The sequence below is a fragment of the Sedimentibacter sp. genome (assembly GCF_038562225.1).
Taxonomy (GTDB): Bacteria; Bacillota; Clostridia; order Tissierellales; family Sedimentibacteraceae; genus Sedimentibacter.
In genome coordinates this window covers 1-57,671 of the sequence record NZ_JBCFAS010000001.1, presented here as the reverse complement: position 1 = coordinate 57,671, position 57,671 = coordinate 1, and the positions used below count along the sequence as shown (strand labels likewise).

General features: G+C 40.1%; 49 protein-coding genes and 9 tRNA genes. 11 read left to right on the top strand and 47 right to left on the bottom strand.

Annotated features, from left to right (window positions below):
• Positions 1 to 230: 230 nt before the first annotated feature.
• The 14 genes from AAGU76_RS00290 to yunB form a co-directional block, all read right to left on the bottom strand.
• Positions 231 to 2,261: a methyl-accepting chemotaxis protein gene (locus AAGU76_RS00290; protein WP_342483440.1), complete on the bottom strand. Its 2,031-nt coding sequence runs from the start codon at positions 2,259 to 2,261 to the stop codon at positions 231 to 233.
• A 250-nt stretch (positions 2,262 to 2,511) separates the two neighbouring features.
• Positions 2,512 to 3,408 carry a radical SAM protein gene (locus AAGU76_RS00285; protein WP_342483439.1) on the bottom strand — a complete coding sequence of 299 codons (897 nt, stop codon included), beginning with the start codon at positions 3,406 to 3,408 and terminating at the stop codon, positions 2,512 to 2,514.
• A gap of 509 nt (positions 3,409 to 3,917) precedes the next feature.
• The gene (locus tag AAGU76_RS00280; protein WP_342483438.1) at positions 3,918 to 4,394 is read right to left on the bottom strand and encodes a flavodoxin domain-containing protein; all 477 of its coding nucleotides are present in this window, start codon (positions 4,392 to 4,394) and stop codon (positions 3,918 to 3,920) included.
• A gap of 11 nt (positions 4,395 to 4,405) precedes the next feature.
• Complete coding sequence (locus AAGU76_RS00275; RefSeq protein ID WP_342483437.1) at positions 4,406 to 4,789, bottom strand: FMN-binding protein; 384 nt, start codon at positions 4,787 to 4,789, stop codon at positions 4,406 to 4,408.
• 20 nt (positions 4,790 to 4,809) lie between these two features.
• Positions 4,810 to 5,406, bottom strand: coding sequence for a helix-turn-helix domain-containing protein (locus tag AAGU76_RS00270; protein WP_342483436.1), 597 nt, complete (start codon positions 5,404 to 5,406; stop codon positions 4,810 to 4,812).
• Positions 5,407 to 5,628: 222 nt separating this feature from the next.
• On the bottom strand, positions 5,629 to 8,166 hold the full coding sequence (locus AAGU76_RS00265) for an ABC transporter permease (protein ID WP_342483435.1): 2,538 nt from the start codon (positions 8,164 to 8,166) through the stop codon (positions 5,629 to 5,631).
• Positions 8,159 to 8,839, bottom strand: a complete 681-nt coding sequence (locus AAGU76_RS00260; RefSeq protein ID WP_342483434.1) for an ABC transporter ATP-binding protein — start codon at positions 8,837 to 8,839, stop codon at positions 8,159 to 8,161. The genes AAGU76_RS00265 and AAGU76_RS00260 overlap by 8 nt, the downstream gene beginning before the upstream one ends.
• A 99-nt stretch (positions 8,840 to 8,938) precedes the next feature.
• Complete coding sequence (locus tag AAGU76_RS00255; protein WP_342483433.1) at positions 8,939 to 9,802, bottom strand: HAMP domain-containing sensor histidine kinase; 864 nt, start codon at positions 9,800 to 9,802, stop codon at positions 8,939 to 8,941.
• Complete coding sequence (locus AAGU76_RS00250; protein WP_342483432.1) at positions 9,803 to 10,480, bottom strand: response regulator transcription factor; 678 nt, start codon at positions 10,478 to 10,480, stop codon at positions 9,803 to 9,805. It lies immediately after the preceding gene.
• A 135-nt stretch (positions 10,481 to 10,615) separates the two neighbouring features.
• Positions 10,616 to 11,062, bottom strand: a complete 447-nt coding sequence (locus tag AAGU76_RS00245; RefSeq protein ID WP_342483431.1) for a hypothetical protein — start codon at positions 11,060 to 11,062, stop codon at positions 10,616 to 10,618.
• Between the two features lie 534 nt (positions 11,063 to 11,596).
• Positions 11,597 to 12,343, bottom strand: coding sequence for a YebC/PmpR family DNA-binding transcriptional regulator (locus AAGU76_RS00240; protein ID WP_342483430.1), 747 nt, complete (start codon positions 12,341 to 12,343; stop codon positions 11,597 to 11,599).
• 87 nt (positions 12,344 to 12,430) lie between these two features.
• Positions 12,431 to 13,075 (bottom strand): YigZ family protein, encoded by a 645-nt coding sequence (locus tag AAGU76_RS00235; RefSeq protein WP_342483429.1) that lies wholly within the window; start codon positions 13,073 to 13,075, stop codon positions 12,431 to 12,433.
• Positions 13,068 to 14,345 (bottom strand): GTPase HflX, encoded by a 1,278-nt coding sequence (gene hflX, locus AAGU76_RS00230; RefSeq protein ID WP_342483428.1) that lies wholly within the window; start codon positions 14,343 to 14,345, stop codon positions 13,068 to 13,070. Before hflX ends, AAGU76_RS00235 begins: the two co-directional genes overlap by 8 nt.
• Positions 14,346 to 14,448: 103 nt before the next feature.
• Positions 14,449 to 15,078 (bottom strand): sporulation protein YunB, encoded by a 630-nt coding sequence (gene yunB, locus AAGU76_RS00225; protein ID WP_342483427.1) that lies wholly within the window; start codon positions 15,076 to 15,078, stop codon positions 14,449 to 14,451.
• Positions 15,079 to 15,187: 109 nt separating this feature from the next.
• Here yunB and AAGU76_RS00220 point away from each other — a divergent pair, with 109 nt between their 5' ends.
• Positions 15,188 to 18,475: a PBP1A family penicillin-binding protein gene (locus AAGU76_RS00220; RefSeq protein WP_342483426.1), complete on the top strand. Its 3,288-nt coding sequence runs from the start codon at positions 15,188 to 15,190 to the stop codon at positions 18,473 to 18,475.
• Positions 18,476 to 18,634: 159 nt separating this feature from the next.
• On the opposite strand, the gene spoVAE is transcribed toward AAGU76_RS00220, so the two are convergent.
• The 12 genes from spoVAE to AAGU76_RS00160 all read right to left on the bottom strand — a co-directional run bounded on the left by spoVAE (position 18,635) and on the right by AAGU76_RS00160 (position 30,003).
• On the bottom strand, positions 18,635 to 18,991 hold the full coding sequence (gene spoVAE, locus AAGU76_RS00215; RefSeq protein WP_342483425.1) for a stage V sporulation protein AE: 357 nt from the start codon (positions 18,989 to 18,991) through the stop codon (positions 18,635 to 18,637).
• An 11-nt stretch (positions 18,992 to 19,002) separates the two neighbouring features.
• Entirely contained in the window at positions 19,003 to 19,998 is a 996-nt protein-coding gene (gene spoVAD / locus AAGU76_RS00210) for a stage V sporulation protein AD (RefSeq protein WP_342483424.1), read from the bottom strand.
• 23 nt (positions 19,999 to 20,021) lie between these two features.
• Positions 20,022 to 20,462: a stage V sporulation protein AC gene (gene spoVAC / locus AAGU76_RS00205; RefSeq protein ID WP_342483423.1), complete on the bottom strand. Its 441-nt coding sequence runs from the start codon at positions 20,460 to 20,462 to the stop codon at positions 20,022 to 20,024.
• 374 nt (positions 20,463 to 20,836) lie between these two features.
• Positions 20,837 to 22,399 carry a Na+/H+ antiporter NhaC family protein gene (locus tag AAGU76_RS00200; RefSeq protein ID WP_342483422.1) on the bottom strand — a complete coding sequence of 521 codons (1,563 nt, stop codon included), beginning with the start codon at positions 22,397 to 22,399 and terminating at the stop codon, positions 20,837 to 20,839.
• Between the two features lie 37 nt (positions 22,400 to 22,436).
• On the bottom strand, positions 22,437 to 23,549 hold the full coding sequence (locus AAGU76_RS00195; protein ID WP_342483421.1) for a DUF917 domain-containing protein: 1,113 nt from the start codon (positions 23,547 to 23,549) through the stop codon (positions 22,437 to 22,439).
• Between the two features lie 18 nt (positions 23,550 to 23,567).
• The gene (locus AAGU76_RS00190) at positions 23,568 to 24,302 is read right to left on the bottom strand and encodes an aspartate/glutamate racemase family protein (protein WP_342483420.1); all 735 of its coding nucleotides are present in this window, start codon (positions 24,300 to 24,302) and stop codon (positions 23,568 to 23,570) included.
• Positions 24,303 to 24,482: 180 nt separating this feature from the next.
• The gene (locus AAGU76_RS00185; protein ID WP_342483419.1) at positions 24,483 to 26,048 is read right to left on the bottom strand and encodes a sigma 54-interacting transcriptional regulator; all 1,566 of its coding nucleotides are present in this window, start codon (positions 26,046 to 26,048) and stop codon (positions 24,483 to 24,485) included.
• Between the two features lie 320 nt (positions 26,049 to 26,368).
• Positions 26,369 to 26,797: an anti-sigma F factor gene (gene spoIIAB, locus AAGU76_RS00180; RefSeq protein ID WP_342483418.1), complete on the bottom strand. Its 429-nt coding sequence runs from the start codon at positions 26,795 to 26,797 to the stop codon at positions 26,369 to 26,371.
• Between the two features lie 9 nt (positions 26,798 to 26,806).
• Entirely contained in the window at positions 26,807 to 27,112 is a 306-nt protein-coding gene (locus AAGU76_RS00175) for an anti-sigma factor antagonist (protein ID WP_342483417.1), read from the bottom strand.
• 155 nt (positions 27,113 to 27,267) lie between these two features.
• Positions 27,268 to 28,674: a HAMP domain-containing sensor histidine kinase gene (locus AAGU76_RS00170; RefSeq protein WP_342483416.1), complete on the bottom strand. Its 1,407-nt coding sequence runs from the start codon at positions 28,672 to 28,674 to the stop codon at positions 27,268 to 27,270.
• Positions 28,675 to 28,684: 10 nt separating this feature from the next.
• Complete coding sequence (locus tag AAGU76_RS00165) at positions 28,685 to 29,371, bottom strand: response regulator transcription factor (protein WP_342483415.1); 687 nt, start codon at positions 29,369 to 29,371, stop codon at positions 28,685 to 28,687.
• Between the two features lie 143 nt (positions 29,372 to 29,514).
• A complete protein-coding gene (locus tag AAGU76_RS00160) occupies positions 29,515 to 30,003 on the bottom strand; it encodes a DUF4342 domain-containing protein (protein WP_342483414.1) in 489 nt (162 codons plus the stop codon).
• Between the two features lie 337 nt (positions 30,004 to 30,340).
• Between AAGU76_RS00160 and AAGU76_RS00155 the strand changes: the two genes are divergently transcribed.
• A complete protein-coding gene (locus AAGU76_RS00155) occupies positions 30,341 to 31,801 on the top strand; it encodes an MATE family efflux transporter (RefSeq protein ID WP_342483413.1) in 1,461 nt (486 codons plus the stop codon).
• An 81-nt stretch (positions 31,802 to 31,882) separates the two neighbouring features.
• On the top strand, positions 31,883 to 33,139 hold the full coding sequence (locus AAGU76_RS00150) for a chloride channel protein (RefSeq protein WP_342483412.1): 1,257 nt from the start codon (positions 31,883 to 31,885) through the stop codon (positions 33,137 to 33,139).
• Positions 33,140 to 33,207: 68 nt separating this feature from the next.
• Here the strand turns inward: AAGU76_RS00150 and udp are convergent, their stop codons facing one another.
• From udp to AAGU76_RS00130, 4 genes are all read right to left on the bottom strand, one after another.
• Complete coding sequence (gene udp / locus AAGU76_RS00145; protein WP_342483411.1) at positions 33,208 to 33,987, bottom strand: uridine phosphorylase; 780 nt, start codon at positions 33,985 to 33,987, stop codon at positions 33,208 to 33,210.
• An 8-nt stretch (positions 33,988 to 33,995) separates the two neighbouring features.
• Positions 33,996 to 35,045: an acyltransferase family protein gene (locus AAGU76_RS00140; RefSeq protein WP_342483410.1), complete on the bottom strand. Its 1,050-nt coding sequence runs from the start codon at positions 35,043 to 35,045 to the stop codon at positions 33,996 to 33,998.
• Between the two features lie 95 nt (positions 35,046 to 35,140).
• Positions 35,141 to 37,066 carry a threonine--tRNA ligase gene (thrS, locus tag AAGU76_RS00135; protein WP_342483409.1) on the bottom strand — a complete coding sequence of 642 codons (1,926 nt, stop codon included), beginning with the start codon at positions 37,064 to 37,066 and terminating at the stop codon, positions 35,141 to 35,143.
• A gap of 393 nt (positions 37,067 to 37,459) precedes the next feature.
• Positions 37,460 to 39,127, bottom strand: coding sequence for a DEAD/DEAH box helicase (locus AAGU76_RS00130; RefSeq protein WP_342483408.1), 1,668 nt, complete (start codon positions 39,125 to 39,127; stop codon positions 37,460 to 37,462).
• A gap of 186 nt (positions 39,128 to 39,313) precedes the next feature.
• On the opposite strand from AAGU76_RS00130, the gene AAGU76_RS00125 reads away from it, so the two are divergent.
• The gene (locus AAGU76_RS00125; RefSeq protein ID WP_342483407.1) at positions 39,314 to 40,042 is read left to right on the top strand and encodes an MBL fold metallo-hydrolase; all 729 of its coding nucleotides are present in this window, start codon (positions 39,314 to 39,316) and stop codon (positions 40,040 to 40,042) included.
• Between the two features lie 66 nt (positions 40,043 to 40,108).
• Here the strand turns inward: AAGU76_RS00125 and AAGU76_RS00120 are convergent, their stop codons facing one another.
• Entirely contained in the window at positions 40,109 to 40,777 is a 669-nt protein-coding gene (locus AAGU76_RS00120; RefSeq protein WP_342483406.1) for a DUF1905 domain-containing protein, read from the bottom strand.
• 247 nt (positions 40,778 to 41,024) lie between these two features.
• Between AAGU76_RS00120 and AAGU76_RS00115 the strand changes: the two genes are divergently transcribed.
• On the top strand, positions 41,025 to 41,528 hold the full coding sequence (locus AAGU76_RS00115; RefSeq protein WP_342483405.1) for a hypothetical protein: 504 nt from the start codon (positions 41,025 to 41,027) through the stop codon (positions 41,526 to 41,528).
• 213 nt (positions 41,529 to 41,741) lie between these two features.
• Here AAGU76_RS00115 and AAGU76_RS00110 read toward each other — a convergent pair whose 3' ends face one another.
• The 5 genes from AAGU76_RS00110 to gpr form a co-directional block, all read right to left on the bottom strand.
• Complete coding sequence (locus AAGU76_RS00110; protein WP_342483404.1) at positions 41,742 to 42,515, bottom strand: TPM domain-containing protein; 774 nt, start codon at positions 42,513 to 42,515, stop codon at positions 41,742 to 41,744.
• A 12-nt stretch (positions 42,516 to 42,527) separates the two neighbouring features.
• Complete coding sequence (locus tag AAGU76_RS00105; protein WP_342483403.1) at positions 42,528 to 43,094, bottom strand: LemA family protein; 567 nt, start codon at positions 43,092 to 43,094, stop codon at positions 42,528 to 42,530.
• A gap of 11 nt (positions 43,095 to 43,105) precedes the next feature.
• On the bottom strand, positions 43,106 to 44,911 hold the full coding sequence (lepA, locus tag AAGU76_RS00100) for a translation elongation factor 4 (protein ID WP_342483402.1): 1,806 nt from the start codon (positions 44,909 to 44,911) through the stop codon (positions 43,106 to 43,108).
• A 65-nt stretch (positions 44,912 to 44,976) separates the two neighbouring features.
• Positions 44,977 to 46,170 carry a stage II sporulation protein P gene (spoIIP, locus tag AAGU76_RS00095; protein ID WP_342483401.1) on the bottom strand — a complete coding sequence of 398 codons (1,194 nt, stop codon included), beginning with the start codon at positions 46,168 to 46,170 and terminating at the stop codon, positions 44,977 to 44,979.
• Positions 46,171 to 46,272: 102 nt separating this feature from the next.
• Positions 46,273 to 47,199, bottom strand: coding sequence for a GPR endopeptidase (gpr, locus tag AAGU76_RS00090; protein ID WP_342483400.1), 927 nt, complete (start codon positions 47,197 to 47,199; stop codon positions 46,273 to 46,275).
• 221 nt (positions 47,200 to 47,420) lie between these two features.
• On the opposite strand from gpr, the gene rpsT reads away from it, so the two are divergent.
• Entirely contained in the window at positions 47,421 to 47,687 is a 267-nt protein-coding gene (gene rpsT / locus AAGU76_RS00085) for a 30S ribosomal protein S20 (RefSeq protein WP_342483399.1), read from the top strand.
• 189 nt (positions 47,688 to 47,876) lie between these two features.
• On the opposite strand, the gene holA is transcribed toward rpsT, so the two are convergent.
• Together holA and AAGU76_RS00075 are read right to left on the bottom strand one after the other, a co-directional pair.
• Positions 47,877 to 48,908, bottom strand: coding sequence for a DNA polymerase III subunit delta (gene holA / locus AAGU76_RS00080; protein ID WP_342483398.1), 1,032 nt, complete (start codon positions 48,906 to 48,908; stop codon positions 47,877 to 47,879).
• On the bottom strand, positions 48,868 to 51,246 hold the full coding sequence (locus AAGU76_RS00075) for a DNA internalization-related competence protein ComEC/Rec2 (RefSeq protein WP_342483397.1): 2,379 nt from the start codon (positions 51,244 to 51,246) through the stop codon (positions 48,868 to 48,870). The genes holA and AAGU76_RS00075 overlap by 41 nt, the downstream gene beginning before the upstream one ends.
• Positions 51,247 to 51,319: 73 nt before the next feature.
• Here AAGU76_RS00075 and AAGU76_RS00070 point away from each other — a divergent pair, with 73 nt between their 5' ends.
• The 5 genes from AAGU76_RS00070 to AAGU76_RS00050 all read left to right on the top strand — a co-directional run bounded on the left by AAGU76_RS00070 (position 51,320) and on the right by AAGU76_RS00050 (position 56,208).
• Positions 51,320 to 52,288, top strand: a complete 969-nt coding sequence (locus AAGU76_RS00070; RefSeq protein WP_342483396.1) for a ribonuclease H-like domain-containing protein — start codon at positions 51,320 to 51,322, stop codon at positions 52,286 to 52,288.
• A gap of 672 nt (positions 52,289 to 52,960) precedes the next feature.
• On the top strand, positions 52,961 to 54,340 hold the full coding sequence (locus AAGU76_RS00065; RefSeq protein ID WP_342484656.1) for a pyruvate carboxylase subunit B: 1,380 nt from the start codon (positions 52,961 to 52,963) through the stop codon (positions 54,338 to 54,340).
• 9 nt (positions 54,341 to 54,349) lie between these two features.
• The gene (locus tag AAGU76_RS00060) at positions 54,350 to 54,655 is read left to right on the top strand and encodes an OadG family transporter subunit (RefSeq protein WP_342483395.1); all 306 of its coding nucleotides are present in this window, start codon (positions 54,350 to 54,352) and stop codon (positions 54,653 to 54,655) included.
• 28 nt (positions 54,656 to 54,683) lie between these two features.
• On the top strand, positions 54,684 to 55,061 hold the full coding sequence (locus AAGU76_RS00055) for a biotin/lipoyl-containing protein (protein ID WP_342483394.1): 378 nt from the start codon (positions 54,684 to 54,686) through the stop codon (positions 55,059 to 55,061).
• 10 nt (positions 55,062 to 55,071) lie between these two features.
• Positions 55,072 to 56,208, top strand: coding sequence for a sodium ion-translocating decarboxylase subunit beta (locus AAGU76_RS00050; RefSeq protein ID WP_342483393.1), 1,137 nt, complete (start codon positions 55,072 to 55,074; stop codon positions 56,206 to 56,208).
• Between the two features lie 488 nt (positions 56,209 to 56,696).
• Here AAGU76_RS00050 and AAGU76_RS00045 read toward each other — a convergent pair.
• The 9 genes from AAGU76_RS00045 to AAGU76_RS00005 form a co-directional block, all read right to left on the bottom strand.
• Positions 56,697 to 56,772, bottom strand: a tRNA-Phe gene (locus AAGU76_RS00045).
• A gap of 126 nt (positions 56,773 to 56,898) precedes the next feature.
• A tRNA-Ile gene (locus AAGU76_RS00040) sits at positions 56,899 to 56,972 on the bottom strand.
• A 26-nt stretch (positions 56,973 to 56,998) separates the two neighbouring features.
• Positions 56,999 to 57,075: transfer RNA gene (locus tag AAGU76_RS00035), tRNA-Ile, on the bottom strand.
• A gap of 8 nt (positions 57,076 to 57,083) precedes the next feature.
• A tRNA-Pro gene (locus AAGU76_RS00030) sits at positions 57,084 to 57,160 on the bottom strand.
• Between the two features lie 8 nt (positions 57,161 to 57,168).
• A tRNA-Ser gene (locus tag AAGU76_RS00025) sits at positions 57,169 to 57,257 on the bottom strand.
• 6 nt (positions 57,258 to 57,263) lie between these two features.
• Positions 57,264 to 57,336 (bottom strand) — tRNA-Lys (locus tag AAGU76_RS00020).
• A 14-nt stretch (positions 57,337 to 57,350) separates the two neighbouring features.
• Positions 57,351 to 57,423 (bottom strand) — tRNA-Lys (locus AAGU76_RS00015).
• A 17-nt stretch (positions 57,424 to 57,440) separates the two neighbouring features.
• Positions 57,441 to 57,517 (bottom strand) — tRNA-Arg (locus AAGU76_RS00010).
• 5 nt (positions 57,518 to 57,522) lie between these two features.
• Positions 57,523 to 57,598 (bottom strand) — tRNA-Thr (locus AAGU76_RS00005).
• Positions 57,599 to 57,671 lie beyond the last annotated feature (73 nt).

Below are 57,671 nucleotides of genomic sequence, written 5' to 3'. Positions count from 1 at the left end.
ATTATACTTCCGTATGATGTGTTTTACCATAAAAAATAATAATTTGTTTTCTTGCCGAAAATTTCATTTCTGCATGGAAATCAATCAATATTTATATTTAGTTCTTATGTCAATTACTCGTTATTCGATTGCATTAAAATACCTCCATTGAATCTTCACAACATATCAATTGCAATGGAGGTATTTCACTAATCAGTTTTCTATTATTGAGCGATTGTCTTAATTATGTTTTAGTTTACTTTTAAATTTCCTAGCAGCTTGAATTTGCCAACTTCCTCTTTTAGCGCAGCAGCCTGTGCTGAAAGCTCCTCGCTTGATGCCGAGCTTTCCTCTGCAGTTGCAGCATTGTTTTGTATTATGGCAGAAATTTGTTCTATTCCCTTATTTATTTCTGAGATAGAGGACGCCTGAGCCTGGGAAGAGCTATCTATTTCCGAAATAATGTCTTTGACATACTTTGTTTTAGTTGATACAATTTCAAGCGATTTTGCTGTGTTCTGAGCGATTCCGGAACCTTCCTGCACTGATGAAATGGACTTTTCAATTAGATATACAGTGTTTTTTGCTGCTTCTGCTGATTTTGCAGCCAGATTTCGCACTTCATCAGCTACTACTGCAAATCCTCTGCCTGCGTTGCCAGCACGGGAAGCTTCAATTGCAGCATTAAGAGCGAGTATATTTGTCTGGAAAGCTATATCTTCAATTGCTTTTGTAATTTTGCTTATTTCATTTGATGTTGCTTCAATTTCATTCATTGCCAGCAGCATCTTTTCCATGTAGCTGTTGCTCTCATCAACTTCATGCACCGTTTCATCAGCATACTTGGATGCGGTATATACATTTTCCGCATTCTTATTGGCGGATTCATATATTTCATTTATGGATGCAGATAACTGTTCTATTGAACTTGCCTGCTCAGTAGCACCTGAGGATAAAGCCTGTGCTCCGTCTGCTACCTGTGATGCCCCTTCGTTTACCTGTTCGGCAGATATATTGATAGTTGATAGTGAATTGCTCAGAGATAAAGAAATATCATTTAAAGCACTCTTTATGGGAGCAAATTCACCGACATAATCCTGATTCAGAGTAATTCGCATGTCTCCTTGTGCGAATGTGTTTAATGCTTCTGATATTTCAGTTATATAATCAATGTACTTGCTTAACCTTACGACGGTTTTATCAATAGCATCTGCTACCTGTCCTATTTCGTCACGTGAATGTATGTCCATGTGAACATTTAAATTGCCGTCAGCTATTTCATTGGCTATACCTCTAAGCTTTTTCAAAGGTTTTACAATCCCCATGGCGATAATAACAATCAAAGTAAAAATAACTATAATTGCCAGCCCAAAAGAAATCAAAATCGCATTCCGAACAGAATTAAAGGTTCTGTTGAATTCACTGTCAGGAAGCCCTGTAGCAACCACCCATCCTGTATCCCCGACATTTGATACATATCCGTGTGTTTTTTCTGACTGTGACTCATATTCAATCTGTCCGGATTCATTGTTTTCAATGGCATTTTTAATGTTTTCCGACATATCGGTTTCAGAAATGCTCTTATTTATATATTCTTGAACAGGGTGATAGATAACCTGGCCGTTACTTGTGGCAAGAATATAGAAACCAGTTTCTCCTAGCTTATACTCCTTCATCAACATCCCGATATTCTCAATTGAGAAGTCAATTCCCACTACACCCAGAAACTCATTTGTTCCTTCTTTATATACCGGGCAGATTGCACTGACAATTATATTGCCTGTTACCGTATCCTGATATGGGTCAGTGAGTATAACGCCCTGTTTTGCCATTAAAGGAGCATACCATGGTCGCTCCTTCATATTCCAACCTTCTGAGATCAAATAGTCATCAGATTGTGTCAGTTGATTGGTATCTGCATCTGCAATCCATGAAACCACTATATTTTTAGGATCTGTTTCCTGTACATTAACCATGGTTTTTTTTGCATCATCAAAGCTTTTTACAGAAGTAATTACTTTTCCAGGAACAGTCTCCTCAAATACCTTCTCAATCTGACTGTTTGTTGACATCTGTTCAGCAATTGATAAGTGTTTAGTGAAGAACTCGCTTACCTGATACGACGCAGATTCAGATTTAGATGTAAGTTCATTTTGTGTCAAGTCACTTACTGAAACACCTACTCTTTGCAATATGAATACTGCGGTTGCACAAAATGCTATTATAACAGGAACTCCAATGAAAAAAAGAATTTTGGCTAACAAATTTCTATTATGTATCATGATTACATATCTCCTTTTGCTGTATTTTAACTGACAATAACAATTTGATACCTTCCGTTATCTTTTGTAATTCCAATTGTCATTTAACAAGCTTAAGAAACATATCGTCATTTTATTTAAATACTTTAGGCATATTAATCAATTTTACAAACTTTTACTTTATGTAACTTACACTTAATAATACTTCCGTTAATAAACCGTCTATTGTTATAACAGATGTGCAAAAGCCTTAGATTCAACAAAGGATCAGCTATACCCCTTCGCAGTCAAAATCAGGTATGAAGCTTTCAAGTGCCGTTTCTCCTTCCTGAATAAAACCATTTTCTACACCGATACTAACAGCATAATCAACAAGCTCTTCATATTCATCGTCAGTTATCTTTCGGTTTATTTCAGGATACTTTGTTACTTCATCAAGAGGTGTGTACTGGTTCATTATGCTCAAATATATTTTATCTCCAAATGTCTCGTGAAGATATCTGATTATGTTTCTTGAATCATCAAGGCACCCCGGCAGAGTCATGTGCCTTACGATTACTCCTTTTACTGCCATACCGCTTTCATCAAAGGAAACTTCTCCTGTCTGTCTTACCATTTCCTCAATGGCTTTGGATGCATGTTCGAAATAATCGCTGCAGTTTGAATATTTCTTTGCAATGCTAACGTCCATGTACTTTAGGTCAGGAAGATATATGGAAATGTGGCCTTCAAGCATTTTTATGATTTCAACCTTTTCGTAGCCGCTTGAATTATAGACTATAGGGATTTTAAGTCCTTTCTTCCTGCTCATGACGAGTGCGTCAATTATCTGCGGCACAAAGTGGGATGGCGTTACAAGATTGATGTTGTGCGCTCCTTTTGACTGAAGCTCGAGAAATATTTCTGCAAGCCTTTCTTTAGTAATTTCCTTTCCCGTCTTTCCGGTTGCTATGGTGTGGTTTTGACAATAGACACAGCCAAGCGAACACCCGGAAAAGAAAACAGTCCCGGACCCGTTTGTACCGGATATGCACGGTTCTTCCCACATGTGAAGAGCTGCCCTGGCAACCACAAGCTTGTCGGTCATCCTGCAGTATCCCTTTTTTCCTGTTGTCCTGTCTACCTTGCAGTTCCTCGGACATATAGCACATTCTTCCATTAAATTCATTCCGCTTCACCTCTGAACCTATGATATCAACACTCCGGTCCTTTTACAAGTATAAATCATATACTTATATTAACTCCATCTCCTTTTCTGATTATGAAAACTTACGCCGATATGAACCCTTCGCTTCAATGGATGACCAAAATAGGATTATTTTGCAAATGGAACTATCAAAAGCAGCATGATTTCAAATTCATGCTGCTTTTCTGTAAAAATTATTTTCTTGTACTATAACCATAAACTTCATACTTCATTGATAACATGGAATTGTTCAAATATAATATAAGAAAGTTGCTCCGCAACTCCGCTAGGGGGACCTACGTCCCACTTCGCCGTAAAAACACTTGCGCATTTTTGACTCCGCACCCCCCCTAACGGCAAGGACGTCCCGTCCTTTGCAATCCTCGTTTTTTATATAATAAGAAAGAGAACTTTCTTATTATATAAAAAAAGCTGTCTATGATTTTAAAATCTTAGAAAGCCTTTTCCATATGTTGCGATTTTATCATTTATTAACTGTTTAGCTCCATTGCCAGTCTCTTAATGTTGTCGTGCTTTATGTCTGATTTGTCAGATGTTACTTTAGAAACCTTTTTAACTATCACTTTTTCCATAAAATTCATCTTGCTAAAATTAAATTCTCCTCCAAAGTTTTTTACTGATTTTGCCTTACTGATAAGTTCAGCAGGGAAGTTTTCTCTTATTTCTTTTTCCATCATATCACCTTCCTGCTTACCGCAGATAAATAATCCTATTTCCTTTTTCAATAATTCTTCCAGATTATTGGAGATGAAATCAGTTACTTCCTTTTGGATTCTTCCTATGTAGGCAGAGCCGCCTATTATGATTTTGTCATATTTTGAAAAATCTACATTGCTTTTTCCCTTTAAATTAATAAGTTCAACATTGTCTTTCAATTCCTTTGACAATTCCATTGCACATCTTTGTGCGCAGCCATATTTTGTTGAATAAACTATTAATGTATTCATATTTCCTCCATTTATTTATTCAAAGCATTTTCAATAGATTTAAGGTATGCCTTGCTGGTAACCGTTCCGCCTGATACAGCATCCACTGTGGTGTTTTGTGCTTCAATGACTTTCTGAAAAATCTTACTGCTTAATTCAGAATTTGCAATTTTTACATCTTTCTTAATTTCTATGTTTGTAATTTTATGATTTTCAACTTTAACATTCAGTTCATTGGTCCATCTGCCGAAATCATTTCTGCCAGTATATACCCCATCCTCAACTTCAGATAAATTCACAGGATTAATTTCTACGTTTAATCCTTCTTCCAGGCCCCGGCTCACATAAAACACTCCTGCTGCACCAATAACAACGATTAACAGAAATATTAGTCCTAAAATTTTTAATACCTTCATTTAATTCTCCCTTTTATTTTTTATATTTTAATTACAACTTCTTCAATAAAACCATTTATTAATCTTTGTCTTTGTTCATCATCTATGTCTTTTTCAATTATTAACTTAATAGTGATTCCCATGATGGAAGCTACAATTATTTGCGACTTTAATTCAATTTCGTCGTCATCAATGTCTTTGTAAATTTCTTTTAAGCATTTGCATAGAACCATTAATGCCGGCTTTTCTTTTGATGCTCCTCTGTAAAGAGACGATGTGAATTTGAGTGTCTGTGGTGATTGATTTATCTGTACTGCTAAAAATTCATCAGGCATTTTTAATGCTTCTTCTATGTAGTTTTTTGTCATTATTCTTAACTTTTCTACCGGTGTTAAATTTTCGGTGTCTGATATAGATACTGCATTGACTATTTTCATGTAGCCGCTTTTCATGACAAAATTCAATATTTCATCTTTATCCTTAAAGTAATGGTATATTATTGAAGGTGAATATTCAATTTTATTGGCAATCTTTCGTATTGACAGGTTATCAAAGCCTTCTTTAGCAATAATTTCTTTGGCAGCAGAGATTATTAATTCCTTCATTACTTCTATTTCTCTTTCTCTTCTTTTATACATGCTGTCTCCTCTTTTGAACGCCGTTTTTATTTTGAACACTGTTCTATTTTAAAATATCACTTTGGTAATTAATTGTCAATACAGTTTTTCAAAATATTCAATTTAATTTTTACTAATGAGTTTGGACGGTCTGTTGATATAAGTCATTTCACTAAAAATATTTCCAAGAATTAGGTATCGTGGTGAGGTGTGACACCTTAGAGAACAAGAATCCATTTAATACTACTCCGCCTCGCGCAATCTTTCCACAATGCTTTGCTTATCTGTTGCACCGTATACCACAAGGGGAACCAAAATGCCGAAAATAAACAGCATAGGAATTGATAAAAAAAGCGGCCAAACAATCAGGTGATAACTAAAAAACCACATTTGTGCACAAATTGTTCTAACAACTACAAGTGAACCAAGTATACCAAAAACAAGTGAACATATACCTGAAACCACCGCATAGCAAAGGCCTTCATAACATAGCATCTTTCTTAACTGCTTTCTGGTCATACCGATACTTTGCATCATGGCAAATTCTTTTCTTCGTGCTATGATGCTGGTTAGAACTGCATTTATAAAATTCAAAATACCTATCACACCAATAATTCCACCCAACGCACCACCTGCTAATAAAACGGTTTTTTGCATTCCTGTAAATGAGTCCAAAGTGGTTGTCTTTGATTCGTAATTCATCATAGGGGCTACATTTGTCGTATAGTTTTTTAAAAATAATTCTACATCCTTTTCTTTGTCATCTTCAACATTGAAGACATAGCTCATAACCGCAGGTTTATCCACTAAGAATTTATATATATCTGCAGACAGATAAAAAGCATAATCCCAATTAATCCGGTCACTATTGGTATAGTATTTGATTGCGACATGTCCAAGCACCTTATAGTTGTGACTTGTATACTCTTTTTCATCCGAATCAGATGTTCCCGTTGCACGAAAACTGTGCAACATTACCGTGTCCCCCACATTAAAATGAGCAGTATCCCACATAACCCTGCAGTTATCATCTAAATGGACACCTTCCAAAATATAGTCTCCACTCATCAGCTTTTCCATATCCAACTCCCCATCCAACAGCTGCAATCGCTCCATGGGAAGTTCTTCAAGTCCATACATAGCGCCAAAGATATCACCTTCATCATTTCTATTATACTCCTGAGTGTTATTTTGGTCCGTAACTGTTATAATATTTTCACGTCCTCCGTATAGCCTGCCTCCTTCTTCAAATCCATCCATACCTTCAACTGTAGAAATCATCTGTTGTGAGGTTTCATTTTCGATGCCATAAAAATCGTAGTTGAAATAATCTGCATGAGCAATTAAAAAGTCTGTATCAGTAAATTTGGATAGGAATTTATCCATATCAATGCTGTCAGAAAGTGTTACAACAGTATTGAGCAATATAAGACTCAGCGACAAACTGATTATAACAAGTACGAAACGCTTCTTATTTCTACCGATATTGGATAGTGCCATGCGTGACATCTTTGCACCATTCATACTATTTTTGTGTGAGGTTTTCGGTTGATCGCTTTCGGTGTATCGAACAGCTTCTATTGGAGAAACTCTACCTGCCATGCGACCTGGCTTCAGTGTACTAATAAACACTGTAATTAGCGCAAACATTGCAGAACCAATAAAAATAACAGGATTAGCAGAAACCGAAATCGCACTTCCTGCGTAACTGCTGTTGTTCATTAACAATGGAACAAGCGACTTTCCGGAAAAGAAACCAAGAACAAGACCAATTGGTATGCCTATTGCCGACAAAATCATTGCCTGCCTTCGAATGATGCTGCGGATCTGTTTTGCTGTTGTTCCTATGGTTTTCAACAACCCGTAAAAACGAATGTCTCGTACTATTGAAATCTGAAAAATATTATAAATAATAAGATAACCCGTGAATACAATAAGCAGCAATCCACAGCCAAGTCCTACCATTGTACCTGCATCCATTCCAAAATTGGTGGAAAGATAGGACCAGTTCACATTGCTTGCAATATAATTAGGATCTGTTTCAATCAAAGAAAATCCGCTTTCCGTCAACAGCGTATTCAGCTTTGCTTCCAGATTCAAGCTGTTGTCAAACATGATATATGCATTTATGGCACCAGTCATTGAATAATCCTGATAGTAGGTGCATTTCAGTTCGTCTGAATGAGCATCCACATAAGCACGGGAAGTGAAAATCTGGCCTACATTAAAAGCGGGGTCACTAGTCCACCAACCACACAGAACAAAATCGCGGGTAACAACCTCACCACGAATGTTCAACTCTAAACTAATAGGGGCACCTAGCTCAAAAGCGACTCCCAAAAACTGCAAAGTCTGCGAATCGACGATAACTTCATTTTCAGCCTGTGGTGTATGTCCTGCTTCAAGCTTAATAAATCCAAGTTTTAATCCCACATCATCATAGTACCAAAATTCTGCATGACGTTTAAGCAATTCCTTATTTTCTACGCTGTCACAAAGTGCTCTGTCATAAGCAATATTTTTGATGGCTGCATTGTCTTTGACTGCGTTAAATTGTTCATCTGTAATATACTTAAGCACCGCATGACCATCACCTCCTGCCTGCCTCATGGTTGCCTGCTGCAGGCTCTCCACAGTTCCGATGCCCATCGTAAATAAGCTTGTAAACAGAATGCTTGTAAGCGCAATTGCCAAAACAGCGATGACATTACGGGTTTTGTTTGCGTAAAAGCTTTTGTCTGAAAGGTTACGGATAGCTTTCTTGTTTTTAACCTTAAGCATACTTATTACCTCCCACAATTCTCCCATCCTCAATGTGAATGATGCGGTCTGCAAGCTGGGCAATTTCCTCGTTGTGGGTAATCATCACAATTGTTTGTTTGAATTTTTGGCTTGTCACTTTCATTAGTCCCAGCACGTCCTGACTGGTTTTGCTATCCAGGTTACCTGTAGGTTCGTCTGCTAGGATAATAGCAGGCTTTGATGCCAATGCCCTTGCAATTGCCACACGCTGCTGCTGTCCGCCTGATAGATTATTTGGCAGATTATTCAATTTGCCTTCAAGTCCAAGTGTCTTAATAATGCTATCTACATAGGTTTTATCAGGTGAATTTCCATCAAGCTGGACAGGCAGAATAATATTCTCATACACATTTAGCACAGGAACCAGATTGTAGTTTTGAAAAACAAAGCCAATTTTGCGTCGGCGAAAGATAGTAAGTTCTTCATCCTTTAATGTAAAAATCTCCTTGCCGTCTACTACTACATCACCACTTGTAGGGCGGTCAAGTCCGCCAAGCATGTGAAGCAGGGTTGACTTACCACTGCCTGAAGTTCCTACTATGGAAACAAATTCTCCATTTTCAACCTTTAGATTTATACCGTCTAATGCATGAACAGCAGCATCACCGTTGCCATACATTTTCTTTAAATTTCTTGTTTCAAGAATGATCATATAATTAATCCTCCAAAAAAAATAGTCTGTATCATACTTTATATAATACAAACTATATACAATAAATCTTTCTAGAATCTTTCCAATCCACAAACAAATCTAACAGTTTTGAAAGATTTCCTCTTGCATGGGTAAAAACACGGAAAAGGTGGATCCTTTTTTAGGTGTTGATTGTACCTTGATATACCCTCCCTCACTGGTGATAATCTCTCTAGCAAGGTAAAGTCCAATACCCACGCCCTCTTCCTCCATTACTGATGGCGAGCGATAAAATCGGGTAAAAATCTTTGGTATTTCCTGTTCACTGATGCCAATACCGGTATCTGTTATATCAATTCTACAAAAAAGCTGGTAAGCGGCTGCACTTATTGAAACACTACCTCCGCAAGGAGTGTATTTTATTGCATTGTCTACAATATTATAAAGAGCCTCTGTTGTCCACTTTGGGTCAAAAACAGCACGAACTTCCGTATCTTCAGCTGTTAATACAACGCCTTTTAATTCTACTTTTAGAATCACTTGATTTACAACATTATTCAAAAGCGCTTGAACACTGTTAGGTTTTGACGATACCGTAATAATCCCTGTTTCAAGCCGAGAGGTTTTTACCAAGGAAGAAATCAGAAAGTTCAGTTTTTCCGACTGCTCCATGAGAGATTCCACACAGCTTCTATCCTTTTGGGATAAGTCACTCTCTGCCAAAAGCTGTGTATAAAGAAGAATATTTGCAATGGGTGTTTTGGTTTGGTGAGATATATCCGAAATCAGTTCATTGATTTTTGCTTTTTCCTCCGATATCTGTGCTTTTGTGGCACTGTTCATAGCTAGATATTGTGCGAGCTTTGTTTCCAGCGCTGACATTTTGGTTTCGTCAAAACCATTTTCAATAGGTTTGCCCTCTATGGCATTATCTATCATTTGATTTAATCTGCCTATGATTTTGTCAATTTTAAACACACTCATCTACTTCACCGCCCATGTATAACCTATTCCATAAACGGTTTTGATATATTGCGGCTTGGTAGGTGAATCCTCTAACTTATCACGCAAGCGTTTGATAGTTACAGATAGGGCATTTTCGTCCACATATTCTGCACCATCCGTCCATATGCGGTCAACCAAAACACCACGTTCCAAAGTATTACCCTTATTCTCTACAAGCATCCGCAGAAGCTTTTGTTCTGTCTTACTCAGTTCAATTGGAACAGATACTTTGAAGAACTCCATTTTATCAAAATCAAAAACAAATTCACCTTGTTCAAAACGATTTGATTTTATAGGCATTTGCTTTCTTAGCTGAGTATTCACTCTTGCACGAAGCACAGCAAGGCTGAAGGGCTTTGTTATATAGTCATCTGCACCCATTTCAAGTCCTGCAACAATATCCGTCTCCATATCATTTGCAGTGAGCATTATAACAGAAATGGTACTTTTTTTCTTTACTTCACGCATTAAATCCAACCCATTCCCATCAGGCAAATTGATATCTAAAATCAGCAAGTCAAAAGCACTATCTGAAAATTTTAGCTTTGCGGAGGTGATATCATAGCACTGTGAAATTCTTATCTGTTCATTTTGTAATGCAAGAGCAATGCCATTAGTTAATGCTTTGTCATCTTCTACAATCAAAATATATTTCAAAAGTGCACCTCTTTCACTTGTTGTTTATATAAAAATAATGTAGCAATCTCTTTCAACAAAATAAATACTTTATTTTTGACTATGTTTTTAATCTTTATATGTATTTTTTCATATAATCCTTAATGTTCTGCATTTTTAGTGTTTTATTTCATAAAATCCATTATTAGGTACGATAGTCAGTTTTGTACCTGCTAATATTTTTTGACTTTCGCCGTCAATGACCTCTAACCTTATATCGAAGGAATCTTTTATGTCTATTACTTTATCTTTTTCGATAGCACTCCATATTACTGCCTCGCCCTGATTTTTCACTTCTTTTCCTGTACCAATAAATTCACCATAATTAGTTATCCAATGGTATTCTAATTTTGCATAATTTTTTTCGCTTTTAAAATCAGGACTCATGGTAATTCCTTGTGCTGAAGACATTACAGGAGTGTATGAATTTCTGTCAGTAGTTATTGTAACTGTGTCACTGGTTGTATTAACTGTGTCATTAGTTATTGTGTTCGTATCATTAGTTTTATTACAGCCTGCAAGCAAAATTGAAATAAATCCTAATAAAAGAAACAACCTTTTCATAATATCCTCCTAAAATTATATAACATGTGCCATTTGATGTACATCTCCATTGACTAACAGAGGCTTTTATCAATTGCAATTGAAATTTAAATATATTCTAACAAATTATCTTTCTAATTTTATTATAAATGATAGTATTACAAAATGATAGTTGTTTTTTAATTCCTTGCTTTTCTCAAAACACAGCTGCAACGTCGTCATTCTTTAGATGAATAGTGTGGTTAAAAGAATTATAAAAGCAATATAAATTTAATGATATAGAAACGTCACACAGCACAACCTTCAGCCACATTTAAAAAACGTTTCAAATTCTAAATACAAAAACACCTCCAAAATTATTAGTATTCTTTGATATACATAATAAAATTTAAGGTGTTTATCATCATTCAAGATTTTAGGTTTGTTGAGGATTATCATAGTTTAAGGGCTTTATACATACATTTTGTCTTTATCTGAATATCATCATCAAGCCTAATAAACCATATTTCCTAAAAACCGTAGTTGGCTGTAACCATTGAAACAACTTGTTCTCGACTATTCTTCTTCCTCTTCTTCCGGTTCATCCCAGTTGTGGTACACTTCCTGGACGTCGTCGCAATCGTCAAGAGCTTCTATTAATCTTTCAAGATATTTAACATTTTCTTCGTCTTCAACTTTTACTGTAGTTGCAGGAATGTACATGATGTCGCCCTTTATGTTTTCATATCCTGCTTCTTTCAAGCTGTGCAGTACTTTGATGAAGTCTTCAGGTGTCGTTGTAATTTCATAGCTGTCATCCTGTGTTTCAAAGTCTTCAGCTCCTGCATCCAAAGCCTGCATCATAAGAGTTTCTTCATCTATTTTGTCGCTCAGTTCAATTTCTATGATTCCTTTTCTGCTGAACAGGTAACCTACGCAGCCTGTTGTTCCAAGGTTTCCATTATTCTTTGAAAAATAATGTCTTACGTCTGCAGCTGTTCTGTTCTTATTGTCTGTGAGGCATTGAACCATGAATGCCGTTCCGCTTGGTCCGTATCCTTCGTATGTTATTGTTTCGAAGTTTTCGCCTGATGCTGCAGCCAAGCCTGTTTTAATTGCTCTGTCTATGTTGTCATTTGGCATGTTCTGTGATTTTGCTTTTTCTATTGCTGTTGCCAATGATGAGTTATAGTTCGGATCCGGACCACCCTCTCTGACAGCTACTGTAATGTATCTTGCCAATTTGGTAAAAATTTTGCCTCTTTGTGCATCTGCTTTACCTTTTTTATTTTTTATAGTTTTCCATTTCGAATGACCTGACATATTTCCTCCTTACTATCCTGCTCATTTAATTTAACATCGTATTTTACCATATAATTTTTAATAATACAAATATTTTGCAAAAAATTTTTATTCTACTATTTTACCATCCTTTACGGAGTGGTATGAAGATTGTCCCAGGTTAATTTCAGCCTTGCCGCCGGTTATTTCCTTTACAAGATCATTGAGCTTGTCCGTTTCTCCCTCCTTGACTATCAGGAAGAACCTTACCTTGTCATCATATGTCTTGTTCTTTACCATGAAGCTGTTTTTCATAAGTTCGTTGTCCATTCTGCCCAGCAGAGTGTAGTCAATTGAAAACTCCACGTCGTAGTAAAGGTTTCTCTCTACGATTATTCCGCTTTCAAGAGCTATCTTCGCTCCCTTTGTGTAGGCACGGACCAGCCCTCCTGCTCCAAGGAGCACTCCGCCGAAATACCTTGTAACCACCACGGCCACATTTTTCAGGTTTTCCTGGTTTATGACATTAAGCACAGGCATGCCTGCAGTACCCGATGGCTCCTTGTCATCGGAATACCGCTGAATGCCGGAATTCTCACCGATTGTGTAGGCGTACACATTGTGGGTTGCATCCTTGAATTCCTTTCTGATTTTTTCTATGAATTCAAGAGCTTCCTCTTCGCTTGCCACAGGCATGGCAGTTCCTATGAACCGGGATTTGTTTATTGTTGTTTCATTCCTTCCGTACCTGTGGATTGACCTGTAATCATTCATTGTCCTCACCTGTTATGTATTTACCGTACTGCTCTTTTTCATTGTCATAAAGCACAGCCTCCAATGAAACTCCTTCTCCGGTAAACTCCACATTGTCTGTCTTTCTGTTTTCATACAGCCAATAATATGATTTTAAATCAGAGTTTGGAATCAGGAGACTGTACTTGCTTTTGCTTCCGTTTATTTTCTCATCTACCGTTTCAAGCAGGTATCCTATGTTGTATTTGTTCTTTGCTGAAATGTAGATGATATCGTTGGTTGACATGGTTGTTATCTTTTCGTTAATAATTTTGTCAACCTTGTTGTAAACGGTCAGAACAGGTATTTCCTTTCCGGTTATCTTTTCCACCAGCTTTGTGGTAGTTTCCTTGTGAAGCTGCAGGTTGTCATCGTTGATGTCAATGAGATGAATTATGAGGTCAGCGTACTTGATTTCCTCCAACGTTCCCTTGAAGGCTTCAACGATTTGTGTGGGAAGTTTCTTGATGAATCCCACTGTGTCAGAGAAAACGGCCTTTCTGCCTCCGGGCAGAGTAACCCTTCGCACCTCCGTTTCCAGCGTGGCAAACAGCATGTCATGGGAGAACACTTTTTTATGTTCCGCATCTTCTTCATCTGAATACTCACTTTCAACCAGTGCGTTTAAAAGCGTGGACTTTCCTGCGTTTGTATAACCCACGATTGAAATTATCGGAATCTGATCCTTCATACGCTTCTTGCGTTTTGTTTCCCTTACCTTTCCAAGATCCTCAAGCAGGTTTTGTATATCGTTTATTTTTTCCTTTATGCGCCTTCTGTCAAGCTCAAGCTTCTGTTCCCCAGGGCCTCTTGTTCCTATGCCGCCTCCGAGCCTTGAAAGGTTGTTGTTAAGCCCTATGAGGCGCGGAAGACTGTATTTCAGCTGGGCCAGCTCCACCTGAAGCTGACCTTCCTTTGTAAGAGCCCTTTTGGCAAATATGTCAAGAATCAGGTTTGTCCTGTCAATTACCTTTGCCTCCACAATTTCTTCAATGTTTCTTATCTGCGAACCTGATAGCTCGTCGTTGAATATCACCGTGTCTATTTCAAGTTCCTTCACATAGTTGGCTATTTCCTCTATCTTTCCCTGACCCACGTAGTATCGGTTGTCTATGCTTTGTCTGTTTTGGATTACACTTGATATAACCTGGCCTTCTGCCGCTTCAACAAGCTGCTCAAGCTCCTCCATGTCGTTTTCTTCGTTATCGCTAGATAGTTGCACTGCAACTATTAAACATCTTTCCCTATCCATGCACCCTCCGAATAAATAAGTCATCTGTGCTTATTTTACCATAATTATTATGTTTGTGTACACAGATAAATATACCGCCTTGCAGTTTTTTTAATGTTTTCAGTTATTTCAGAGACGGAAGTGTCATGTAGGACTCAGGAACATCACCTACTATAACTATTTCAGCTATGAGCACATTGCTTCCCACGGTAGTGCTGCTGGTTGTTACAGGGCTTAATACGCTTATTTCAACTTCTACGGTTATGTAAATCTTGTACCTTGTCTGATTTATTCCGGATTCGGCAAACTCCGTTACAAAATCAACCAGCACGCTTCCCTGGTGCAGTATTGTGAAATGCAGCCTGGGCCCCTTGCCTGCAAGCAGCTGGCTGTCCAGAGCTGTGAACAGCGGTATGGAAAATGACTGATTTTTAAGGTCAACTATTTTTTTTTGGACATTCATGGCAATGTTGGAAGAAAGTGTGTTCATAACCATGGCGTCTGTTCGTATCATGTTAACTTTTCCTTCTCTGTCATAAGTTGGTATGAGAATTTGTTCCTTCAGGGAATTTTTGTTAAGCTCCTCCCTGACAGTGTCATTGATTATCTGTGTTGCAATTACTTTAGCCCGTACTTCGCAGATTGAGGCAAGCGTCGGTTTTATGCTCACTTCAACATAATAATAAGCAACAAGCGTAAAAAAGATCAATATCAGAAATATGAACTTGATGAATGAGGTCCTGCGATTTTTCAACTATTGATTTCACACCCTTTCTATTATATAATATGTAAGAACTTTAAATCTTTGACAATATTAGATTGATTTGTGGTATACTAGTAATGCAGTTCTAACGGAGGTTAATATGTCTAAAGAAAATAAGAAGGACTTAGAAATAATAGAAAGTAAAAATGAAGATACGGCAGCAGCCAAGAAAAAAAGAAGAGCCAAAAAGAAAAGAAAAGTAGTATTCAGAATTTCTCTTCTTGTAATACTTGCAGCAATGATAATTGTCGGCGGTGCTGTGGCTGGAATGGTTATTGGCATTGTAAAAAGTGCCCCTGAAATTGATCCTACAAACGTGCTTACAACCCTGACCGAAAGTTCGGTCATTGTCGATGAAGCAGGAAATATCATTGAACAGATACACGACCCCAATGAAAACAGGGAAATAGTAAAGTTAACTGACATTCCTGAATACTTGCAAAATGCGTTCATAGCTATTGAGGACCACAGATTCAAGGAACATTTCGGAATCGACATACAGCGTATTGCAGGTTCCCTGCTCCACAATGTGAGAGTTGGTGATCCTACGGCACAAGGTGCCAGCACGCTGACTCAGCAGCTTGTTAAAAACCTTTATCTGACCAATGAAAAATCATGGGAAAGAAAGATAAAAGAAATATACCTTGCAATTCAAGTGGAAAGAAAATTGTCAAAGGAACAGATTCTGGAAAACTATCTTAACACCATTCCACTGGGTCAAAGTTCCTACGGAGTTCAGACAGCTGCACATACCTATTTCTCGAAGGATGTCAGCGAACTTACCCTGGCTGAAAGCGCCCTTTTGGCAGGAGCAGCCAAAAGTACCGTGTACTATGCTCCGTTCAACAGGTACAACCTGGAGGACATAAGCGAAATCCCCGAAGAAGATATTGTGGGATATGTATACATAGGTTCTGTCCAATACGCATGCGTCTACAACCAGAATGCCATAGACAGGCAGCATGTGATTTTAAACAGGATGCTGGACCTGGGGCTCATCAGCCAGGAAGAATATGATGCAGCCATGGCTGAAGACATGCATACGGCACTGAACCCTGGACAGACTAAAATTGAAGGAATATCATCGTCACCAATGGATTATGTCAAGGAGAAGGTTATTGAAGCCTTGATGGAAAATCAAAACCTTGGCTACGAGGAAGCTGAAAGCTACCTATACAAAGGCGGATTGACAATAACAACTACTATTGATGTAGCAATGCAGCAATCACTTGAAGATTCATACAAAAACTTCCCAACATTGTTTTTAGGAGCAGCTCCTTCCGGCACAAAACCAACGGCTCAGGACTGGAGATACTTCAAATGGGAAAACGGTCAGGGAACCGGAAGCCTTGATTCAAACCTGAACATACTCAATGAAAACGGACAGCTGATTTATTACGCCAAAGAAAACATAATGGATGAAGAGGGAAACATCTACCTGAATTCCGGAGAATACAGCTACGATTCAAGCGGCAACCTGGTTATAAATTCAAAAAAATTCGATATTTACGCATCAACGGTGGATATCGTCGATGCCTACACGGTTGATGAAAACCTGAATTTCGTATCCCACAACATTGGGGCACTTAACATCGGAAACAATTATGAAGTGCTTGAGCAAAAAGGAACAAAGGGTTCTTTCAGAATACCTAAAAGTTACCTTGACAAGAACTCTGAAATGTTTGTTGCAGGCGGAGACAATGTTTTAAAAATTGCTTCCGGCTACTTCTATTTCCAGGAAGACGGAATTGTGCAGCCACAATCTGCAACTGTCATACTGGACTACAAAACAGGCAAGATAAAAGCCATGATAGGCGGAAGAAACATTGAAGGAAGCAAGACGTTCAACAGAGCCACCGATGCCACAAGGCAGCCGGGTTCCACAATCAAGCCTTTGTCGGTTTATCTGCCGGCACTGGACCTGGGATACTCAGCAGCATATATTCTTGATGACCTTCCTCGCTACAATGAAAACGGAGACAGATGGCCGAAGAACTGGTATGAATATAAGGACATCAAGTACTGGGGAAAAACTACTCTTCGTAAATCAATCGAGCAGTCAATAAACACAAATGCAGTTTCAATGCTTGAAACAATAGGCACAGATGCATCAATGGCATCACTTGCAAAGCTGGGGCTCATAAATTCAGACAATCCGGAGAAAGACTCCTTCGTGTCTCCTCAGGAAAACAATGCGTACAATGACGTTAACCTTGCCTCTCTGGCGTTAGGAGGACTTACAAAGGGATTCACGCCGCTGGGAATGACTGCAGCATACGGCGCCATAGCCAATGACGGTGTTTACATTGAACCTATTGCCTACACAAAGGTAACGAACAGCAAGGGTGAAACGATACTTGAAAACATACCTGAAACACATACTGTGGTAAGTCCCGAGGTTGCTTCGCTGATGAAAGACATCTTAAGGTCCACGGTAAATCCGGGACTTTCATACAAGGCTAAACTTCCTGCTGATATGGGCATCGAAGTTGCAGGAAAGACCGGAACCACACAGGCCAACGGCGACTTCTGGTTCGTTGGATTTTCACCGTACTATGTGGGTGGCATCTGGGTTGGAAACGACAATGTTCAGATGAAGCTGTCCGGTGACAGCGGGAACACAGCAAGACTTTGGAGCAGCATCATGACACCGATACATCAGGGTTTGGCTCCTGCAAAGTTCCAGCTTAATTCAAACCTGGTACCTGTACAGGTCTGCGCTCAGTCAGGAAAACTTCCTTCAGATCTCTGTGCGCTGGACCAAAGGGGAACACAGGTTATAACCGAGTACTTCGTACCGGGAACCCAACCGACGGAAACTTGTGATGTTCATGTAAAGGTTCAGGTCTGCACAAGCTCAAACCTGCTTGCTTCACCTTACTGTCCCGGAAACCTTTTGGAAGAAAGAGTTTTTGTAACAAGAGACCCGCTATATGATCCTGAATTAAAATCAGATAATTATGAAGCAAGAAAGCTTTACAGACAGATACAAGAAGACAAGGTGACTTTTTCTGTGGAAGAGCTTGAACAGATATATGCTGGTCAGGTTACGTTTGATGGTAATGGCCAGATAACCCACGTCCTGGGAGTTTCAGTAGCAGATCTGGCATTTGCAGGTCTTTTGACAGCCGACTATCAGTACCAGGTTCCTACAAAGACATGCACATACCACACAAAATGGCATTATGATCAGTGGATGAACGAACAAAATTCCGGAAACGGCAATCAGGACAACAACGGTAACGGCAACAATAACGGCAACGGCGGTAACAACGGAAACGGTAACGGGAATAACGGCGGTGCATTGGATGATATCATAAACGACATAATTGAAGATTCAGGAAGCAATGACAACCTGAATGAAATATTGGAGTCGGTTTCAAATTAAATATAGAACAAATGGGACTGTTGCATTAAGTGCATTCCTGTCATCCTGAGCGTTAGCGAAGGATCTCATATGTTGAAATGATGAGATTCTTCGAGCTAAAGCCCTCAGAATGACACGGTAGTAATCACTAATGAAACAGTCCCATTAACATCAAAATTATTATTTATTACCCTTGGGGTTGAACACAACTGCAACTATGTAGCCAAACAACAATGCGGCTGCAACGCCGGGCGCCGTTTTCATAACTCCTCCGCTCAGGGCACCCATGAAACCTTTTGAAGATGCCTGCTCCATGGCTCCTTTTGCAAGAGTGTTTCCAAATCCCAACAGTGGAACAGTTGCTCCTGAATAACCTATCTCCACAAGTTTGTCGTAAACTCCGAAATATCCAAGAATAGCCCCTATTACAACCAGCATCACCAACAGATAAGCATTGTTTTTCTTGAACGTATCAATGAATATCTGACAGATGACGCAAATGGCTCCCCCCACCACAAAACTCATCAAGTAATTCATAGTATTCTCCTTTACATTTCAATTCCCACACTGTGGGCTATTCCAGGTATGCTTTCGCCCTGAAGGGTTGCCGTGGGTGAATGGAGTGCGCCTGTGGATGTGAACAGAAGTTTGTTTATTTCCTTGTTCATCAGCTTCTTGAATAAAAACGACCCGAACACTGTTGCCGAACATCCGCATCCGCTTCCTCCGGAATGAACATCCTGTTTTTCTATGTCGTAGATTATGGTTCCGCAGTCATCATACTTCTTTTCGATGCTTTTCTTGTCGTCATTGAACATCTTGTTAACTATCCCTTTTCCTATGGTCCCCAGGTCTCCGGTAACAATAAGGTCATAATCAACCCCCGTATCCTCCAGATGCTGGCTCAGGGTATCATAAGCTGCCGGAGCCATGGCGGCGCCCATGTTGTTTGCGTCTTTGACTCCCAGATCCGTTATTTTTCCAAATGTAACGTTTCTCACCCTTGGACCGTTTCCGTTTTTCGAAAGCCACACAGCACCGGAACCGGTGACAGTCCATTGTGCCGACATGTGCCTTTGTCCACCCATTTCCAGCGGAAGTCTGTACTGTCTTTCAGCGCTGCAGAAATGACTTGAGGTTACGCATATTATGTTTTCAGCAAAGCCCCCGTCAATAATGAGTGAAGCCAATCCCATTGTAAGGGCCATGGTGGAGCATGCACCGTAGACTCCTACATAAGGGAGCATCAGATCCCTGGCTGCAAATGAGGAAGATGTTATTTGATTCAACAAATCGCCTGCAATAAGCAAGTCAATATCGCTTTTCTGCAGATTGTTTGCTTCCATGAGCTTTTCCACAGCAGATTTTTGAAATTTCAATTCGCATTTTTCCCAGGAATCCTCTCCCCACAAATCATCATCCACAATCATGTGGAAGTTGTCCTTTAAAGGTCCTTCTCCCTCTTTTTTTCCGACTATTGTGTATGTGTCCCTAACAAACACGTTGTCTTTTATGCTAAATGTTTGTTTGCCGATTTTTTTCAACTTGAACTTCCTTTCTGATTAATTTAACCTGTGATCAGTTTCAGCAATCCTGCAATAAAAGCGGCAAGATAGCCGTACACAAGTACAGGGCCTGCCAGTTTGAATATGTTTGCAGCTGTTCCAAGGATAAAACCTTCCCTTTTAAACTCCAGTGCCGGTGACACCACAGAGTTCGCAAAACCTGTTATAGGAACTACTGTGCCTGCTCCTGCCACCTTTCCAAGCCTATCGTACCAGCCCAGTCCCGTAAGCAGGGCACTCAGCCCAACCAGCGCCACGGATGCCATTGGTCCAGCATCCTCCTCAGCTGCGCCGAGGCCCGACATGAAAAGATTTTTTAAAACTTCACCCAGAAGACAGATCGCTCCTCCGAAAATAAAAGCCCAAAAGCAATTTTTCAGCATCTTGTTCTTCGGGGTGAATTCATCCACAACCTGCTTGTAACTATCCTTATTGTATTTCATCTTTCCTCCTACAGTAATACGGCGCTTTCAGGTATTCTCTTTATGGACCTGTCTATGCTGTTGCCGAAATAAATGGCCGTGAAGCTTATGACAAGAATTATTACTAATAAAAAAATCTTTTTTTTCATATAAATCACCTCATGAGTATTATTTACAAAATAATAATTTGAATACTAAAAAAAAGCACTATAAGTGCCTTTTTTAATATTAACTGTTAATTTTTCACAGCCTCTTTTCAATATTTATTTTCTTTCTTTTTTCTGCAGAATAAATCCACAACTCAATCCGAGGCCTCTCCGGTTAGAAACGTACATAAACCATAAATTTGCAAATAAAAGTTCCTGCACCTGATGCAGAAACTTTTATTTTTTTAATCAATTGATGCTGTTTTTTACAACTTTTGCTTTACTCTTGACTTCTTCCTTATCGGTTGCCTTGTTCATTACAAACAGCGCTATAATCAATAATGCTATAACAATAATATTAGTGATGATTCCTGATCCAATGGCAGCCGATACTATAAATCCCACAGTAGCCACTGCTGCACACAGTAATGCGTATGGAAGCTGAGTCTTCACATGGTCAATATGATCACATGCTGCTCCGGTTGATGACATTACTGTCGTATCTGATATGGGTGAGCAGTGATCTCCAAAAAGTCCGCCGCTGAAAGCTGCCGCAATCATTGGATACATAGGCGCTCCCAGTTTAGCTGCCAGCGGTATTGCAATCGGCACCAGAATAGCAAATGTACCGTAAGAAGTTCCTGTGCTGAAGGATATCAAAGCACCTGTAATAAATACCAGTGCAGGCAGAAACATTACCGGAATATTGCCTTTAATGATTGGAACCAGGTACTCGGCAGCCCCCATTCCCTTTGTGAGGCTGCCTATACTCCAAGCAAGAATCAATATGACATATGTCATTGACATTCCTTTTACTCCATCCATAATCAATTCCATTGCCTCGCTGAAAGTAAATGTCTTTTTAACAAGAGACTGCACGACAACCACAATGACACCAAGCAATACTGACCAAGCAAGACAAACTGCGCCGCTTGCAGAACCAATGGCATCCACAAAATCTTTTTCAGGATATCCCCCATCCCAAAGCAGTATTGGAAGAATAGAACCCATCATAACAACTATTGGCAGCCAGAAACTAGATAAATCAGTGGTCCTTGCTTCAAACTTCGCATCTGTCAGCTCCTTTGAGCTCAAGGGCTTTGACCCTGGTCTTAATACATCTCCCTTGTCGGCTCTTCTTTCAGCTTTAAGCATTGGGCCGAAATCCTTGCCTGTAATAGCTATAGCCAGTACCATAACCACCACCAGTATTGCGTAGGAATTATAAGGAATTGTCTTCAAATATGCAACATATGGTGATTCTGTTATGCCAAGTTCCATGTATGAATTCCCTATAAGCCCCATGACATATGCCAGCCATGCAGAAAAAGGAACCAAAAGACATACGGCTGATGCTGTGCTGTCTGATATGTATGCCAATTTCTCGCGTGAAATTCTTTTTTCGTCAGTAATTGGTCTGAATAGACCTCCTACCATCAAAGTGTTGAAATAATCCGAGAAAAATATCAGAATACCGAAGCACCACGCCGCAACCTGCGTGCTTTTCTTGGTTTTCATTTTTTTGGTCATGGAATATCCCAAGGCAACAGCTCCTCCGTTGTTTTGCAGGAAAGTAATCAGAATTCCAAACAATGCTGCCTGAAACAAAATTGCTGCGTTCCATTCGCTGGCCATGCTCGGAACAATATAATCAGAGACGCTTTTTATGATTCCTAAGAACGGATTCCACCCGTAAACCACTGTAGTGCCTAGAAAAATACCTGCTGTTAGTGAAATTACCACGTCTTTCGTTAAAAAAGCCAATATGATTGCTACTATTGGCGGCAGCAATGCTAAAAAACCATAATCCATATTTTCACCTCTTCGTATTTTTTAATTTATTATTTTATTATATTTCCTTGTAGTCAATATCAAAGCCGAAGTATCTCGGCTCAAGATACTTAATTACTTTTTCTGTCTTCAATACTGGATCGCAGCCTGCTACATAAACTTCAATCTCGTTACCAACTTTAATATCATCATTTCTAAGCGGCTTCATGATATTCGGTTCAACTGTACAAATAAGATCGGGGCTAGATGCAAAATATACTCCGTCAATCCAGGCAATGTGTGTTTCGTTCTTAAAGTACATCTTAAGTTCCTTGCCTGCAAAATCCTGCGTACCGCTTAAAGTATGGTAACCCATGTAATAACCTTCCTCATCCCTCCATTCTTTTTTCACAACCTCTCCCCTGAAAATGCATTTCATACCTACTGTTTTCAGCAGATCAGCCAAGTTTCCTTCTTTAGACCTTGCCTTTGTAAGTAATTTTCCGACCTCATATGCCTTGCTTACTGAGCCTCTGACCAGAAGTCTCTTTAACTGTTTTCCGCTTATGGGAAATCCGGCAAGCGCCGTCGATCCAAAAGCCACCTCGCTTAGGTACTTTCCTATTCTTTCTGCCAGTGTAATGCTTATGGCATCCTTCATGATACATACATTTCCGTACTTGTCAAAGCTCACGGCAGGGCAGAAGTTCACATTTTCAGCCATCAGACTTATCTGGAAAATTTCAGGTATAGCCCTGCCTGCATAATCGCCGTCAACTATTGTTTTGTCCAGCATTCTTCCAATTGCCATGGGTAAAGGCAAATTTGATCCTCCGACTTCAAGGGGAACTATTATATCAGCTTTCATGTTTGTATAAGCTTCCCATTCAATAACGGCATCCATCATGTTTCGTGGATATTTCTTTTCTGTAAGACCGAGTTCGGTCATATGTCTGATTTTTTCATCTGTTAAGGGAGCTGTAGAACCCATGAGGAATGTACATACAGCCACGGCATCATCGTCTATTTCCTCTACATCAACCCAGTTTATTTCACCCTTTTTTTCAAGTGCTTCACTGAACACTTTTAGTCCTTCAATAGGATTTCCGCCGCCTCCAACTCCCAGCATCGTACATCCTTCTATAAAAATTTTTGCTTCTTCTAGATTTGTTATACTTTTTTTTGAAGACATTTCAAACATCCTTTCAATTTAATTCTTTTCCGGCAAAATCATTTTTTTTGCAACAGGCGCCATGTAAGTATTGCGACCATGCCTTGCTTTGCAGGCAATCATTGCTTCCATCATTCGGACCGAGGTGCCGGCAGGATCCAGAACCGATACAAAATAACCTTCTGTTTCTAATCTTGACTGTATTATTGCAGCGTACCCTGCAAACCCTGTGCATCCCAGCACAATTACATCAGCCCCGTCCTCTTTTATGCATTTTTTTGACCCCACGTAAAGCCTTTCCAGCGCAGCATCTGAGTTGTCATAGACAGACAGAACAGGAACATCGGCGCTTCTTACGGATACAATCTTACCGGCTCTGATGTATTCTGCGTTTTGCTTTTCAATGAGCGGGATAATGTTTGGAAGAATCGTAACAATACCGATTTTCCTTCCAACTGCCAACGCCATTGCAACAGATGATTCACCGGAACCCAAACATGGTATGCTTACAGCTTCTCTGCACGCATCTACTCCAGGGTTAACGAAGCAGTAGCTGATGATTCCGTCAAAACCGTCTTTCTCCCCTTGTATGGCTTCTTCCACTACAAAAGGAGCGCTGTAGCATAAATCATACTCATTTTCAATTGAGGACGGCCCATATTTAAGTCGTCGTGCAGCAATACAAGTGTCTTTTGAGGCAAACTCCTTTATTATTTCTTCCTCCAGATAATCTGGCCTTTCTGAAATAATAGGTCTGATAAACAAAATTCTCACAATTTCCTCCTTAATTATTGATGACAAAATATAAGCATTTTTCATGCCAACATGCTGAAGTTACAAAAAATAAAATTCCCTATTAATTCAAGCTTTTCATCAAAAAAGTTTTAAAAAAACAACCAGCTGTAAAATTTGTTTACAGCTGGTGTAAATAATATTGCCGTTTGTAAATAATATTTACAGTCCGGCATATTTCTTCAACTTGTTCATTACCGTAGTATGTGATATTTTTAAATTTTCTGCTACCTTTCTGTAGGAACCGAAGCTATCGAATGCCTTTATTATATAACTGTCTTCTATTTCAGATAATTTTGCCGGCAGATTTATCGGATAATCTTCCTTCTGTATTTCTGATTCGACTTTCAGAACTTTTCTGATTGCCTCATTGTTTAGCATCAGGTCTTTAACCGTTATTGTTCCGTCAGAAATGCAGATTGCACGCTCTATGATGTTGTTAAGTTCACGGACATTTCCTGGCCAATCGTATTCCAGCAGAATCTTCATGGCATCATCTGCTATTTTCACTTTTTTTCCATGTTTTTTGGATATATCATCAATAAAGTAACGTGCTAATTTTGCAACATCACCTTCTCTTTGGCGAAGTGGTGGTATAAAAATTGGAATTATGTTTAAGCGGTAGTATAAGTCCTCTCGGAAGCTCTTTTCTCTGATCATCCTTTCCAGGTCCTGATGAGTTGCTGAAATTATCCTCACATCAATGTCAATCTCATGGTTTCCTCCAATTCTCCTTATCTTTTTTTCCTGTATTGCTCTGAGAATCTTAGACTGAAGATGAGGAGCAAGCTCACCTATTTCATCCAGAAACAGAGTACCTCCGCTTGCAAGTTCAAAATATCCCTGTTTGCCGGATGTATTTGCTCCTGTGAACGAGCCCTTGTCGTACCCAAAGAACTCGCTTTCTATCAATGATTCCGGTACTGAGGCGCAGTTCACGGCAACAAAAGGACCGTTTGCCCTGTTGCTGGCCATATGGATAGCTCTTGCAAAAAGCTCCTTACCTGTACCGCTTTCCCCTCTCAGCATTATGGAAGACAATGCAGGTGCCACCGACCTGGATATATTGATAGCGCTTTTTATTTCATCACTTTCTCCCAATATATCATCAAAGGTGATCATGGAAGGTCTCATGATTGTATTGATTAAATTTCTTATGCTGGACATCTCGCTGATTATGACAAAATAGCTTGTTACTATGTTTCCTTCGTTTTTAATAGGATTTATGTTAGCCAGAAATGCCTTTTCCTTGGAACCCGTATTGTATATGAATTCAACGCTGCATGGATCAATGTTCACATTAAGGTCCAGCACGGAGGTTGGTATTATATCGTTGATATGGCCATTCTCTGCGTTTCTCTTTTTTATGAAGATTTCAGATTTTTTATTGTAGCTTGTGATATGTCCGCTAGGATCCAGCTTCAGGATGCAGTCGTTGATGTTGTTGATAAGAGTGCCAAGTTCCACTTCAATTCTCTCGTATTCCATCAAATCGATGTATGAAATGCTTTCGATTTCAGGTATCCTGCTCTTCATGAAACTGCAGAAATCTTCCTCGGACATGGTTGAATCCCACTCCAGCTTACAGCAAATATAGGGATCTGACTCCATAGTCACTATGTTTATGCCATAATCTGCTATAGCTCTCAAAACAGCATATATAAGTCCCATTCGATTTGGAGTTCCATTAATCTTTATCCTTCTTATTTCCTTGATGATTTCTCCCATGCTGCTATCCGCCTCTCTTAATTACTTTACCTCTTTCATGGAAAATATAAACAGATTAATTTTATTCAATATTATAAAACCACAAATAATATTTATCAATATCATTTAATAAAAATAATTTTTAAAAAATTAATTTTGTAATTTTATTCTCAGCAAAACTCAGAAGGATCCTCAGAAGGATCTACGGATTATATTTAAAAACCGATACTTTAAAAAAGCATCGGTTTGTTTATCAATATAAGCTATATTCATTATTACCAACAAATGCAGCCGCACTGTAGCATTATTGTCTTCCTCACAGAATTTTGTCTTAAGCTTGGCTATTTTTTTGAACTTATGGTCTTTCTCAGTATTACTTTTGTTCCCACGTCTTTTTCGGACAGGACCACAAGCTCGTCCATAAATGTCTCCATAACAGCAAAGCCCATGCCGGAGCGCTCCAATTCAGGCTTTGTGGTGAACAGCGGCTCCTTGGCCTTTTCCACATTGACTATACCGCAGCCGAAGTCTTCCACTATTATTTCAACCATCTGTCCCTTGATTCTGCACTGTATTTCTATTTCACCAACCTGGTTCTCGTAACCGTGGATGATGGCATTTGTCACAGCTTCAGAAACAGCTGTCTTAATGTCCGATATTTCCTCTATGGTAGGATTGAGGCTTGAGCAGAATGCTGCCACTGCTGCTCTTGCAAAGGATTCGTTTGTAGAATAGCTCGGTATTTTAATATATACGTAATTGTCTTGCATCATGTCCCCCTATTTGATATTGATGATTTTGCCGATGCCGCTCATGTCCAGAATCTTCCTTACCTTCTTGCTGGCATTGACTATTTCAATGACTCCATTGCGCTTGCGTATGACCTTGTAACGGCCTATGACAAAACCAATTCCAGAACTGTCAATGAAATCAAGGCTTTTCATATCTATAACTATTTTGTTGTACTTCTCGTCTTTGATTTTTTCATCAATCAACACTCTTGATTCGTCAGCACTGTGGTGGTCAAGATCCCCTTTGAGCCTGATTGTCATTGTCTGACCTGATTCAACAAATTCTAAATTCATTTTTCAAATCCTTTCTCTGTGGTGTACAAGCTATTATACTATTTGAGAAAGAATTTTTCCTTGACTTGTTTTGTAGTTTTATGTCGATAAATAAGTATTTTTGGTTTCGCTGCTTCACAAATTCAGCATACCTTACGGTGTCAAAATTCTTTAGTTTATGTTATATAAGGCAGCAGTATTGAGAATTCGGAGCCTTTTCCGGGAGTGCTTTTAACTCGTATCTTGCCCTTGTGTCCCAGCACTATTATCTTTGCAATGGAAAGTCCAAGACCGTGACCACCTATTTCCTTGCTTCTGGACTGCTCTGCCCGGTATAGTCTTTCAAATATCTTTTCAAGATCTTTCTTTTCAATGCCGATGCCTGTGTCTTCGACCTTTATTACGTAGTAATCCTGCTGCATGTAGGCAGATACCATGATGTAGCCGTCCTGGGGCGTAAACTTCATTGCATTGTCTATAAGAATCCTTATTGCCTGCTTGATTCTTTTCGGATCCCCGTAAATGGTGGCATCGTCATAAAACTTGAAATAAAGCTTATGCTTTGTGTCAATCATCTTTGTTTCTTTTTCTATTTCATTGAGCATGATGGAAATCTTGAAGTCTTCCTTGTTGTACATGAGCGTGCTCTTGTCGCTTCTTGCAATGAACAGCAGTTTTTCAATGAGGTCCTGCATACTGTCCGTTTCATTTTTGATTGCCGTAATGGATTCCTCCAAAACAGCCTTATCGTTTTTTCCCCACCTGTCAAGCATATTCACATAACCCTTTATGACCGCAATGGGAGTACGGAGTTCGTGAGAAGCATCTGAAACGAACTGCTGCTGTGTCTTATAGCCTTCCTCTATTCGGTCCATCATTTCGTTGAATGTCTGTGAAAGCTCCTTCAGTTCATCCTCCGTTCCCTTAATATCAAGCCGCGTATTGATGTTGTTGACGGTTATGGTCCTGGTTATCTCCGTCATGTTCTTTATGGGACCTATGAGCTTGTAACTTGTCCGTGACACAATGGGTACGAAAAAAAACATTCCTATTGCTCCCGATGCCAGCACCAGCATGCTTATCCATAAGGCGTCCTTCAGCATCCCTTTTACGCTGTAGCTTAAGTTCATGTAGTAGTCCGAATTGTTGTAGTAAAAAACTGAGGAATAGATGTACTCCTGCCTTGAGATAAGTTTCTCTGCCACCACGATTATGTTGTCTGCATACCTTTCAAAGGAATTGGTTGGGTACACAGTGTTGAGACTGCTGTCGTAAATTTCCACAGAGCTGATTCTGTCATCCTTCACATAATTGTCCATGTTAGGAAAAATGCTTATTATTTCTTCCACATCCTCTGAAATAACTTCAACTTCAAACTTATGTATTTCATTTATAAGATATCCTGCCGATGTTATGGCTGCTACTATCACAATTATAAAGATGTAAAGGAAGAAGTAGGATGCCGATATTTTAAAGGCTATGGAAAATTTAAACCTTTTTAAAAGGCTGACCAGCACCTTCCATACAATCCTGAACGGATAAAGAATGATGTTCAGCAGTGTCTTGAGTATGGTTTTCATCATATGCATCCCTTCAGTCACGTATTATGTATCCAACGCCTCTTACCGTCTCAATCAGATTGATGTTGTACTTCTGGTCTATTTTGCTTCTCAGGTACCTGATGTACACATCTATTATGTTTGTGTCCCCGAAATAATCGTAGCCCCAAACCTTGTCAAGTATCTTCTCCCTGGTGAGCACAATGTTCTTGTTGATCATCATAAATTCCAGCAGTTCGAATTCCTTCTTCGTAAGCTCGATGTTTTCTCCGTCATATTCCACCTTATAGTTGTTTTTGCACAAGGACAGTTTACCGATTTGAATAATTGAAGACTCTTCTTTTTCCCTGCTCACGTAGCGTCTTTTAAGAAGTACCCTTATGCGTGCCAAAAGCTCCTCTACGGCAAAGGGCTTTGTCATGTAGTCGTCTGCACCGATGTCAAGACCGGTTACCTTGTCGGAAATGTCATCCTTTGCAGTAAGCATGATTATTGGAACGTCCGAAGTCTGCCTCAGCCTCCTGCACACCTCTATGCCGCTTAATCCAGGCAGCATAAGGTCAAGCACTATCAGGTCCACATCAGTCATCTTCCCTTTTTCAAGGCCGTCCCTTCCGTTGTTTGCTATTTCCACTTCATATCCTTCATACTTTAGTTCAAGCTCAAGAAACCTTGCAATCTTTTGCTCATCTTCCACAATCAAAATTTTCTTCTTGTCCATGGCAATCCTCTGCTTTTTTTATTATTATACTATTATTTACGGCAACTTTCAATGCCTGCGGCAGCATTATCTTTTTCATGCTCATTACCATACCCGACTTTGCCAAAGATAAAAATATCAGGCCATAGACCTGATATTTTTATCTATTCAATAATTATCTCGTTGTCGCCTGAATCTTCTGCAGGTTCATCCTTTTCTGCTTCCACGATTATTTCTTCTGACTTAACCTTAATCTTGTCAACCGTGTCCTTCATGTTCTTTTTCAAGCTGCTGACATTCATGGAATTTTTATCTTTGTAAATCTTAATCTTGCACGACGTAAGTATTGCCAGCACAAGTCCGAATATCACAACCCAAAATGCCATGATGAATGTTAAGAGCACCAATACCAAAGGAATGTTAATCAATGTTTCTCCGTCCTTGTTCCTGACGGACAGTTTCAGTGACAGAAGTCTGTTTGCGAAGTTTGTAAAGCTTCCCTTAGTCTCTGCCTTTCTTCCTCTTCTCTTTTCAAGCTCTATGATGGACTTGATCAAATCACCATCGTTTTTCTCTAAAGTGCTTTTTGCTTCCTCATAGCTTACATTAACTCTGTTTCTCAGTTCGTCTATTTGTTCCAATGTTACTTTCATTTCGCCCTCCAAATATTTTTTTCTATGACAATAATATACCTTCCAACAATTAAACATGTTTTAGTCTTTTATTAAAATAGGATTAGAATTATATTTGTTTTTCTAAGAATAGGCTATCCAGTTTCCTGTTCAGCGTTCTGATACTCACTATTGTTTCAAGCAGCAGCTGGAAACAGGCCCTAGCAAATCTTACAAAAGTTGACAAGCCCTGCCTTAAATGCTATGATTCCTATTGTGGCTGATTGGACATATGTTTAGTCATGCATATATTGTTAATATAATTGTCGATTCTATATAAAGAAAACTCTAAGTTAAAGCATCGATGAGAGGACATAAAATGAAAATAAATCTGAAATTTCCAAAGCGGAAGGAAACTGTTGACCTTGCATTGGACCTCGTTGAAGACGGCAGGGACATACAGGTTGAAAATATTAAGAAGAACCAGCTTCCTCCCCATGTTACATCAAAAATGTTGTATTCTGACATTGTGAGGCTTGCATTGCCTTCCGTTGTTGAGATGACTCTTACGCAGCTTGCATCAATGGTAGATTTGATGATGGTCGGACATCTTGGCGCATGGGCCCTTTCTGCAGTTGGCCTTACGGTACAGCCTAAGTTTCTTTTAATGGTCCTGTTCATGTCCATGAACGTTGGAGCAACCGCCATGGTGGCAAGATATAAGGGATCGGGTGACCAGGAAAAGGCAAACCTGGTTATGCGCCAGGCTTTGGTTATTTCATTGATTCTGGCTGTGGCTTCTTCAGTATTGGGATACATTTTTTCAGAAAAACTCATAATCTTCATGGGTGCTCCTGATGCACAGACACTTGAAGGCGGAACGGTATATCTTAAGATTCAGATGGTTGGCTTCACGTTTATGGCTCTCTCATCAACGGTCACCGCAGTTCTAAGGGGTGTCGGCAATTCCAGGACTGCACTTATTTACAACATGATTGCCAATGTTGTTAACGTCATATTCAACTACTTCCTCATAGAAGGACACTTCGGCTTCCCCAGGATGGAAGTTGCAGGCGCTTCTCTTGCCACAATCATAGGCCAGTTTGCGGCATTCATTTTCGCACTCATGTATATAACCAGAGGAGAACAGTACCTCCACCTGCGTTTCAAGGACAGCTTCAAACCAGATTCCAGCACAATTAAACAAATATTCACCATCGGAATTCCTGCTGCTGTTGAACAGCTTTTGATGCGGGCAGGTGTAATCATTTACGTCAGAACAATTGCAGGACTTGGGACCGTAGCCTACGCCGTGCACCAGATATGCATGAACATGCAGTCGCTGTCCTTCATGAACGGCCAGGGCTTTGCGGTTTCCGCCACTTCTCTCACAGGTCAGAGCCTCGGCAAAAACCGTCCAGATATGGCACATGCATACAACCACAGAACCAGGCGTCTTGGTATGGCCGTTTCCATGATACTTGGAGCAATATTCATAATTTTCGGAAAAAACATTGTGGCTCTGTATAACAACGACCCGGGCATCATAAGCCAGGGAGCCCGCATAATGATGTTTGTAGCCTTAACTCAGCCTCTGCAGTCGTCCCAGTTCATTCTTACAGGTGCCTTAAGAGGAGCCGGAGACACAAAGGCAACTGCAGTAATAACATTTTTGACAGTTCTTTTGTTAAGACCAATAGCTGCAATTTACTTCATAAACAGCCTTCACTGGGGTCTTGAGGGTGCATGGCTGGCTTTCATCATCGACCAGACCGTAAGGTCTGTGCTTGTTCTTTTCCGGTACAATTCCGGAAAGTGGAGAAGCATAGAAATCAAATAATTATCATAGCAGCAAATCTTTGACATTTACAGTATAAGTGATACAATAACTAACGGCGAAAAAAAATCAGGAGTAAATAAATTGGAATTATATTTAACAAAATTGAAATCAGCACAAAACTATGCAGCAACATTCCTTAAATGGGTGGTACTTGCCAGCATCACCGGCTTTATAGGAGGCACTGTGGGAACATTGTTTCACGTAAGCGTTGAAAAGGCAACAGAGTTTCGCCTGGAGAACATGTGGACCATCATGTTTCTGCCCATTGGAGGTGTGGTCATAGCAGTATTGTACAAATTGTTCAAAATGAGCGAGTCCACCGGTACCAATCAAATCATCAGTTCCATACGTTCTGATGAGCATGTGCCGCTTGTTCTTGCCCCCCTTATTTTCATAAGCACCTTCATAACACACCTTTTCGGCGGATCAGCCGGAAGGGAAGGCGCAGCACTTCAGCTTGGAGGAAGCATCGGATCCTTTGTGGGAAGGATGCTCCGTCTTGATGAAAAGGACATGCATCTTATAACCCTATGCGGCATGAGCAGCGTTTTTGCCGCATTGTTTGGAACACCTCTAACCGCCACGCTGTTTGCCATGGAAGTCATAAGCATAGGAGTAATTTATTATTCAAGCCTAGTTCCATGCCTTTTGTCATCTCTTATGGCCTACGGCGTTTCACTTTACTTCGGTGTGGTTCCCGTCAGGTTCAGCCTTGGATTCATTCCTTCCCTGTCCCTTAAGACTGTTGTAATGACTGCAGTGCTTGCGGCTCTTTGCGCACTTTTAAGCATTGCATTCATAGTGTTTATGAGAAAGACAGAACATCTGATGGATGATAAAATCAGAAATGCATACCTCAGAGGATTTGTAGGCGGCATGGCTATAGTTCTTCTCACACTGCTTTTTAACACAAGGGACTACAACGGTGCAGGAATGAACATAATTGAAAAGGCCATCAGCGGTACTGCAAAACCAGAAGCTTTCATACTGAAGATACTCTTTACAGCCATTACAATAGGAGCCGGCTTCAAGGGTGGAGAAATTGTTCCTACGTTCTTCATAGGCTCCACATTCGGATGCTTTGCCGGAACCCTGCTGGGACTCAATCCCGGATTTTCTGCAGCCATAGGTCTCGTTGCACTTTTCTGCGGTGTTGTAAATGCTCCCATCGCTTCAATAGTTCTGTCCGTGGAGATTTTCGGAGCAGAAGGAATCCTTCTCTTCGCCATAGCCTGCAGTGTCAGCTACATGCTTTCCGGTTACTACGGTCTTTACAGCAGCCAAAAAATAGTGTACTCAAAGCTCAGGGCTGAATACATAAACATAAACGCGAAATAGATAAAAAAATTGAACCATCAGGTTCAATTTTTTTATCTATATAATTCTTCATTCTTAACTCTTAATTCTTAATTGCTCTTCCCGTCTTCCTTTATTAGGTTTCTAATAGCTTCTACTGCCGTGGCTATGGCTGCTTCCGTATCGTGTTCCTGGGGATCTTCAAGGCCTAATCGTCTTCTTTCCTGATTTGCAACAACATTTAATATGGATCCGACCCTTACTCTTCTGTATGCACCTACAATGAAAAGAGCTGCTGATTCCATTTCGGAAGCCAGTGCTCCCAGCTTGAGCCATGCGTTCCATTTGTTAGTAAGCTCGTATCCCACCGGTTTTGTTTCAGGCTCATGCTGCCCGTAGTATGAATCCTTGCACTGAACTACTCCAACGTGGTATTTCTTGTCCAGGTCCTTGGAAGCCTTCACCAGGGCATTTAAAACCTCATAGTTGGCCACTGCGGGAAACTCCATTGGAGCATATTCCCGGCCTGTTCCTTCCATGCGAATTGCCCCTGACGCAATGACCAGGTCTCCTCCCATGACGTCTATGTCCATGCCGCCGCTGGTTCCCACTCTGATGAACGTGTCGGCCCCAATGTTGGAGAGTTCCTCCAGGGCTATGGCTGCAGAGGGACCACCGATTCCTGTTGAAGTAACACTGACCTTGACTCCGTCAAGATATCCCGTATATGTGACAAATTCCCTGTGGTCTGCCACCAGCACAGGATTTTCAAAATGCTGTGCTATCTTAACGCATCTTTTTGGATCTCCCGGAAGTATGACATACCTTCCCACATCCCCTTCCTTCATATCAATGTGATATTGAACTTCTCCCGAATATGCTTTGCTCATAATTCCTCCTATAATATTTTATTTAAAACAGGTGTTTTTCCTATTATGTAACTTGCGATAAAACTAAAAGCAAATACCAAAAGTGCAATGACAGGAACAGACAAAAACCCATTGTAGCTTAATATGTCAATTCCGTTATCCCTTAAAATCATGTTGAAAAAATCATGGACAAGATAAATTCTGAATGAACACTCAGACAATGTATTCAAAACCTTAAGGCTGTTTTTACCGAAGCATATCTTTGAAACCTCGTACCTGAAAAAGACGAACACCCCAATGCTGGCCAGCATCACGTTAGGTGAAAGGTAGCTGTAAAACAGGGCGTCAGGTTTTCCTGAATTCATGGACAGCAAGTATGTGAAATATGCAGTAGCCAACACCCCCAATACACCCAGTACATAGAACAGTGCCCTTGTTTTATTTTTAAGCTCATATTCTCCAATATAATATCCTGCCACAAAATATCCTGAATATCCAAGCACGATGTTTAAATCAAACTTGCGTATGAAAGTCGTGAAGTCCTCTGACTGAATGAGTTTCGCGGCAAAAGGCATTGAAAATGCAAAAATAACGGATAAAACCATGAAATATTCCGTGGATTTCCTGTCCTGAGTTACCCTTCTGATTATGGGCAAGGCCATGTAAAGACCCACAATCATGTACAGATACCACATGTGGTAGTGTCCGAAAATGAAGTCCCTAGCAAATTTATCACGTTCAAACTGAAGGCCTCCAACGGCAACAGGATATAAAGCATATAGAATCGACCATGAAACGAAGCTTACTGTTATTTTAGGTATGTATTTTTTGTAAATATGGCTGCAGCTTAAATCTTTTTCAGGATTTAACAAAAACATCCCGCTGACCATGACAAACACTGGAACACCAAATCTCACAAGGCTGTCATACATGTTGAATGCATGCCACTGCAGAGTACCCACGACAGCGGTGTTCCACCCTCCGGCTGCCACATGCAGAAAAACAACTGAAAAAGCTGCAATTACCTTTAGGGCGTCTGCATACGCAACCCTGTCTTTATCTTCAATCCTTTTGTTCAACTTGAACCTCTCTTTCTCATACAATAATTATAGCATATTCATAATTATTGACAACAAAAAAGATACCGCTGTGCGGTATCTCAGTTCAGCAGATATTAAATCATCTGCGGAGAATCATTTTCTCTTGTACTTATCTTGTTCTGTATTACTTGGGCTATTTCTTCAACGCTCATTGAGCCTATGTCTCCCTTTTGTCTTTCCCTTACGGAAACAGCGTTGTTTTCTACCTCCTTCTCGCCCACAACCAGCATGAACGGAATCTTTTCAAGCTGAGCTTCCCTGATTTTGTAGCCTATCTTTTCTGCTCTTAGGTCCAGTTCAACTCTGATGTTCTTTTCGGCCAGCTGTGCTTTCACCTTTTCAGCGTAGTCGTTGTACTTCTCTGATATTGGAAGTACTTTTACCTGAACAGGAGCAAGCCATGTTGGGAATGCGCCAGCAAATTGTTCAATTAATATTCCGAAGAATCTTTCAATGCTTCCGAATGCAACACGGTGGATCATTATAGGTCTGTGTTTTTGTCCGTCAGCTCCGGTATACTCCAGCTCAAAACGTTGAGGAAGCTGGTAATCAAGCTGAATAGTTCCGCACTGCCATGTTCTTCCTATGCAGTCGTTCAGGTGGAAGTCTATTTTAGGACCGTAGAACGCTCCGTCACCTTCGTTGATTACATAATCCAGACCTATTTCTTCCAAAGCTGATTTAAGTGAATCTTCCGCCATATCCCAGTCTTTGATTTCTCCCAGGAACTTTTCAGGTCTTGTTGATAATTCCACATGGTATGAGAAACCAAATGTAGAGTACATGTCATCTATTAATTTTGCAACTCCCTTTATTTCATCCTTAATCTGTTCAGGAAGCATGAATATGTGGGCATCATCCTGAGTGAACGCCCTTACGCGCATGAGTCCATGCAGTGCTCCTGAAAGCTCATGTCTGTGAACTCTTCCAGCTTCAGCAACTCTCAATGGAAGATCCTTGTATGAATGCATGTCATTTTTGTAAACTAGAATTCCTCCCGGACAGTTCATGGGTTTTATGGCAAAATCCTGTTCATCTATTTGAACAGTGTACATATTTTCCTTGTAGGTGAACCAGTGTCCTGAAGTTTCCCAAAGATGTCTGTTCAATATTATCGGTGATTCGATTTCAACGTAGCCTGCTTTTCTGTGAACTTCTCTCCAGTATTTCATAAGCTCGTTTTTAACTTCCATTCCCTTAGGCAGGAAGAACGGGAATCCCGGGCCTTCGTCTGATATGAAGAACAATCCCAGTTCCTTACCCAATTTTCTGTGGTCACGCTTCTTTGCTTCTTCCATCATCTTTATATAATCTTCAAGATCTTTTGCCTTTTCAAAGGAAATGCCGTATATACGCTGAAGCATCTTGTTGTTTTCGTTTCCTCTCCAGTATGCTCCTGCGATGCTCAACAGCTTCACAGCCTTTGGTTTTTTTGTTGATTCAAGGTGAGGGCCTGCGCAAAGATCTGTGAAATCTCCCTGTTTGTAGAAAGAAATTACAGCATCTTCAGGAAGATCCTGAATCAGTTCAACCTTGTAAGGCTCCTGTTGTTCCTCCATGAACTTTATCGCTTCTGCTCTTGGAAGTTCAAAGCGTTCAAGCTCCAATCCTTCCTTGACTATTTTCTTCATTTCGGCTTCGATCTTTTCAAAATCGTCCTGAACAAGTCTGTAGTCCAGGTCTATGTCGTAGTAGAAACCGTTGTCGATTGCAGGTCCTATGGCCAGCTTTGCTTCAGGCCAAATCCTTTTTACCGCCTGGGCAAGAATGTGCGATGAAGTGTGCCAGAACACATGCTTTCCTTCCTTGTCCTCAAATTTAAGGAACTTGATTGTTCCGTCTTCTTTGATGACATCCTTCAGTCCTATGGTTTCGCCGTTGTAAACAGCTCCCACAACGCTTCTTGCCAAGCCTTCGCTGATGCTTTTGGCTACGTCCAAAGCTATAATTCCATCTTCGTATTCCCTGACGCTGTTGTCAGGCAAAGTTAATTTTATCATGATTTTCCTCCATATATTAATTGAAATTTTATATTACCATTTTATAACCTGTTACGTAAACTGCCAAAATAACGCTCAGACATGGCGAACCTGGTCGCACAATTGGGTTAGGTCATAAAAAAATCCCGTCATTAAACTTTCGTTTAAGGACGAGATGTTCGTGGTTCCACCTTAGTTGCTTCTCAAAGGATTTAAGGCATCCATACCAAACTCTTACGCTTGCGCTTTCAAGTTTAACTCCGGATTAGTTTTCAAACAGTCATTCACAGGAAACTTCCAGCCTAGATTTCCCTCTCTTTGGTGCTGTTTCTGCTTTACTCGATCCATCACAGTTCATTTTTCATTTTCAATCATTATATTACCGACATTTTACTTTTGTCAATATGTTTTTTATTATTTTTTCCTGGACTTTCCTCTGGAAAAGTGTTGCTTTTCATCAAAGCCTTTTCTGGTTGACTTGGACTTCTTTTCCTTAGAAAGTTCAACAAACACATCCATGCCCTTTATCTGGGCTCCCATCATCCTGTCCAGTATCCGTCTTTGATGGTCTGAAGCTGCATTGAAGAACGAGTAGTTTTCCAGAACTTCGATTTCGCCTATGTCTGAACCGGGTATGCCGCACTCTCCTGCAACAGCACCCAATATGTCTCCCGGACGTATTCCCTGTTTCTTTCCAATGTTCACATGGAATCTGATCATGTCTTCATTGTTTCTTGAAGCACCTCTTGGTGATTTCTTTCTTTCAGGTACTATATCGTTAAGATCTCTTTCCTCTGAGGTGTCAAATTTCACGAGCCTCTTAATCATGGCTGCAATAAGTGTTTCAGCGTCGTATCCTTTTTCCAGGAGTTTTCCTGCCAGTGTTCTGTTTTCACCCAGATCTCCCTGCTCTACCACATCCACAATGCTTCTGATGAACTTATCCTGTTTTACCTCATTAACCTTGTCAACTGTAGGTATGGTTCTTTTTCTTATAGGTTTCTTGGTGTATTTTTCTATGGCTTCAATTTTCTTCAGTTCCTTTGAGCTGGCCAGTGTGAATGAATTTCCTTCTCTTCCCGCTCTGCCTGTTCTTCCTATACGGTGAACGTAGTAATCTTCCTTTGACGGAACCTCAAAGTTTATTACAGCTTCAACTTCCTTTATGTCAAGTCCTCTTGCTGCCACGTCAGTTGCAATAAGCACATCCACAAGGCCGTTGTTGAACTTGTTCAGCGTGTCGAGCCTCTGGGCCTGCTTTATGTCCCCGTGAATTTTATCGCAGTTGTATCCCTTTTCAATGAGCTGGTCGTACAGTTCATCAACAGATTTCTTGGTGTTGCAGAATATGAGTGTAAGCTTCGGTGTGTATGTGTCTATTATTCTTGACAGCGCCTCCACCTTGTCGGAGTGCTTAACAAGAAAATAGCTTTGCTTTACTTCCTTGGCTGTTATTCCTTCTCTCAGAGTCTTTACTGTAACTGGTTCCTTTAAGAATTTTTTGATTATTTTCTTTATGTCATCTGGAAGTGTTGCAGAAAACAGAAGTGTCTGCGTAGGATGGTCCACCTTGCTGAGTATGAGCTCGATGTCTTCTCGAAAGCCCATCTTAAGCATCTCGTCAGCTTCGTCAAGAACCGTAATTTTAAGCTCACCAAGCTTTATAACGTGCCTGTCGATAAGGTCTATGACTCTTCCGGGAGTTCCAACAATAATCTGCGCGCCGTCTTTTAGCTTGAATATCTGAGCCTTTATGTCGGCTCCGCCGTATACTGTAACGGTCTTGATGCCGTCCATGTACTTTCCTATTTTTCTGAATTCATTGGCAACCTGAACGGCCAATTCTCTTGTGGGAAGCAAAACTAATGCCTGAGGCAATTTCAAATCTCTATCTATCTTTTCAAGTATAGGAATACCGAATGCTGCAGTCTTTCCGGTTCCTGTGTTTGACTGTCCTATTATATCATGACCATCCAGTATGACTGGAATGGCTTCTTGCTGAATCTGGGTGCTTTCTTCAAAGCCCATATCCTGTAAAGCTCTTTGAATGTTTTCATTCAAAATTACATTTTCAATTTTCATTAATCGTATCATCCTCATTTTATAATTATTAACTTCTCATTATACTATGTGTTCTAATCAATTACAAATCTTTTTTGTAAATTTTTATATATTTTATAATTTTTCTGGCAATATTATGATTCAAGACATTTATGTTATTATTGCCAGCACTTGAGGATTATATTATAATTGAAATGAGGTGATTAAATGAAAATTTGGTTTGTATACCACAGCTGCTTCGTTGTCGAAACCAAAAGCGCATTTCTGGTTTTTGACTACTTTAAAAATAAAAAAAGCGCCGGCTCTGACTTTGATTTTAACGATCTGTTAAAAAAAATATTTGAAAGCAGCAAGGCGCTGTATGTGTTTGCTTCCCACAGCCACCACGACCACTTCAACAGGGAAATACTCAAGTGGCAGGAAAAAAAGAAAGATACTGCATACATATTAAGTTCGGACATAAAGCTTTACAGCAATGCTGAAAACGTGAATTTCATCGGCAGGAATCGGGAGCTGCAAATAGGAGATCTTAAGCTTTCAACATTCGGCTCCACAGATGAGGGCATCAGTTTCCTTGTTCAGATTGACGGGCTCACTCTGTTCCATGCCGGAGACTTAAACTGGTGGAAGTGGCCGGATGATACACCTGAAGAAGAACGTGTCATGGAAGATGCTTTTACGGGCATAATGGATGACATCTGCGCCAAGGGGAAAAACTTTGACGCTGCATTCTTCCCGGTTGACGGAAGGCTTGAACAAAACTACCTTTGCGGAGGTGAATACTTCATTGAAAGGATACGCCCAAGACTGTTCATACCAATGCACTTCGGGGATGATTACCAAATTCCCGCAAAATTCATTGCATTCCAAGAAGGAAGGGAACCGGCGACAAAAATGCTTGATATAACCCATCCGAGCCAGATTCTTTGCGAATAAATAAATCAAAAGACATTCCAGCCCCGGCAGACTATGGAATGTCTTTAGTTTCAGTAATATTCTGTTCTATATGTTTATTTCCATATAACTGATCATATCTTCATATGGATATGAATCCAGGATTCCATGGGCAGGGTCGAAGTACTTACCATCATGGTAAACAATAAGATGACTTTTTTCTTTTCCCCTGACATTTGCTATGCAGCATTTGGGCAACTGGACTTTTTTTCCTTTTGCATATACAAATGCTCCATGTGAAAATCCAAAATAATCTAATGTTTCAATTACTTTGCTTATACTGACTTGAGTTTTTGCACATTTCATCACCTTCATCACTTCATCAACGGAAATTCCCGCAATCATCGCTAGACAGACCTGACCGCAGCTCCCATTCCAAGGCTGACGCAAGTATGTTATTCCATCAATTTTTCTTATGGGATTATCCTTGCTGTAGGGGCTGTTTGAGTTTATTCGACTAAGTCCTCTGATGACTTTAAACTTAACATCCAATTCTTCACTAAAATCAAATTTTTTATAAATTTCCTTGGTTACAGGTATATAATAATTTCCGTTGCCTTTCGGAACAAGTCTGCATTCAAAAGCAACACCCGCTATTTCTGCTTCAACAGGTATCAGTCCTTTTTGTCCGCAAACATCCCATACATTGAATGGAATTTTTACATAACCTCTGTTGCTTTCTATCAGGAAAGCTGATTTAAATGTGTGCATCATCATTACAACCTCATCGTTTTATTCTGCGTTACATAATTCTGAACCTTCTTTAAATAAAGACATGGAAAGTTAAAGAAATGTTCCTTATTTTCTATAATTTTGTTGTTCATCAGCAAAAATCGACTTGTTTTTCATATATTTATGGGATGTATCGACTGCCGGAAATTTTTAAAGGCTATTTCAAAAAAATGTATGCTAAAATTTTAATTCTATAATATATTTTACAAATAGATTATGAGGGGGATTGAAAATGAAAATTACCATTACAAATGAAAGCGGAGACTGGAAAGAAATGCTCTACACCAAGGACAAGGTAACATATGAAGTCAAGAATCAGGAAATTTTGGATTTCTTCGCTCAGCTTTCCGAAGCATACGCCAATGATGAAAGTATTGATAAAATGTATGAGTACCTGTACAATCTTATCAATTACGGTTACATGTACACCGACGCTGCCGACGCAGACTACTCAGAAGACTATGATTATGATGACGATGAGGATTATGATGATTACGACGATTATGACGACTACGATTATGATTATGAGGATGAACATGTTTCCCAGGATGGATTTAAACTGATAGATTCCGAAATAGAATATTATGTTGACGGAGAAAAGGTAACCAAGGAAGAATATGACGATGCGTGGGATGACAGACTGGGATATCTGGGCTCCTCAAATTGGGAGGAACTGGGCCTGTTGATTACAAACGCTGAAACTGACGAAGTCATATTCATGGGCAAAATTTCGTAATGCAATTAAAAATTAATAGTTAAGAGTTAAGAATTGCGAGTTAATTTATCAAACTTCGGAAGTTGTTTTATGTCAATGCTTTCATACTTCCGCAATTCATTAAGATAAAGATATGAAAATCATATGTTAAACAAACTATCAAAAAACAAAATTAGGGCGAAAGCCCTAATTTTTTCGTTAATTCTTAATTCTTCACTATTAATTCTTAATTGATCAAAACCCTCTTCCGGCTCCTCCGCCTCCAGAGCTGCCGCCTCCGCCGAAGCCTCCGAAACCGCCTGTGGGAGGTCCTCCTCCAAATCGGTCAAACCTTCCTGCCGGAGGAATGAATATAAACGGGTTTCTCCTTCTCCTTCTTCCGCCGCGTCCGCCGGAAATGATTATGAGAAGAATAATGAGCATTATTACCTTGAATATGGCACCGGCATCGACGGAAGTTCCGTTTTGGACATTTACATCAACGCCGCCGAATACTTCATCGTTGTCATAGCCGTACTCCTCGTTGACCTTCAATGCCAGGCTGTAAAAAATACTTTCAAGGCCAGCAGAATAATCTCCTTTTGAAAGATACGACATATTATCATCCAGTATTCTTCCTGCTTCCGAGTCAGTTATGGCTCCTTCAAGGCCGTATCCGACCTCAATTTTAACTCTTCTTTCCTCCAGTGCCAGTAGAACCAGAATACCGTTGTCGTAATCCTTGTTTCCTATTTTCCACTTTTCAAAAAGCTCCACAGCATATGCGTACTCATCAAGTCCCTGCATGTCCAGAACAGTCACCACTATAATCTGCGGTTTTTCCTTGGTATTTTCGTAATTTTGGTTTACTCTGACGATGTTTGCTTCAGCTTCATCATCCATCAAATCCGCAAAGTCGTTAACGTAAAACTGATTGGTCGGTTCCGGAAGCTTCACTTCACCGTAGGCAAAAACGCCGGTTATTGCCAATGTAAGGCAAAGAATCATCGGAAGCAATCTTTTTTTCACAGCATTCACTCCCTAGTTGAATTTAACCTGAGGAGCTGTCTCTGCGCCTTCGGTTGCTTCAAAATACGATCTTTGTTCGAAGCCGAACATTCCTGCCAGAATGTTTTTCGGGAACTTCCTGATGGTTGCATTGTACTGGCTCACTGCTTCGTTGTATCTGTCTCTTTCCGTTGAAATTCTGTTTTCCGTTCCGGCAAGTTCATCCATTAAAGCGGTAACATTTGCGTTAGACCTTAATTCCGGATAGTTCTCTACAACAACCAGCAGCCTTCCAATGGCACTTTCCAGCTGGTTTGAAGCCTCAACCTTCTCATCCGTGGTCTGAGCTCCTGCCATCTTGCTTCTTGCATCGGCTATGGCTGTGAACACTTCTTTTTCCTGTGCCATGGCACCTTTTACCGATTCTACCAGGTTAGGTATCAAATCATACCTTCTCTGAAGCTTGCTTTCCACATTTGCCCACTGGTTATTGACTTTCTCGTCCAATGCAACCAGAGAGTTGTAGCTGCCAAACACGGAAGCGGCCAGTATGCCTATTATTACCAACACTGCAACTATTGCAATCAAACCTTTTTTCATAATCCACCTCTTTAATCTTCGTCAAACTTAAGTACGGCCAGGAAAGCTTCCTGTGGAACTTCCACGCTTCCAATCTGCCTCATGCGCTTCTTGCCTTCCTTTTGTTTTTCCAGAAGTTTTTTCTTTCTTGTTATGTCACCGCCATAGCATTTGGCCAGTACATCCTTCCTCATTGCCTTAACTGTTTCTCTGGCAATTATCTTGGAACCGATGGCAGCCTGAAGCGGCACTGCAAACAGGTGACGCGGAATAACATCCTTAAGCTTTTCAACAATCATTCTTCCTCTTTCATATGCCTTGTCAGCATGGACAATGATGGAGAAAGCGTCCACCAGTTCTCCGTTTATCAGTATATCCATTTTTACAAGCTCAGACCTCACATAACCGGAGAGCTCGTAGTCAAGTGATGCATATCCTCTTGTCTTTGATTTCAGTGCATCAAAGAAATCGTAAATAACCTCGTTGAGAGGAAGCTTATAATGAAGTATAACCCTTGTTGCCTCCATGTATTCCATGTTTTCGAACACACCTCGCCTGTTCTGGCACAGTTCCATGATGGCGCCCACATATTCCGTCGGGGTCATTATGGATGCCGCGACTATGGGTTCCTCCATATAGTCAATTTCCTGAACGGCCGGCATGTTTGTAGGATTCTGAAGTATCATCATCTCGCCGTTTGTCTTGAATATATTATAAATTACGCTTGGTGTTGTTGCTATGATGTTAAGGTTGAATTCTCTTTCAAGCCTTTCCTGAATTATTTCCATATGAAGGAGTCCTAAAAATCCGCATCTGAAACCAAAACCCAGCGCTATGGATGTTTCCGGTTCAAAGGTCAGTGAAGCGTCATTCACCTGAAGCTTTTCAAGAGCATCTCTGACACTGCCGAATTCCTCCCCTTCTGCAGGATAAATTCCGCAATAAACCATGCTTGTAACTTTCTTATATCCCGGAAGAGGTTCCGCCGCCGGTCTTTCTGCATTGGTTATGGTGTCGCCCACCTGGCAGCTTCTCACTTCCTTCATGCTGGCGCACAAATAACCCACATCGCCTGAATACAATGCAGCTACCGGTTTCTGTGTGGGAGATACTATTCCCACTTCAGTGACATCAAAGGTCTTGCCTGTTGCCATCATCTTGATCTTATCGCCTTTTCTTACCTGGCCTTCCTTTATTCTTACGTAGGCCACAACTCCTCTGTAGCTGTCATAATACGAATCGAACACCAGTGCCTTAAGCGGTGATTCCTCGTCTCCAGCAGGAGCAGGAATCTGAGTGACTATTGCTTCAAGAACCTGATCTATGTTGATGTTGTCCTTTGCCGATATTAGCGGTGCATTCTCGCAGTCAAGGCCTATTACATCTTCAATTTCCTGCTTTATTTCATCAGGCCTTGCGCTGGGTAGGTCTATTTTGTTTATTACAGGCACGATCTCAAGGTTCTGGTCCAAAGCCAGATACACGTTGGCCAGGGTCTGCGCTTCTATTCCCTGAGCCGCATCAACCACCAGCACTGCCCCTTCGCAAGCAGCAAGGCTTCTTGAAACCTCGTAGTTGAAATCCACATGGCCCGGAGTGTCTATGAGGTTTAGCGTGTAGCTGTTGCCGTCCTTTGCCTTGTACAAAAGGCTGATGGTCTGAAGCTTAATGGTGATTCCTCTTTCCCTCTCAAGGTCCATGTTGTCCAAAACCTGCTCCTGCATTTCCCTGTGTGACAAAAGGCCTGTATTTTCTATGAGCCTGTCAGCCAAAGTTGATTTTCCGTGATCTATATGAGCGATTATCGAAAAGTTCCTTATGTATTTTTTTCTGTCCAAGTATGTTACCTCCCTAAATAACTGGTAAAGGTATTATATCAAAATTTATGTAAATGTAAAAGAATTTATTTACTTATTTCATCTATGTATTCAAGAAGTATTTCCGATACCAAATCTGCAGAATACTGAGCTTCTTGAAGGGTATTGAGTGAACTTCCTATTTCGATCAGCATGGAGCTGTCTGACAGATACTGGTTGAAGTATGCTCCGGGTCTCACAATGATTTTTCTGAACAGCCCCGGATACATTTCTTCTGCCATGGAGTAAAACTTGTCGGCTGTTTCCTTTATCTGATTGTAGTTGCCGTTTTTCTCTCCCACGACCAGTGTGCATGTGGCCGCCGTTTTGTTGTTTATGTCGATGGATTTAACCTTTGAAAGGACTTCCTCGTAGTAGGAATTTTCTTCGGCTCCGTCCCTATGTATGTCAATGAGCAGGTTTTTCTTATCAGTAGAAAGCACCTTGCTCACTGCGTAGTTGGAATTGGCGTATGATGAATTGTAGTCCGGATAGTCGTTGTATTCCTGCAGGTGGGTTACGTTTATTCCCTTGCCTTCCAGACTGGCGGCTATCCTGTTTCCGATTCCGGTCACATTCATATCCTCTTCCAGAGTTCTGAAGTTCTGCCCGTTGTCCGGCTGGTAAGATTCCGTGCCGTGAGTGTGAAACAACACGATGTTCAGGCTGTCATTAGCAGAAGCAGCGTCTAAAAACAAATTTCTAGGACCGCTGCTCCTTGATGTTGTTGACTCGATTATCTTGAAAAAATCTTCTTTTCGGTTGTTTGCCAGGTACACTTCCTTCTGAAGGGCCTGTTGTTCAATGTTTTCATTTTCGTCGTAAATCTCAAGAGGTTCCTTTTGCTGTTCTTCTTCGTTGTCGATAGTCCTGAACACTTCTTTTGTCTTTTCATCCGGTGACTCTACCATGCTGTTGTCCTGAACCTGTTTGCCCTTGCTGCCATCCTCGCCGTCGTTATTTTTGCTGTCTTCTTCCTGCCCGTCATTGTTTTCATTGAATGTTTTTTCAAGGAATATATTGAAGTAGGACATCATTTTATCAAGCGCGCTCAGCTCGTCACCTTCACTTTGGTCATCACCCTTGTAGTTGATGGATATGGTGGTGACTTCCTGCCCTTCCTTCCTCTTCTCGGACAAATTGTAAACATAGCTGTATCCGATAAAAAGTATCACCAGACACAAGACCGACATCACCATATAAAATTTCGTTCCACCCTTGTTTTTTCTTCGTCTTTTCATGATTCAACTCCACATATCTTCACTAATTGTAATATATTAATGTATATGTGTATTGTTTCCTGAATAACACTGTTATTTTTTACAATTACATTACGGTTTTGATCAGTACCCAGGATGCACTGCTTTGTTGATGGATTCGGCCAAAATGTCCGACAACACCTCCATCTGTTCGTCCACAGAGCTTGGAGTAACGATTGATTCTCCGTACATAGGGCTTAATATTTCCTTGATGAACGCATGTTTTTCGTCGTATTCCAGGTCGCTTAATATTCCCATGATCTGGCCCACATCCTCCGTCTTGTCCCTTAGTACCTCCTCCATCATCTCTATGGTGTCATTAACTATTGTGGCAGTGTCAACAACAGTTGGTATTCCGATAGCAACTACTTTTATGCCAATGGTATCCTTGTTCAGGGACCCCTGCATGTTGCCTATGCCTGAACCGGGCTCGATGCCTGCATCCGTCACCTGAATCACGGAGCACAGCCTTCTCATTTTTCGTGATGCCAGAGCATCTATTATTATAAGAAGCGTCGGTTTTATCTTTTCAACCACTCCTACTATGGTGTTTATGGTTTCGATTCCTGTTGTTCCCAAAACACCGGGCTCCAATATGGAAACTTCGTTGAAGTCCTGGTCGAATTCCTTGTTGTATGCCTTGAAAAACTGCCTTGTGACTTTAATTTTATCAAGAGTCTTGGGGCCTAAGGCATCAGCGGTAATATTCCTGTTGCCAAGTCCCACAACCAGAACTCTTTCTCTTCCAAGTCCGGAAACATCCTTTATGGCCTGTGACAGTATTGATACAACCTCATTCTTTGATTCATCACTCAGGTTTTTCAGACTTTTGGTTTCATATGTTACATACTTTCCTTTCTTCTTTCCTACCTGCTTTTCAGCTTCATCGTCAATAATTTCCAGTTCCACAACTTCACCGTGGCTGAAGTTTCTTGTATTTAAACGTATCCCTTCGACTTTTTGGGCAAGGGACTCATTTGCCTCGTAAGCCAAGTCTGTTCTGTAGTACATTGTTCCTCCCGTAAAAAATTTATTGTAATTTTGGTAATTCCATATATAATAATATGTATATTGGATTTATTATTGAATTTTTTCATTTTTTTATTCTTTACACTTGATTTTTGAATCGAATGCCTGTATAATTGATTTGCTGTCTAAAATATTATCACTTATGCAAGTAAGTTGCTTATATTAAGAGCATTCAAATAAGATTTTTGAAGGAGGTGAAGATTTTGGCAAATATTAAATCTGCAAAGAAAAGAATTCTGGTTATAAACAAGAAAACTGAAGCTAACAAGAGCAGAAAGTCTGAAATCAAAACATATATTAAGAAGTTTGAAGCAGCGCTGGCTGAAGGTAACTTAGAGCAGGCCAAAGAATACTTAACAATATGTGAAAAGAAATTATATCAAGCTGCAGCAAAGAACACTGTTCACAAGAAAGCCGCATCTAGAAAAGTTAGCAGAATGACTATCAAATTAAACAATAAAGTTGCTTAAGTTTTAGTTGGTGGGTTCTCCACCTCTAAGCTTAACAATCCGAAAGATTCATCAACTAACCTCATAGTCTGGAATGTGGTGTTAGTTGATGAATCTCTGGAACCAAAAAAACCGCCAGGCGGTTTTTTTATTGCTCATTTTTAATTTGATTTTATCCTCTGCCCATTTGGGCTGGTTTCGAAAAGTCTTTTACTTTATTATCCCGTTCGTAATAAGCTCAAGACCTATTCGGCTGTCAATTTCACCTGTCTTTATCTTCCTGTCCACATCAATAATTTTGTCCATGTACAGTTCGATCTTAGCCTTATCCAGGCTTCTAGCCTGCTTTGAAAGCTTTGTTGCAATGAAGTTTTTTATCTTCATGCGGTTCATAATGTCATTGAATGAATACCCCTTGTTCTGAAGTACTATGTACTGGTACAGCATCCTGTACTGCCTGGATATCATGTGTATGATGAATTGTTCAGGCGTGTTGTTGAGGAGCATTTCATCCAATATTTCAAAAGCACTTTTCTTGTTTCCCTCGCATATGTTGTCAACAAGCTTGAAAATATTGCTCTCCACCGACTTGATCATGAGATTTTCGATATCATCAGCTTCAATGGTCTTCTTTTTGTCACCATAGGCTGCAATTTTGTCTACTTCGTTGTTTACGTGGTACAGAGTAACTACGCTTTCATATTCCAGATATCCGCAGTTGTTTGCCAGATAATCCGCATCCTTCATGCTTATGGTGTGACTTCTTTCCCGGAATCTGTCAGCTACGTACTTTGAAAGCTCTCCTTCTGTCAATTTGTTTATTTCAAACAACCCGCTTATATCCTTTATTTTTTTCACGACCTTCTTTCGCATATCAGGTTTTCCTCCCTTAATGAGGAACACCGCTATGCAGCTGTCGTTTTGGTCAATCATGCCAAGAAGCTTTTCTTCCTCCTTCTTGCCAAGACTTCCCGTAGAGGTCAAAAAAACTGCGTCCTTTACCACGCACACCTTGTTATCGGCCATGAACGGAAATGTGGATACAAATTCATAAAAATTCTCAAAGCTGCTTTCTATCTTTTCTGTTTCCATATAGTTCATGCCTTCATAGTCTTCATCAACGTACTTTTTTCTGAGTTTTCGTACAGCATCATCTATATAGTATTCCTCCGTACCGTAAAGCAGCACACAGTTCGGTACCTTATGTTTTTCTATCAAATCCGTAATTGTCTTGTAGCTCATAGCACTCCTCTTTTTTTAGCCGCATCCAACCAAATATGGCAAGGAATACGGCGGTCTTCGGAATAATCCACTCAAAGTAAAGCTTGAAAAAGTTATCTGAATTTTCCCCTTCATAAGTATTATAATATAAAACACCGTCTTTTAAAACAAAATTAATCTCTCCATGTTCAAAAGTTGAAAGAACTTTGCTTCCCGAATCTTTATATCTTTTTACTACATCCATTGAAGGTATGCCGTAACTGTTTCTTCCATAGCTTAGAACAGCCACAGAAGCATTGATTTTTTTTACAAAGCTGTCAGAGGACGAAGTGCTGCTGCCGTGGTGGGGAACTACAACTATGTCTGCCGGAGTTAGGTCGAGGGCAATTTTGTTTTCGACCTCTTCCTCTATATCACCTGGAAGAAGTATTCTTAGGTTATTGCAGTCAACCGCCAGTACCATGGATGAGTTGTTTATTTCTTTTGAAGCGTAGCCATCTTCCGGCCAGAGAACATGGATTATAATATTGCCTTTGATTCTGACCATGCTGCCCTTGTTCAGCACTGCAGCATTTTGAATTTCTTCATTTGATGCTGATGATATGATGTTTTTGACATTAACTGAACTGTTTAGAAGATATCCCAGTCCGGAGAAATGATCTGCATCCCAGTGGCTTATGAAAGCACAGTCTACGCTTTTTATTCCTCTTTTCACCAGGTATGGCATTACGGTATACTCCCCGAATTTATCGCTGCTGGTGCTTCCGCAGTCAAAAATTATAAAGACATCTCTGTATTTCAGCGTTGCAAACAACCCTTGTCCCGCATCGGCCACATTGAAATATATTCCCCGGTCAAAAATAGGAAACAAAGTAAATGTTACAGCATAAAATCCTATAAGTGAAGCAAAAATATACTTCCTTACGCGTAATTTGCGGTTATTAAGCATGAAAAGTATCAGCAGGACTGCAGCGTAGAAAAACACAGTCTCACAAACGGTCATTGACCGGACGGTTATACCGTTGAAAAAATTTTTTTCAGAGCTGTATACTATATGCCTTAGCGTTGTCAGGACGAAATTGAGAACTTCAAAAGGTATTTTCAAAATTAAGTGAATAGCAGGGTCAAAAATCAGAAGCAGGAACCCCCATGCCAGAATAACGGAGAAAACCGGCAAAAGCAGCAGGTTGTACAGTATACCCATGAGCGGTAAGTAGTTGAAGAAATATGAGATGACAGGAAAAGTAAAAACCTGCAGAAATAAATACATGAACAAATGATTAAGATATTTTATGTCCTTTGGTATTATTAAATCTTTGTACCTGTTGAAAAGGACAAGGCTGAGGGCTGCTGCAAATGAAAGCAGAAAGCCTGCATCAAAAAGCCAGAAAGGGTTGTATAAAGTCAGCACCAATGCCGCCAGTCCAAGGGCATTTAAAGAGCTGTACTTTCTGTAAAGCACTTCTGACCCGAAAAGCAGAGTGAACATCACCAGGGACCTGACCACAGAAACAGGAAACCCTATGAGAAATCCGTAACTCCATATGAGTGCCCAGCTAACACCCCAGGACAACCGCCTTCCCATTCCTGTCATTTTAAAAACAGCCATCAGGAATCCGTACATCAATGCTACATGCGTTCCTGAAACAGCAAAAATATGTGCAAGCCCCATCTCCCTGATACCCAGATAAAAGTCCTCCTCCAGGTAATCCGTGTCGCTGAGTATTACGGAAAGCAGAATTTCCGCATTGTTCCTGTGAAGATTTTCGTAAAAGGTCTTCTCCGTATACTTTTTAAACTTAAGAGACAAACCTTTTATACTAGAATAATCTTTTTCCGTTGTGACAGCAGAACCTTCAGCAAAAATCACAGCATTAATTTTTCTTGACCTCAGATAGTTTCTGTAGCTGAACAGCATGCGATTTTTGAAAAATTCAGAATCCGAAACGCTTCCTTTGATTTTAACAGTACTGTTTTCCTCTACCCCGTCATTTTTTCTCACATATACAATGGTATTCTCATGACTGTGAAGATTAATCCCGTTTATCTGTGTAACTTCTGCATTGAAGCTTGAATATCGGGAGCCGCCGCTTCCTTCATTTTCGCTTTCTATTCTCAACGTGAAGTCCAAATTTTCATTAATGTGTTGTACAAGCACCGAATTTGAATTATAATAGCAATTAAGTGCTGACAGCAAAAGGAATACAGCAGCTACGAAATTGTAGAGGAACTTTTTAAAGGCTAAGGCATTAAAAAAGAGCACTGCAACAACAGCGGCGAAAAGCCACCAGAAAAATCCGTGCTCATAAGATACTATTCCCATTGCGTAAAAGGTAAATAACGAAACAAGTATATACACAAATACCACCTAATATTTTATCAGATAACCATGAATTAATCAAAGTATTTTATCTGATTTAAATGGAGGATCAATGATTATTAACTCAAAAGAAGCAGAAGTCACTTCAAGCATGAATCTGAATGAGCTGATGAAGCAGTCAGTATTTCTTGATATAGAAACAACAGGTTTGTCCAGACAGTATGCAGACATAATTTCTATAACACTGCTGTATTATGAAAACACTATCTACAAAGTATGCCAGATTTTCTGCCAGTACAAAGTGGACGAACCTGAAGCCCTTAAATATTTAAGGGATCTCTTAAAAGGTCGAAAATTCATAATAACATACAACGGAAACAGCTTTGACATTCCTTTTTTATCATTTAAGGCTCAAAAATACGGAGTAGACATTGATTTTGAAAGTTTCGTCAAAATAGACCTGTACAACTGCCTGAGGCAGGTGAAAGATAAGGTTCCCATTCCTGACTTCAAACTGAAAACAGCTGAGGAACATTTCAACATCAAAAGAACAGATACCCTTACCGGAGAAGACATAACAGTGTTGTACCAGGCTTACAGGATTGAACCGCGAAATGAATTTTCTTTTCTTATACTGCAGCATAACTATGAGGATGTTATAAACCTTCCTTCTTTAATGAACGCCATATTCGGACTTTACGACCATGTTTTAAGCTACAGCAATCTTCTTGTGAAAGTAAACCGGCAGGATTTCACAATTCGCAAAAATTCTCTGAAGAGCAAATTCAGCGTAATATCCGACATGAAGACTGACTATATTCATCCTGCCATAAACTTCAGCCTAAATGTCAGCATAAACAAACAGACAATGGATTTGAACATTCCCGTCGGTTTCTACAAGGACAAGTCAATCAGCGAGTTTTACTTTTTTGACAACAACGACTTTAAGCTGAAAAGCTACACCGCCATAGAAGGCATCAAAAAAAATCTTATACCGGTTAAACTCAATGAAAAACTCTACTATGACAACATGATAAATACGGTAAAAACAATCCTGGATTCAGTATTTAGCACTTCTTAACCTTGCAGAAGAAGCTGCTCTGACGCATTAACTGTGAAAACTGTCTTGTGAAGGCAGTTTTTTTCTTTGCTCCGATATAAATACATTTTCAATGCAATAAATTTAATATTTTTAAGAAAAAAGCATAAAATTCCTTCATATTTTAATTTTAAGAGCATATGCTTGCTGATTGGGAGCCAAGCCTGAAAAGGCTGCTCCTTTTTTTTGTAACTTTTAGCACCTTTAGAATTTTTTATTTAACCCGCTTTTGTTCTTGCTTTATTTTATTAAGTCGATAATTTTATGGCCAAAATATTAAGGCGGAGTAATTTTATTTCGGTTGTTTTAATAAGGCGAAAATTGATTTTTACCATTGACACCATTGAATTGTTGTTGTATAATTCACTCATAAATAAGCAACCTAATTAATTAAAGCTTATTTTAGAAACTCCATTACATTAAACAGTGCAATTAAAATTCGCACTAAGTTTACAAGGGATATTTTAGTAATTAGGTTTCACAAGATATTGACTCGGTAATTGGATTTATAATTGTCTGACTTACATATTTAATGTGAAGAGTCCGCAAAATATATGAAACATACTTTAATGTTAATTTAAAAAGCAATATAAAGCTTTTAAATAATAATGAATAAATTTGCATAGCAACGCTATGACTTAAGTGAAGGAGAAGATTATGAGAGTAAATATAACCGAAACGGTTTTAAGAGACGCGCAGCAGTCTTTAGTTGCAACCAGAATGCCTTTTTCAGACTTCGAGGGAATTTTGGAGACCTTGGATCAGGCAGGCTACTATTCCCTGGAATGCTGGGGCGGCGCGACATTTGATTCATGCCTTAGATATCTGAATGAAGATCCTTGGGAAAGACTTAGAAAAATCAAATCAAAGGTAAAAAACACAAAGCTGCAGATGCTTTTCAGAGGCCAGAACATTTTAGGATACAAACACTATCCTGATGATGTTGTAAGAAAATTTGTTGCCCTCTCAGCCAAGAATGGCATTGACATATTCAGAATTTTCGATGCTCTGAATGATTTCAGAAACATAGAAACAGCTGTTGATGAAGTTAAGAAGCAGGGCAAGCATGCTCAGGGCTGCATCTGCTATACCGTAAGTCCCATACACAATCTTGAAAAATATGCTGCAATGGGTAAAGAACTTGAGAAAATGGGAGTACATTCAATCTGTATAAAGGACATGGCAGGGATCATGGGACCGCAGGAAGCGTACGACCTGGTAAAGGCACTCAAAGAAAGCGTAAAGCTTCCGGTTTTCCTTCACACTCATTCAACTACAGGATTAGCTCCTGTAACTTATGCAAAAGCTGTTGAGGCAGGCTGTGACGGAATAGATACTGCAATATCATCTTTTAGCGGCGGAACTTCCCAGCCACCAACTGAGACAATGGATTATTCATTTAATCAGATGGGTTATGAAACAGGGCTCAATGACAAAGTTCTCAAGAAAATAAATGATTACTTCAAAACGTTGAGAGCAGACTACATTGCATCAGGTCTAATGGATCCGCTTGTTATGGGCACAGAAACAGATGCTCTTGTTTACCAGATACCCGGAGGCATGCTTTCAAACCTCATTTCTCAGCTTAAGGCTCAAAATGCAATCGACAAGCTTGAAGATGTGTTGGCTGAAACCCCAAGAGTAAGAAAAGACCTTGGATATCCGCCGCTTGTTACTCCCATGAGCCAGATGGTAGGTGTTCAGGCAGCTACAAACATCCTTGTAGGAGAAAGATACAAAAACATATCAAAAGAAGTGAAATCCTACGTCAAGGGAGAATACGGCAGAGCTCCGGGAGAAATTGATTCAGAGCTCATGAATAAGGTTATGGGTGATGAAAAGCCAATGACATCAAGATTTGCCGACACGTTGGAACCATTGTTCGAGAAGACAAAGAAGGAATTGAAAGATGTGGCAAGAAACGATGAGGATGTTCTTTCATACATTGCCTTCCCGCAAATAGCAGAAGCATTTTTCAAAAAAAGAGAAGAAAAAGAATCAAAAACCGTTTACTATACGATCACAAGAAAGTAGGTGAAAATTATGGCAATGACAGAAAGTTTATTAATCGCACTGTTTTGCATATCAGTAGTATTTGGAGTACTTGTATCGCTGTTTGCATTGATCAGAATTTTTTCGGCAATAATAAGCCATTTCGTAAAGGAGCCTGCTGCCGAAGCATTAGAAACTGTTCAATCTGTTCAGGAAGATGACTTATCCGGCGGTGCACTTATGTTAAAGGAAGTTGACGAACAAACTGCAGCATTAATAATGGCAATCGTAAGCGATGAATCTGGAATTCCGCTTACAGATTTATGTTTCAAATCAATTAAATTGGTTCAGGCTTAATAGCATTTAAAATAAGGAGGAAATTGAAATGATTTATGTAGTTAATATTAATGATAAAGCATATGAAGTTGAAGTAGAAAAAGGAAAGGCAAGTATTGTAAAAACAACTACCCAGACAGCACCTGCACCTCAGGCAGCTGTTCAGGTTCAAAGTCCTGCGCCTCAATCACCTGCTCCCCAGGCTGCCGGAAACGGTGAACCAATAAAGGCCCCGATGCCGGGAGCAATTCTTGACATCAAGGCAAATATCGGAGCCAAGGTAAAAAAGGGTCAACTTTTGTTCATCCTTGAAGCCATGAAGATGGAGAATGAAATTTTTGCTTCTATCGATGGTGTTGTATCTCAGATTATGGTTTCGAAAGGTTCAAACGTATCAACAAATGACATCCTGATGGTTATACAATAAGGGGGAAAAAATGTTTATTGAATCCATATTAAAACTGCTGAATGATTCCGGCTTTGCCGCATTGAATTGGCAGTCTACCGTAATGATAGTAGTGGCTTGTGTGCTTTTGTACCTGGCTATTGTAAAAAAATTCGAGCCAATGCTGCTGCTCCCTATTTCCTTTGGAGTGTTGCTTGCCAATCTTCCTTTGGCCAACCTTATGGCCGAACCGGCAAGTGCAAATCAAGCGGGAGGACTTTTGTACTACTTGTACTTAGGAGTTAAAAAAGGAATTTATCCTTCCCTGATATTTCTCGGCATTGGAGCCATGACAGACTTTGGTCCCCTCATAGCAAGGCCAAGCAGTCTTTTCATGGGAGCCGGAGCTCAGCTCGGTATAAGCATTGCATTCATAATTGCTTCAGCACTTGGCTTCACTGCTGCAGAAGCTTCATCCATAGGAATAATCGGCGGAGCTGACGGTCCAACTGCAATTTACCTTACATCAAAACTGGCACCTCACCTCCTTGCTCCAATAGCAATAGCTGCTTATTCATACATGGCACTGATACCGCTTATTCAGCCGCCTATAATGAGAGCTCTCACAACTCAAAAGGAACGTGAAGTAAAAATGGAGCAGTTAAGAGAAGTATCAAAACTTGAAAAAGTATGTTTCCCAATATTAGTTTCAATATTCTGTATTCTGCTTCTTCCATCAGTAGCTCCCCTCATAGGAATGCTGATGCTTGGAAATCTATTCAAGGAATCAGGAGTTGTTGAAAGACTTTCAAACACTGCACAAAATGCTCTTATTAACGTCGTAACAATTTTCCTTGGACTTACAGTCGGAGCTACAGCTGCAGGAGATAAGTTCCTTCAGCCGGAAACCCTCAAGATAATCGCTCTGGGACTCACAGCTTTCGCATTCAGTACAGTAGGCGGACTTCTCATAGGAAAGCTAATGTATGTTGTAACCGGAGGAAAAGTAAACCCGCTGATCGGATCTGCCGGAGTTTCTGCAGTTCCAATGGCAGCCCGTGTATCTCAGGTTGAAGGACAAAAGGCTAATCCATCGAACTATCTTCTAATGCATGCAATGGGTCCTAACGTTGCAGGCGTAATAGGCTCAGCAGTTGCTGCAGGTATACTCCTGTCACTGTTTGGTTAACTAAAGCACCGCTTTAAGCGGTGTTTTTTTTATGCCGGTAAGGGAACACATATCTTCTAGGGGAGTTTGGAACATCCTTTTATACATGCAATATTTTCAGCATTATGAGCAGCTGCAAAGGCTTCAAAATCGATTTTATGTAATTATTTAATGTCGTTCAACTAAAACCACTATAGCTAACAGGCCATCCTTAAAATTGAATTTGAGCACCAAGTTCCGTATCAGTGAAAGTATATGTACTGCATTTATATGCCATTAATAATGTTGTATTAATATATCGCCATTAATTATCAGACATGCTGCCCTGCCTTGTAATTTGGTTAAACACTGCTTGTTCTCATTGGTCTTGTCTGTATTATGATTCCTCTTTATAAGTTCAATCTTGTTTTTACCTTTCATTGCATAAATACATTATTGTAAGCTTAGATATCTGTTCATATTTTACAAAAAAAGAAAAAAAGCTGTTTCATAAGAAACAGCTTTACACCTGGTGCCCAAACGCGGAATCGAACCACGGACACGGAGATTTTCAGTCTCCTGCTCTACCGACTGAGCTATCTGGGCATATGCAGTCTCGTTCACCAATTTATTTACTCCTTACGTCGTACAAATTGGGAACTCGTTGCAAATGACCTACCATCAATTTTTCTCTCCCTATCGGTCGAAAAAAATGGGTTAGGGCATCTTAAGTGGGCCTTCAAGGACTCGAACCTTGGACCTACCGGTTATGAGCCGGGCGCTCTAACCAACTGAGCTAAAGGCCCATAATACAATGTTTATATTATGGAATTGGTGGGCTTAGATGGACTCGAACCATCGACCTCACGCTTATCAGGCGTGCGCTCTAACCACCTGAGCTATAAGCCCATAATTAATGGTCGGGGCGGCAGGATTTGAACCCGCGGCCCTCTGGTCCCAAACCAGATGCGCTACCAAACTGCGCTACGCCCCGAAATTTATTGGCGGAGAGGGTGGGATTCGAACCCACGCGGGCTTTCACCCAAACGGTTTTCAAGACCGCCTCGTTATGACCACTTCGATACCTCTCCAGGAAGTGATCCATCGGCGATTCGAACGCCGGACACCTTGATTAAAAGTCAAGTGCTCTGCCTGCTGAGCTAATGGATCTCATTGATAAACAATGACCCATCAGGGACTCGAACCCTGGACACCCTGATTAAGAGTCAGGTGCTCTACCAACTGAGCTAATGAGTCATAATATGATTTTTAAATGGTGCGCCCAGGAGGAGTCGAACCCCCGGCACACGGATTAGAAGTCCGTTGCTCTATCCATCTGAGCTATGAGCGCATCTTTGGAGCTGGTGGGAGGACTTGAACCCCTAACCTACTGATTACAAGTCAGTTGCTCTACCGATTGAGCTACACCAGCATATTTGGCGACCTGGAAGGGGCTCGAACCCTCGACCTCCAGCGTGACAGGCTGGCATTCTAACCAACTGAAC

Excerpts from the sequence above, each read along its gene's own strand:
- AAGU76_RS00275 (WP_342483437.1), bottom strand. The coding sequence starts at position 4,789 with ATGAAGGTATTAAAAATTTTAGGACTAATATTTCTGTTAATCGTTGTT.
- hflX (WP_342483428.1), bottom strand. The coding sequence starts at position 14,345 with ATGGATAGGGAAAGATGTTTAATAGTTGCAGTGCAACTATCTAGCGAT.
- AAGU76_RS00285 (WP_342483439.1), bottom strand. The coding sequence starts at position 3,408 with ATGAATTTAATGGAAGAATGTGCTATATGTCCGAGGAACTGCAAGGTA.
- AAGU76_RS00170 (WP_342483416.1), bottom strand. The coding sequence starts at position 28,674 with ATGATGAAAACCATACTCAAGACACTGCTGAACATCATTCTTTATCCG.
- AAGU76_RS00105 (WP_342483403.1), bottom strand. The coding sequence starts at position 43,094 with ATGAAAAAAGGTTTGATTGCAATAGTTGCAGTGTTGGTAATAATAGGC.
- AAGU76_RS00270 (WP_342483436.1), bottom strand. The coding sequence starts at position 5,406 with ATGTATAAAAGAAGAGAAAGAGAAATAGAAGTAATGAAGGAATTAATA.
- AAGU76_RS00120 (WP_342483406.1), bottom strand. The coding sequence starts at position 40,777 with ATGATGATGCACACATTTAAATCAGCTTTCCTGATAGAAAGCAACAGA.
- AAGU76_RS00280 (WP_342483438.1), bottom strand. The coding sequence starts at position 4,394 with ATGAATACATTAATAGTTTATTCAACAAAATATGGCTGCGCACAAAGA.
- AAGU76_RS00155 (WP_342483413.1), top strand. The coding sequence starts at position 30,341 with ATGAAAATAAATCTGAAATTTCCAAAGCGGAAGGAAACTGTTGACCTT.
- AAGU76_RS00245 (WP_342483431.1), bottom strand. The coding sequence starts at position 11,062 with ATGAAAAGGTTGTTTCTTTTATTAGGATTTATTTCAATTTTGCTTGCA.
- holA (WP_342483398.1), bottom strand. The coding sequence starts at position 48,908 with ATGAGCTACAAGACAATTACGGATTTGATAGAAAAACATAAGGTACCG.
- AAGU76_RS00200 (WP_342483422.1), bottom strand. The coding sequence starts at position 22,399 with ATGGATTATGGTTTTTTAGCATTGCTGCCGCCAATAGTAGCAATCATA.
- spoVAE (WP_342483425.1), bottom strand. The coding sequence starts at position 18,991 with ATGAATTACTTGATGAGTTTTGTGGTGGGGGGAGCCATTTGCGTCATC.
- AAGU76_RS00220 (WP_342483426.1), top strand. The coding sequence starts at position 15,188 with ATGTCTAAAGAAAATAAGAAGGACTTAGAAATAATAGAAAGTAAAAAT.
- AAGU76_RS00130 (WP_342483408.1), bottom strand. The coding sequence starts at position 39,127 with ATGAAAATTGAAAATGTAATTTTGAATGAAAACATTCAAAGAGCTTTA.
- AAGU76_RS00195 (WP_342483421.1), bottom strand. The coding sequence starts at position 23,549 with ATGTCTTCAAAAAAAAGTATAACAAATCTAGAAGAAGCAAAAATTTTT.
- gpr (WP_342483400.1), bottom strand. The coding sequence starts at position 47,199 with ATGTACTACAGAACAGACTTGGCTTACGAGGCAAATGAGTCCCTTGCC.
- AAGU76_RS00125 (WP_342483407.1), top strand. The coding sequence starts at position 39,314 with ATGAAAATTTGGTTTGTATACCACAGCTGCTTCGTTGTCGAAACCAAA.
- spoIIP (WP_342483401.1), bottom strand. The coding sequence starts at position 46,170 with ATGAAAAGACGAAGAAAAAACAAGGGTGGAACGAAATTTTATATGGTG.
- AAGU76_RS00240 (WP_342483430.1), bottom strand. The coding sequence starts at position 12,343 with ATGTCAGGTCATTCGAAATGGAAAACTATAAAAAATAAAAAAGGTAAA.
- AAGU76_RS00260 (WP_342483434.1), bottom strand. The coding sequence starts at position 8,839 with ATGATCATTCTTGAAACAAGAAATTTAAAGAAAATGTATGGCAACGGT.
- AAGU76_RS00060 (WP_342483395.1), top strand. The coding sequence starts at position 54,350 with ATGGCAATGACAGAAAGTTTATTAATCGCACTGTTTTGCATATCAGTA.
- AAGU76_RS00255 (WP_342483433.1), bottom strand. The coding sequence starts at position 9,802 with ATGAGTGTGTTTAAAATTGACAAAATCATAGGCAGATTAAATCAAATG.
- AAGU76_RS00050 (WP_342483393.1), top strand. The coding sequence starts at position 55,072 with ATGTTTATTGAATCCATATTAAAACTGCTGAATGATTCCGGCTTTGCC.
- AAGU76_RS00290 (WP_342483440.1), bottom strand. The coding sequence starts at position 2,261 with ATGATACATAATAGAAATTTGTTAGCCAAAATTCTTTTTTTCATTGGA.
- AAGU76_RS00055 (WP_342483394.1), top strand. The coding sequence starts at position 54,684 with ATGATTTATGTAGTTAATATTAATGATAAAGCATATGAAGTTGAAGTA.
- AAGU76_RS00175 (WP_342483417.1), bottom strand. The coding sequence starts at position 27,112 with ATGAATTTAGAATTTGTTGAATCAGGTCAGACAATGACAATCAGGCTC.
- AAGU76_RS00165 (WP_342483415.1), bottom strand. The coding sequence starts at position 29,371 with ATGGACAAGAAGAAAATTTTGATTGTGGAAGATGAGCAAAAGATTGCA.
- AAGU76_RS00160 (WP_342483414.1), bottom strand. The coding sequence starts at position 30,003 with ATGAAAGTAACATTGGAACAAATAGACGAACTGAGAAACAGAGTTAAT.
- AAGU76_RS00265 (WP_342483435.1), bottom strand. The coding sequence starts at position 8,166 with ATGCTTAAGGTTAAAAACAAGAAAGCTATCCGTAACCTTTCAGACAAA.
- AAGU76_RS00115 (WP_342483405.1), top strand. The coding sequence starts at position 41,025 with ATGAAAATTACCATTACAAATGAAAGCGGAGACTGGAAAGAAATGCTC.
- AAGU76_RS00235 (WP_342483429.1), bottom strand. The coding sequence starts at position 13,075 with ATGAATGATTACAGGTCAATCCACAGGTACGGAAGGAATGAAACAACA.
- spoIIAB (WP_342483418.1), bottom strand. The coding sequence starts at position 26,797 with ATGCAAGACAATTACGTATATATTAAAATACCGAGCTATTCTACAAAC.
- AAGU76_RS00185 (WP_342483419.1), bottom strand. The coding sequence starts at position 26,048 with ATGGGAGAAATCATCAAGGAAATAAGAAGGATAAAGATTAATGGAACT.
- udp (WP_342483411.1), bottom strand. The coding sequence starts at position 33,987 with ATGAGCAAAGCATATTCGGGAGAAGTTCAATATCACATTGATATGAAG.
- AAGU76_RS00070 (WP_342483396.1), top strand. The coding sequence starts at position 51,320 with ATGATTATTAACTCAAAAGAAGCAGAAGTCACTTCAAGCATGAATCTG.
- thrS (WP_342483409.1), bottom strand. The coding sequence starts at position 37,066 with ATGATAAAATTAACTTTGCCTGACAACAGCGTCAGGGAATACGAAGAT.
- spoVAC (WP_342483423.1), bottom strand. The coding sequence starts at position 20,462 with ATGAAATACAATAAGGATAGTTACAAGCAGGTTGTGGATGAATTCACC.